The sequence below is a fragment of the Arthrobacter sp. 135MFCol5.1 genome (assembly GCF_000374865.1).
Taxonomy (GTDB): Bacteria; Actinomycetota; Actinomycetes; order Actinomycetales; family Micrococcaceae; genus Arthrobacter.
On sequence record NZ_KB895454.1, the window covers coordinates 115,344 to 170,975 of the forward strand.

Sequence of the window (55,632 nt, forward strand, 5' to 3'; positions counted from 1 at the left end):
GGAGAAGCCAGCGAGCTGCCGCTGCCACCCCGGAAGGAATCCCTGCTGCAGGGAATCAACAAGTATCACCGCCGGTTCGCGGACCAGGTGCGTCCCCTGGTGCACGACCTGGCCGAAGTGCAGAACCCGGACAGCCTGTTCGTGGCCTGCGTTGACTCGCGCGTCAACCCCAACCTGATCACCAGCAGTGGTCCGGGCGATCTGCTCACCCTGCGGAACATCGGCAACGTTGTGTGCAACCACGGCCAGGATTCCTCGATCGACTCGGCCCTGTCCTTCGCCGTCACGGGCCTGGGCGTGAAGTCGCTGGTGATCTGCGGGCATTCAAACTGTGGCGCCATGAAGGCGCTGATCGCCGAGGCGGACGGCGCGGACCACGCTTCCCTGGGCCCGGCGTTCGGGCGTTGGCTGGGGCACGCCCGGCAAAGCCATGCCGAACTGCTGGCGGGCCACCCGGTGGGGAGGCAGGCCGCCGCCGCCGGGTACAGCACGGTGGACCAGTTGGCGATGGTCAACGTCGCCGTGCAGCTGGGCAAGCTCCACAACCATCCGCACGCGGGGCCGGCCCTGGCCGGCGGGCAGGTCCAGGCAACCGGCCTGTTCTACGACATTGCCACCGCGCGGGTCCTCGAAGTGACGCCGGACGGCATAGCGGACCTCGACCCGGCGCTCGGGTCCAGGCTGCAGGACGGCGCCTTGGCGTCCGGTTAGTCCGGGCACCTGCGGCACGGCCTGCGAATAGAGGAAAGGCGCCCCGGTCCATAGACGGACCGGGGCGCCTTCTTCGTGGCGGTGCCTGAACCTACGTGGCTGTGCTCGAGCGGGCGAGATCCCAGGCGTTCGTCGATGCGGCCATCAGCAACGCGGCACCGAGCATATGGGCCGCCACCAGCAATGCGGGAATGCCGTTGTAGTACTGCGTGAACCCGATGACAGCCTGCAGGACCGTGACTCCGAGGAGGGCCAGCACGGCGGTCCGGAACGGGCCGGTGATCCGCCGGCGCACCACCAGGACGAGGGCCACCACCGTGCCGGCAGTCACCAGGTAGGCGGGTACGGCATGGATGTGCGACACAAGGTCCCAGTCGAGGTTGTTGCGGGGCGCGTCGGCGTCACCGGCGTGCGGCCCGGCCCCGGTCACCACCACGCCAAGCATGACGGCCACGGCAGAGAAGAGGGCGACGGCGGCCGTCACCGGGCGCAGGACAGCGGGGAGCACGGCCGGCCGGGCCGCCAGGAAACGGCCGGTCCGGCCGAAAGCGCGGTTCACCAGCAAGGTGGAGAACACCACCAGGGCCATGGACACCAGGAAGTGCAGGCCCACCACCCATGGGTTGAGGTTGGTCAGCACGGTGATGCCGCCGATCACGGCCTGCGCCGGGATGCTGGCCAGCAGGCCCAGGGCCAGCAGGAAGAGGTCCTTGCGTTCCTTCCGCAGGTTCCACAGGTACACCAGCAACAGCACGGCAACCGCGGCCAGGACAAACGTCAGGAGCCTGTTCCCGAATTCGATGAAACCGTGAATGCCCATTTCCGGGGTGTTCACCAGCGAATCGGAAGTGCAGCGCGGCCACGTGGGGCAGCCAAGCCCGGACGCCGTCAGCCGGACGGCGCCGCCGGTGACCACCAGGAGTGTCTGGCCAATCAGCGACGCGACAGCGAGGCGGCGGACGCGGACGTCCACGGTGCGGGGCAGCCGGGACGCCAGGCGGCTGGCGAGCTGGGGGAGGCGGGAAGCCGTGGTCACGATTTTCTCAATTCCACTTGAACCAACGGATGGCTGCGGCCCCGGCGATGACGGTCCAGAGCAGCAGGATGAGGGCGGCGCCGCCATTGACGGCCCCGCCCAGGAAAGCGGCGCGCATGGATTCGCCGAGCGCGCCGGAGGGCAGGAAGTGGATGACGGCCTGGGCTGCGGCGGGCAGCCGTTCGGCAGGGATGACGATGCCGCCCATGGCGCCCAGGAGGATCCACAGCAGGTTGGTGATGGCCAGGGTCGCTTCCGGCCGCACCGTTCCGGCCACCAGCAGCCCCAGCGACGTGAAGGCTGCGGCGCCAAGCGCCAGCAGTCCCAGGCCGGGAAGCCAGCCGGCCGCCGTCGGCTGCCAGCCCAGGGCCAGCGCCACGAGGCCCACCACAACCACCTGCAGGCAGAGGACGGCCAGGACGGAAAGGACCTTGCCGGCGATCAGGCCGCCACGGCCGAGCGGCGTGGTGGAAAGGAACCGCAGAACGCCGTACCGGCGGTCAAACCCGGTGGCGATGCCCTGGCCGGTGAAGGCGGTTGACATCGCGCAGAGGGCCAGGATGCCGGGGACCGCCACGTTCACGCGGCTGGAGCCCATGCCGTCCAGGAACGGGGTCACCGTCAGGCCAACCAGGGCAAGGAGCGGAAGCACCACTGCAAGGATCAGCTGTTCTCCGTTCCGGAGCATCGTCAGTGCCTCGTACTTGCCCTGCAGCAGCACGCGGCGAAGCAGGGGAGCGGGCTGCTGGTGCTCCTGCGGTGCTGCGGCGCTCATCGGATGTCCTTTCCCGAGATATCCAAAAAGACGTCTTCAAGGCTACGCGCCTGAAGGCTCATCGAGGCCGGCATGATTCCCTTCGCTTCCCACCACTGCGCCAGGGCGGCCAGATGGCGCGGTGTCAGGGTGCCGGTCACCGTGTAGCTCCCGGCGCGTGCTTCGGAGACGTCGACGCCGGCGGGCAGCACGGCGGCCACGTCCAGGCCGGCCGGTGCCTCGAAGACCAGGGTCCGGACGTGTTCGGCGCCCGGGTCCGCCACCGGGCTGCGCTGCAGCAGTTCCTGGACCGTTCCCTCTGCCACGTTGCGGCCGCCGTCGATGATGTAGACGTAATCGGCAAGGCGCTGGGCATCGTCCATCAGGTGTGTCGTGAGGATGATGCCCATGCCGCCGTCGCGAAGTTCGGCAATCAGGTCGAACACCAGCTGGCGGGACTGGGGATCCAGGCCGGCGCTTGGCTCGTCGAGGAACAGTACTTCGGGACGGCCAATCAGGGCGGCGGCCAGGGCAAGGCGCTGCTTTTGGCCGCCGGACAGCCTGCGGACGCTGGTCCGGCTGAAGGTATCGATACCCAGCCTGCCCACCAGGTCTTCAAGGGGCCAGGGGTCGGCGTAGAGGCCGGCGATGTGCCGCAGCAGCGGCAGTGGCCTTGCCGACGGCGGGAGCCCGCCATCCTGGAGCATGACGCCAACGCGGGCGCGGAGGCCGGACCCGGCCGCGGCCGGGTCCTGGCCCAGCAGCGAGATGCTGCCGCCGCTGCGTTTCTGCAGGCCTTGGGCGCATTCGAGGGTGGTTGTCTTGCCGGCACCGTTGGCGCCCAGCAACGCGGTCACTTCCCCCCGCTCGGCGATGAGTGAAACGCCGCTCACCACCCGAAGCATCTTTCCGTCCAGGTTGGACAGGGGGCCTACGTCCTTGATGAGCCCATTAATGGACAGGACAGGGGACTTGGGGGATCGCACCACAGTATTCTACGGGATGTAGTATTCAGTGCCGTCCTTGCTGCGGCTCGCGCGTCCGGCGCCGGGCGGCACTCCCGGGTGGCACGGGAAGCGCGCGGTCACATTCCGGCAGGACCCAAGGTCAGCCTGCCCTTACTGGAGTCGTGGACTAAATTACGACATGATTGTGTTGTGTATTCCATGACCAATGCTGCTGCTGTGCCCTTGGCGGGGCCGGCTCCCGTGGCTGATGCCGACGAGCGTACCCGTGACCGGGTGCTCGCTGCCGTCCTGGAACACGGACCCGTCAGCGCCGCCGAGCTCGGAGACATGCTGGGATTCACCCCGGCGGCTGTCCGCCGGCACCTGGACCACCTCTCCCGTGCAGGCGTCATCGAGGTCAAAAGGGTGGCGAAGCCCGGCGCGGGTGCAGGCCGTCCCGCCCGCCGCTACGTCCTGAGTTCACAGGGCCAATCGAGCTTGGGCAATGACTACCTGGACATCGCCGCCTTGGCCCTCCAGCAGCTGCAGAAGGTTGCCGGCCCGGACGCGGTGCGCGCCTTCGCGGAAGAACGATTCGCGGACATGGAGCGGCGCTACGCACCCGAAATCGAGGAAGCAGGCCCGGACATCCGGGACCGCGCCACGGCACTTTCGGCCGCTCTGAGCCGGGACAACTTCGTGGCTTCCGCCGCCGCCATCGAAGCGAAGGCGCCGCTGCCCGCCGCGCTGTCCAGCGTGCAGCTCTGCCAGGGGCACTGCCCCATCCAGCAGCTCGCCTCCCGCTTCCCCGTCTTCTGCGACGTCGAAACCGAAGTGTTCTCACGACTGGTCGGAGTGGACGTCCGCCGCCTGTCCACCCTGGCCCGCGGCGGCCACGTCTGCACCACCCACATTCCTACAGGCAGGCTGCCTGCCAAACCGGCCACCGTGCCGGCCGCAGCCCCCGCCGGCCTGGACGAAGTAATCAACCATCAGCAAGAAAGGCCGTGATGACGGACCAACTATCAGAGAAAGCAGTAGCCGAAAACACTGTGATCTCGGAGATTCTGGAAAAGAATCCCGAGCTCCACGGCATCGGCAACTACGAGTACGGCTGGGCTGACAAGAACGATGTCGGCGCCAATGCGCGCCGTGGGCTCAACGAAGAGGTTGTCCGGGACATTTCGGCGAAGAAGAGCGAGCCGGAATGGATGCTTGACCTGCGCCTCAAGGGCCTGAAGTACTTCGACCGCAAGCCCATGCCCACCTGGGGCGCGGACCTGTCCGGCATCGACTTCGACAACATCAAGTACTTCGTACGGTCCACCGAGAAGCAGGCTGCCACCTGGGATGACCTGCCCGAAGACATCAAGAACACCTACGACAAGCTGGGCATCCCCGAGGCCGAAAAGCAGCGCCTTGTTTCCGGTGTCGCCGCCCAGTACGAGTCCGAGGTTGTCTACCACCAGCTGCGTGAGGACCTCGAACGGCAGGGTGTCATCTTCCTGGACACCGATACTGCCCTGAAAGAGCACCCGGAGATCTTCCAGGAGTACTTCGGCACGGTTATCCCGGTGGGCGACAACAAGTTCGCCTCGCTGAACACCGCCGTCTGGTCCGGCGGCTCCTTCGTGTACGTGCCCAAGGGCGTCCACGTGGAGATCCCGCTGCAGGCCTACTTCCGCATCAACACGGAAAACATGGGCCAGTTCGAGCGCACGCTGATTATTGCCGACGAGGACTCCTACGTCCACTACATCGAAGGCTGCACCGCGCCGATCTACACCTCGGACTCGCTGCACTCCGCCGTGGTGGAAATCATCGTCAAGAAGGGCGCCCGCGTCCGCTACACCACCATCCAGAACTGGTCGAACAACGTCTACAACCTGGTGACCAAGCGCGCCATCTGCGAAGCCGGCGCCACCATGGAATGGATCGATGGCAACATCGGCTCCAAGGTCACCATGAAGTACCCGGCCGTCTACCTGGTGGGCGAGCACGCCAAGGGCGAAACCCTGTCCATCGCGTTTGCGGGCGAAGGCCAGCACCAGGACACCGGTTCGAAGATGGTCCACATCGCGCCGAACACCAAGAGCTCCATCATCTCCAAGTCCGTTGCCCGTGGCGGCGGCCGCGCCGCCTACCGCGGCCTGGTCCAGGTCCGGGAAGGCGCCAAGCACTCGGCCAACACCGTGCGCTGCGACGCGCTCCTGGTGGACACCATCTCCCGGTCTGACACCTACCCGTACATCGACATCCGCGAGGACGATGTCCAGCTGGGACACGAGGCCACAGTCTCCCGCGTCAGCGAGGAGCAGCTGTTCTACCTCATGTCCCGCGGCATGCCCGAGGACGAGGCCATGGCCATGATCGTGCGCGGCTTCATTGAGCCGATCGCCCGTGAACTGCCCATGGAATACGCCCTTGAGCTGAACCGCCTCATCGAACTCCAGATGGAAGGATCCGTCGGTTAATGACTGCCGAAGCTACTACTGAAAAGGCGCGCATCGGCGCACCGTCGATCGCCGGTTTCACCGAGGAGGGCGAACACCTCGTTGCCTCCAAGGTGGACCGCCACCACAGCCATGGCGTACAGGTCATGGCCTCCCGCGCCGAGCGCCTCACCAGCCACAAGGTGGCCGATTTCGCGCTGCCGAACGGCCGCGAAGAGGAGTGGCGCTTCACTCCGGTGCGCGAACTGGCGAACCTGCTTTCCGACACGGCCGCGGAAGCCGGCGCCCTGGGCGTCTCCGTCGAAGCGCCCGAGGCTGTCCGCCAGGGAACCCTGCGGGCCGGTGAGGCCCCCCGCGGTGCCACCCTGGTCCCGGCCGACCGGGCCGCCGTCGTCGGCTCCGCCAACTCGGAAGAGGCCCAGTTCATCTCGATCCCGGCCAACACCGAACTGGACGCCCCGGTCCGGCTCGTCCTGACCGGCAACGGGGCGGGACTGCGCACCAACTCCCACCATGTGATCGAAGCCGGGGTGAACAGCCGTGCGGTGGTGATCATCGAACACGACGGCTCGGCCGACCACAACGGCAACGTGGAGATCCTGGTCCGCGAAGGCGCCCACCTCAGTGTCGTTTCACTGCAGCTGTGGGGCGACGACGCCAAGCACCTGGCCCAGCACGACGCCGAGGTCGCCAAGGATGCGGTCTACAAGCACATTGCCGTCTCCCTCGGCGGGAAGATCGTGCGGATGAACTCCAACGTCCGCTTCGCCGGTGAAGGCGCCGAGGCCGAGCTCCTGGGCCTCTACTTCGCCGACGCGGGCCAGCACCTCGAGCACCGCTCCTTCGTGGACCACAACGTGGCCAACTGCAAGTCCAACGTCCTGTACAAGGGCGCGCTGCAGGGCAAGGGTGCGCACACGGTCTGGGTTGGCGACGTCCTCATCCAGAAGCAGGCCGAAGGCACCGACTCCTACGAAAAGAACCAGAACCTGGTCCTGACCGAGGGCTGCCGCGCGGACTCCGTTCCGAACCTCGAGATCGAAACCGGCCTGATCGAAGGCGCCGGCCACGCAAGTGCCACCGGCCGCTTCGACGACGAGCACCTGTTTTACCTGATGGCGCGCGGCATCCCCGAGGATGTTGCCCGCCGGCTGGTGGTGCGCGGCTTCCTGAACGAGATCATCCAGCAGATCAAGGTTCCGGCCCTCGAAGAGCGCCTGACCGAGGCTGTGGAACGCGAACTCACCGCAATCGACTACTAGGACGGACGGGCACGAACGCATGAACGGGACTCCCAAGGGCGAGCTGGTGTGCAGCGCCAATGACATCAAGGTCAAGCAGGCGCTGCGTATCCTGGTGGACGGCTATCCTGTGGCAGTCGTCAGGGACTCGATGGGCGACATCCACGCCATCGGCGACACCTGCTCGCACGCGGACATCTCACTGTCCGAGGGCGACGTGGAAGGCTGCGCCATCGAGTGCTGGGGGCACGGCTCCCAGTTCGACCTGCGCAGCGGCCAGCCCCTCCAGCTCCCCGCCTACGATCCCGTGCCCGTCTTTGCCGTCGAACTCGATGGCGACGACGTCTACGTGGACGTCACCAACGTTTTGAACGGCGCGGCAGTAAACAACTACTGAGCGCCCGCAGCACCGGACTTACGAACGAAGAAGAAAGAAGAGCATGTCAACTCTTGAGATCAAGGACCTGCACGTCAGCATTGACACGGAGCAGGGCACCAAGGAGATCCTGAAGGGCGTCAGCCTGACCATCAGGACCGGCGAAACGCACGCCATCATGGGCCCCAACGGCTCCGGCAAGTCCACGCTGGCATCCACCATCGCCGGCCACCCCCGCTACACCGTGACCAGCGGCACCATCACGCTGGATGGCGAAGACGTCCTGGCCATGAGCGTCGACGAGCGCGCCCGCGCCGGTGTCTTCCTGGCCATGCAGTACCCGGTCGAGGTTTCCGGTGTCACCATGACCAACTTCCTCCGCACCGCCAAGACCGCCATTGACGGCCAGGCGCCGGCCCTGCGCACCTGGACCAAGGACGTCAAGGCCGCGATGGAGCAGCTGCGGATCGACGCCGACTTCGCCCAGCGCAACGTCAACGAAGGCTTCTCCGGCGGCGAGAAGAAGCGCGTGGAGATCCTGCAGCTCGAGCTCTTCAAGCCCAAGTTCGCCGTCCTCGACGAGACTGACTCCGGCCTGGACGTCGATGCCCTCAAGATCGTCTCGGAGGGCGTCAACCGCGCCCACGCCGAAGGCAACATGGGCACCCTGCTGATCACTCACTACACGCGCATCCTGCGCTACATCAAGCCTGACTTCGTCCACGTGTTCGTGGACGGTCAGGTCGTCGAGGAAGGCGGCCCCGAACTGGCCGACCGCCTCGAGGAAGAGGGCTACGACCGTTACGCCACGGGCGCCGGTGCAGCCACCATCGCGGCTGCTGCCGCAGCACAGGCCTAGTAAGGACTTGTCATGACCGAAATCAAGCCGGGCCGAACGGCCCTGGAGGACGTCGAAGAGGCGCTCAAGGACGTCATCGACCCTGAGCTTGGCGTCAACGTGGTGGACCTGGGTCTGCTGTACGGCCTCAAGTACTCCGACGACGACGGCGCCCTGCTGATCGACATGACGCTCACCACTGCTGCCTGCCCGCTCACCGATGTTCTCGAGGAGCAGGTGGGACAGGCCCTGGACGGCGTTGTGGACGACTGGCGCCTGAACTGGGTATGGATGCCGCCCTGGGGTCCCGAGCGGATCACCGACGACGGCAAGGACCAGATGCGGGCCCTCGGCTTCAACATCTGAATAAGTACGACGGCGGGCCACCTTCCCCAGGGGAAGGTGGCCCGCCGTCGTCGTCCCCACCGGCCCTTTACGCCCCTCGGTAGCGTAGGGCCAGGCGTGGGCCCGGTTAAAGGGTGGCGGCGCTGAAGGTGTCGCACTGCTTGATGTCCCCGGACTGGTAGCCGCGGGCAAACCAGCGCTGGCGTTCCTCGCTGGACCCGTGCGTCCAGCCCTCCGGGGAGACGCGCCCCGTGGCCGCCTTCTGGATCCGGTCGTCACCCACGGACGCGGCCGCCGAGAGGGCATCGTTGACATCCTGCTGGGTGAGCGGTTCCAGGTAGGGCTGGCCGGTGGCCGGGTCCGGAGTGCTGGAGGCATACTTGGCCCACAATCCTGCGTAGCAGTCAGCCTGCAGCTCGGTCCGCACGGAACCGGATTCGGGTCCCTGGGGGTCCTGCTGGGCCCGCCCCAGGTCGCCCAGGAGGTTTTGGATGTGGTGGCCAAACTCGTGGGCCACCACATATTCCTGCGCCAGCGGGCCGCCGGAGGAGCCAAACCGGTCCACGAGTTCCTGGAAGAACCCTGGGTCGAAGTACGCGGTGGTATCGGTGGGGCAGTAGAACGGACCCACCTCCGAGGTGGCGGCCCCGCAAGCGGTATTGGTGCCGCCGCTGAAGATCACTGCTTCGGGGCGGGGATACTGCACGTTGTACTTCTTCAGGTAGCCGGGCCAAAAGGCGTTGAGGCTGTTGACCGTACCGGTGATCCGGCAGTCGAGGCGGGCGTCCGCGTCCGCGCCGGTTTTACAGGCAGGCGCGGTGCCCTGGGATTGTCCGGCGGTCCCGCCGTCGGTCAACCCGCCAAGGAGGTTGGGGTCGATGCCCAAGAGCAGCGCAATGAGCAGCACTAATCCGCCGCCAATCCCGCCCCCAACTTTGACCCCGGTGCCCATGCCCCGCCGGTCCTGGACCTGGGACGGATCCAGCTGCGCATTGTCGTTGAAACTCATAACGTCACAATACCCGCGGCCCGGAGGCTGAATCCGTGCCTGCCGGTAAAGTTGGTCCGTGCCTTTCCTGAACAAGATCCAGCGCTGGGCGGAGCAGCGGCCGCACCACACCGCAGTCGTGGTCGCCGGGCGCCGGCTGGACTGGGCGGAGCTGCGGGACGCTGCCGCAGAGCTGGTGGCGGAGACAAAGTCGGTGACCACCCTCTGCGAGGCCAATTCGGTGGATTTCGCGGTGAGGTTCGCTGCGGCGGTCGCCGGCACCCGGCAGTGCGCGGTCCTCGACCCCTCCTGGCCCGCCGCCCTGCAGGAAGACATTGTCCGCCGGGTTGAGGCGTGCGCGGTTCCTGCCCAGGTGGATCCGGACGACGCCCTGGCCGACGGGCCGCCGGACACCGGATTCCTCATTGGCCTTACCTCGGGAACCACGTCGGTGCCCAAGGCCTTCACCCGCTCCCGGCACTCGTGGCAGCAGTCTTTTGACGCGTCCATCGAGTTCTTCGGCCTGCGCCAGGATGATGTGACCCTCGCGCCCGGCCCGCTGGCGGCCAGCCTGAACCTGTATGCCCTGGCCGAATGCCTTTATGCCGGCTCCGAGTTCCAAACGCTGGAGTCGTTCGACGTCGGCGACGTCCATGCGGCTATTACGCACGACCGGGTAACCCGGCTGGTGCTGGTGCCCACCATACTGCGGATGCTCAGTGAACGCGGCATGACCGGATGCGTTGACGCATCGGGGATCCGGACCATCATCTGTGCCGGTTCCAAACTCGATGCCAGGACCCTTGAAGCCGCCCGGCGCTGGGCGCCCAATGCGACGATCTACGAGTACTACGGTGCGTCCGAGCTCAGCTTCGTCTCCGGACTCGGACTGGCGGCCGGGCAGCCCGGAACTCCGGGTGGGACCGGCATTGGCCGGCCTTTTCCCGGCGTCGAGGTCAGCATCCGGGATGACGCCGGCACCGGGGTGCCGGAGGGCAGTTACGGCAATATCTGCGTCCGCAGCGGCATGGTCAGCAACGGCTATTTGTGGGGGGACGACGGCGAGGCCCTGCGCTCGTTCGGGAGCTGGTTCACGGTGGGGGACCAGGGCTATCTTGCGGACGGGGAGCTGCACATCCTGGGCCGGCGTGCGGACATGATCCTTACCGCCGGGCGGAACGTCTACCCGCATGAGGTTGAACTGGCGTTGGCCGCCGTTCCAGGGGTGGCCGCAGCGGTGGCTGCCGGCATGCCGGACGACCTGCGCGGGCAGCGTGTGGTGGCCGGCGTGGTCCCGTCCCAGGGCGGAATCACCGCCACCCAGCTGCGGGCCGGGCTGGAGGAGATCCTGGCCAGGGACAAAAGGCCGCTGCAGTACTACGTCCTGCCCGAACTCCCCACCACGGATCGCGGCAAGGTCAGCCGCAGCATGCTGCTGGAATGGATCAACGCCAGGGACCCGCGGGTGCGCAGCCTTGGTGGCTGAGGATCTCCCGGCGGAACGGCAGCCGGTCATCATCGCCGCCCTCCGGACACCGGTCTGCCGGATCAACGGGCCTTTGCGGGCCCTGCGCTCCCATGAACTCCTGGCACCGGTCTTGCAACAACTGGTTGCCGGAGCCGCCCTCGATCCGTCCTCCGTTGACGACGTGGTGATCGGCAATGCCGTGGGGGGCGGCGGAAATGTGGCCCGTCTTGCCCTCCTGGAAGCCGGGCTGCCGGTCACCGTTCCGGGGCTCACCGTGGACCGGCAGTGCGGATCCGGCCTGGACGCCATCGTCCTCGCCGCACGGCTGGTGGCCGGCGGCGGCAACCAGGTGTACCTTGCCGGCGGAGTGGAAAGCACCAGCACGGCGCCGTTGCGGGCGCACCGGAACGACGACGGCGGTCCGGAGTTCTACCATCGCGCCCAGTTTGTGCCGCACAGCTTCGGCGATCCGGACATGGGCGTGGCCGCCGAGACGGTGGCGCAGGAATACGGTGTCGGCCGCGACCGGCAGGATGCGTTTGCGCTGGCCAGCCACCGGAAAGCCCTTGCGGCGAGGCGGGACGGGACCTTTGAGGGCGAAATCGTGGCCCTGCCCACCCCGGGAGGCACCGTCGCCACCGATGACGGACCGCGGGCCGGCCTCACCCCGGCAATCATGGCGCGGTTCCCTGCCGCCTTCGTCGCCGGGGGCACGGTCACCGCCGGGAACTCGTGCTTCGACGCGGACGCAGCGTCCGCCGTCGTCATGACCTCGCTGCAACGTGCACGCGAACTGGGCGCCCGGGACGCGCTGCTGGTGCGCGGTACCCACACCGCCGGGGTTGCTCCGGGGGTGCTGGGGATCGGTGCCGCGAGCGCGGCCCGGCAGGTGCTGGCCGGGGCCGGTGTCGCGGCCGGGGACCTGGACCTCGTGGAATTCAACGAAGCGTTCGCCTCGCAAACGCTCGCATGCCTCGACGAGCTGGGGATCGATCCGGCGGGGGTGAACCTGGATGGCGGTGCTTTGGCCCTGGGGCACGCCTACGGGGCGTCCGGGGCGGTCCTGGTGACCCGGCTGTTCGCGCAGGCTAGGAAATCGGGAGTCGATGGCACCTTGGCGATGGCGATGATCAGCATGGCGGGCGGCATGGGAACGGCCGCGCTCCTGGAGTACCGGCGCCTGGGCTGCTGAGCCGGGTTTTGGCGTGCCCCGTCAGTCCTCGGCCTCGCCCAGGCCGCGGGCGGCGAGCGCTTCCCCGGTTTGCCGTGCGTAGGCCACGGAGGTGATGAACACCGGCAGGACCAGGGCCCGCGGATTGCGTTCCAGGCCCCTTGCCCGCGCGGAGTCCCGTACGTCAGCGAATGTTCCCGCGATGTACGGAATGCTGCGGAGCATGATGCCGATGGTCAGGGCGAAACGCTCAGGGTCGGCACCGAACCTTTCGAAGGGTCGTGCCAGCCGGACGACGCCGTCGAGCAGCTGCTGCACCGGAGTGGTGGCGGTGAGCAGGGACGCAGCAACGACGCACACCAGGATGTTCAGCACAATCCTTGCGCCGGTGGGTGCGCCCAGCTGCCACGCCTGGAAGAGTCCCACCACCAGGAGCACGGGGACCAGCGGCCGGACAGCCCCCCAAAGCCTCTTCCCCCCGGCGCCTGCCCCCAGGAAGAGTCCGCCAAGAACTGCCAGGACCGCAGCGGAGACGCCCCAGTCCACGATGACGAAGGATGCCAGGCCGCACCCAACCACGAGGAGGAACTTCAGCGCCAGCGGTGACCGGTGGAGGAACGAGGTCCCCGGCACGTAATTGGCCAGGAGGAATCCGTGGCCCCTCATGGCGTGTCAGTTGCGGTGTTGATCCCGTTGAGCCCGTCCATGCACCAGGAACGGTAGGCTGCCACGGCGTCGGCCGGTGCGCCATCGAAAGCCACACGCCCCTGTTCGATAACCAGCACCCGGTCCATTTCCAGGGCAAGGTCCAGGTCGTGGGTGGACATGATGATCTGCTGGTCCAGGCCCGCCAGGGTCCTCCGGAGCAGCTCGCGGTTGCGCAGGTCCAGCAGTGTTGACGGTTCGTCCAGGACCAGGACCTTGGGGTCAATGGCCAGGACGGCGGCGAGGGCCATCAGCTGCCGTTCGCCGCCGGAGAGTTCGTAGATGCTTTGGTCTGCCAGCGTCAGGAGGCCGAGCCGCCCCAGGGCAGCCTCGGCCCGGCTGCGCCGCTCGGCTCCGTTCTTCACCGAGCGGCGCAGTGACAGCTCCACGTCCTCCCGGCCGGTGGGCATCACCAGCTGGGAGAGCGGGTCGGTGAAGACGAAACCGACGTTCCGCCTGACTTTCCGCACGGCACGTTCTGTGTCGTCGCCGTCGACCGCCACCGTGCCCGTGGTGGGCTGGACCAGCCCGTTGACCAGCCGCAGCAGCGTGGACTTGCCGGAGCCGTTGGCGCCAATGACGCCCACGCGTGGTTCGTCCAGCCGGAGGTTGACTTCATCAAGGAGGACCTTGGGCTGCGGGGAATCCTCTTGTTGGACCGCAACGGTTACCTTGTCGAATGTCACGGTGGGCATGGCTTGCAGTCCTACGCCGTTGCAGGGGTGGCGGCCTGCCGCCGTACCCGGCGGACCAGGACATCGGGGAAGGCGCGGTGCAGCGCGACGGCGATGGCCGCCGCAAGGATGTTCTTGATGACGTCGCCGGGGTAGAAGACAAGGTCGCCCACGAAGGCCTGTTCCAGGGTTGCCTTCGAGTTCAGGGCGATGCCCATAATGCCCAGGGTGTGGACCACCACAACGCTGGTGGCCGTGGCGGCGAGGAAGAACCAGAGCGCGCGGGCCTTCCTGGTGCGTCTGATGATGATGGTGGCCAGCCAGCCCACCACTCCCGCCGCGATGGGGAAAGCGATGATGTAGCCGGCTGAGGGGCCGGCAAGGATGCCCAGGCCGCTGCGGCCCTGGCTGAAGATGGGCAGGCCGGCGAGCCCCAGGAGGGTGTAGAGCCCGACGGCGGCAAGTCCGCGGGCAGGACCGAGCACCAGGCCTGTGAGCATCACGGCGAGGGTCTGGAAGGTAATGGGGACGCCAAAACCGTTCAGGGCCAACCCCGGCACGAGTGCTGCGCCGGCGACGAGGGCGGCGAAGACGGCAATAAGCCCCAGGTCGGTGCCGTTCCAGCGGCGGCGTCCTGTCGGTTGGCTGTTCGGTGTAGTGGTGCGGGTGTTGCTCATGGCGGTCCTGTCGGGGTTGTACAAGCGGAATCTAATGTACCGCCGACGTTACCGGGGTGGAACGGTGCCTATTTTGTAGGGGGTCTACTACGCCGGGTGCGGGCTGCGTTGGGCTGGGTACAAATTGGCTCCTAGGTTGCCTTCCGACGGCGTGGTGCGGCTGAGCGCGGCGGAGCTGCGCGGAGGTGCGCGGATGCCCGGCCGAGGATGCGCGCGAGGTCGTCAACGTCGCTGTCTGACAGGGCCGCGAACAGCAAGCTCCGCACGGCGTTGATATGGCCGGGGAACACGGCCCCGAGCACGGTGCGGCCGGCGTCGGTGAGTGTCAGGACGGTGCTGCGTTCGTCCTCGGGGGAGGGGGAGCGGGAGACGAGGCCGCGCTGTTCGAGCGATTGCGCCTGGTAGGTCAGCCCGCTGCGGCTGTAGACAACGCCGTCGGCGAGGTCCGTCATGCGCAGCTGCCCGTCCGGGGCGTCTCCGAGGCGGGCCAGGAGCTGGAACTGGACGTAGCTGAGGTCACCGGCATCGCGGAGCTGTTTCTCCACTGCGTGGCGGAGCAGGCTGCTGACCTCCGTGAACGCGAAATACGCCCCGAGCTGGGTGGGGGTCAGGTTCAAGGGTGCTTCGTCCATGGTTCCATCCTAGGGGTTGATTCGAGTTCGAAGCAATGCTACCTTCATTCCATTGCTTCAAATTCGAAGCATCAACTGAAAGGGACAATCATGAAGGCAGTGCAGTTTCACGAGGCAGGCGGCCCCGAGGTGCTTCAGCTCACGGAGATCGAGCAGCCGGTGCCGGCCGCTGGAGAGGTCCGGCTGCGTGTAGCCGCGTCCGCCTTCAATGCGGCCGATAACGGAATGCGGGCGGGATTCCTGCCGATCCCGGTGGTGCTGCCGCACGTTCCCGGCTATGACGTATCCGGCATCGTCGATGCGGTAGGCAAAGACGTCGAGGGTATTTCGGCAGGCGATCCGGTCATCGGGTTCCTGCCCATGGAACAGGACGGCGGCGCCGCGGACTACGTCATTGCCCCCGCCGATGCGGTCGTGGCCGCCCCGGCGACCATTCCACTGGCTGATGCAGCGGCACTGCCTTCTGTGGCATTGACGGCCTGGCAAGCCCTCGTTGACGAGGGGCAGCTGGAGGCGGGACAGCGGCTGCTCATTGTCGGCGCCGGCGGTGTGGTGGGCAAATACGCCATCCAACTCGCGAAGCGCGCCGGCGTGCACGTGGTGGCAACCGCAAGTCCACGCAGTATCGACGCTGTCCGCGCGGCAGGCGCGGATGAGGTCATCGACCATACGGCCGCCGACCTGCTCGGCGCCGTCGACGGGCAGGTCGATGTGCTGCTCAACCTGGCTCCGATCGAGCCCGAGCAATTTGCCGCGCTGGTGGCCCTGGTGCGCGATGGCGGCGCGGTGGTCAGCACCACGGCATTCATGCAGACGCCGGGCGACGAGACGCGTGGTGTGCGTGCTGCCACCGTCTACGTCCGTCCCAACCGCGAACGCCTCTCAGAGTTGGTATCCCTGGTCGACGACGGGCAACTCACCGTCGAAGTCACCCGACGCATTCCCCTCGCGGAACTGCCTGCCCTCCACGCGGAGGCGAGCGTTGGCCGCGTGCCCGGCAAGGTCATTGTCCTGGCGGGCTGACCTGCTGCCCGAACGTCGGTTTCGGGGATGGCGAAAGCTTCCGGCATTCGGGCTTTGCATTGGTGGGCAGGCAAGCAGGCGTTGTAGCCGCCTTACATCGGAGAGAGGATGAACGCACCAGCTGAAATTCTCGGACAAGGACCCGACGATGCCCGAACTCCTCATCGACTTCATCACCTCGCTCGACGGCTACGCCGCTGCGGACGGTTGGCCGGGCTGGTGGGGGCTTGAAGGGCCCGAATACCTGGCATGGCTCGGAGATTCCCCCGAAGTCGACTACACCGTACTGATGGGGGCAACGACGTACCGCGTCATGTCAGGCCTCTCCGCTGCCGGCGAACCCGGTACCGAACCTCTGGCCGGTCTGTCGACGATCGTGTTCTCGGAGACATTGCGCGAACCCCTCGCGTGGGCGAACGCTCAACTCGTCGCGCGGGACGCCGTTGAGGCCGTGCGAGAGATGAAGGCAGCCGGGACGACGTCAATGCGCACGATAGGCAGCCTCAGGCTGTGCCGGTCGCTACTGAAGGCAGGTCTCGTGGACCGCTTCCGCGTGGTCATCTTCCCCGTCATCACCGGGAGCACCGGCCGAGAGAGGATCTACGACGGGTACCCCGACGTCGCCCTCGACATGATCGGCAGCCGGACCTTCGATGGACGCATCCAGCTGGTTGAATACGTCCCGACCATTCTGTCAGGGCCCACGGGCTCGTAGATGGTCTGAACGGGACCAGTATTAGCTGAAGCTGAGATCAGATGGATGCTCATCAGTGTCAGTTCGCCTGCAGGGAAGATCCCGCGCCACGCCGGGCCGCGGCGGATCACTCACTCGGCCGGATCGGCGTCCGGTTTCATCCAAAACGGCGAGTAGTGGTAACCGTCAGGATCGTCGAACTGGCGCTGGTACATGAAGGGGTAGTCGTCGGTATCACCGATCCGCCCGCCGGCGGCACCGGCGCGCTCGGCGAGCTCATCGACCGCCTCACGGCTCCCGACATCAAACGAGACAGTGACCTTTGACGGCGTATCGGGTCCGCCTACCAGCTCCTCGGCGCCGCCGACGCTCGCATACATCTCGCGGCTGCCGAGCATGACGAACTGCTCTGGTGCGATCGCGAAACATGACACGTTCTGATTGGACATTTCCGGTTGGAGAGTCCAGCCCAGTGCGGTGTAGAAAGCGGTGGCGCGTTCAACGCTGTCAACCGGGCAGGTGATGAAGAGGCTCATGCGGCTCATAGTTGCAAGATGCAAGTATGAGGTCAAGATCCCAGCGGCGGTCCGCAACTGGGCTGGGCGCTGCCGCATTGCCGAGGCGTCCCGCCCGGGTCCTCTGTGGCTTCGCCACTGACTTCCAGCCGGACAATCGCTCGACCACTGGACGACCCCAACCCTGCCGAATACTGGTTACGCCGGTTTAAGGACTGTCACACGACATGTCGGCACATCTGTCTGCCGCCATGAGCGGGACTCAGGCTCAGGCAGCAGACTGCGCACCAAAACAGGGGTTTGCGGGAAGCGCCTGCTTGGTACCCTGTGCCGTATGCCCATCAAACTTGAAAACGTCGGCATCGCCGTCAGCGATCTGGAAGCAACAATCGCGTTCTTCACCGACCTCGGCCTCACCGTCCTGGGCCGGGACACGGTCAGCGGCGACTGGGCAGACACGGCTGTGGGCCTGGACGGCAACCACGCCAAAATTGCCCTCCTCCAGACCCCGGACGGCAACGGCCGCCTCGAACTGTTCGAATACATCCACCCCGATGCAATCCCCACAGAGCCCACCCTGCCCAACGAAATCGGCATGCATCGAGTGGCCTTCTCCGTTGACAGCATCGAGGATGCCCTTGGCATTGCTGCCAGGCACGGCTGCCACCCGCTGCGCGGCGTCGCAACGTATGGCGACGTCTACAAACTCTCCTATGTGCGCGGCCCCAGCGGAATCATTGTGATGTTCGCCGAGGAACTGCAGAAGGGCTGAGGACGCCCGGCGGCCTGCAATATACTCCGAACATGCCCATCACGCACCCTGCCCCAAATCCCCACCGCCGCAATAGCACTCTGCGCGGAGGCCGGCTGTGAGCGGCGGTCTCGTCGCCCTGCTCGACGACGTGGCAGCGCTGGCCCGGATCGCGGCCGCCTCGGTGGACGACGTCGCGGCCGGCGCCGCAAAGGCCGGAGCCAAGGCCGCGGGCGTGGTCATCGACGACGCCGCCGTCACCCCGCAGTACGTCTCAGGTGCGGACCCGGCCCGGGAACTGCCAATGATCAAGAAGATCTTCTGGGGCTCGATTCGCAACAAGCTCTTGATCATCCTCCCGGCCCTGCTGCTCATCAGTGCGTTCGTTCCCGGGATCATCCCCTTCATCCTCATGCTCGGCGGTACCTACCTCTGCTATGAAGGAGCGGAGAAGGTCTGGCACAAGTTCCGTGGCGGCCATCATGACGCCGGGGAGGCTCCGGCCGTGGAGCGCGGGCACGATGCCGAAGCAAAAGTGGTCAAGGGCGCCATCACCACCGACTTCATCCTGTCCTGCGAAATCATGGTCATCTCCATGAATGAGGTCGCAACGGAATCCATTTGGGTCCGGGCGTTCATTCTGGTGCTGGTGGCGTTTGCCATCACGGTGCTGGTTTACGGTGCGGTGGCCCTCATCGTCAAAATGGACGATATCGGGCTGCACCTGATGGACAAGGACTCGTCACGTTCCAAGCGCATCGGTGAACTGCTCGTCAGGGGGATGCCGGCCGTCCTGGCGGCCATCACGTTCGTCGGCACGATTGCCATGCTGTGGGTTGGCGGCCACATCATGCTGCAGGGGGCCCACGATCTCGGCTGGCACGCACCCTACGACCTCGTCCACGCCCTGGAGCACCCGGTGGAATCCGTTCCAGCCGTCGGCGGCCTCCTCGCGTGGCTCGTCAACACTTTGTGCTCGGCGGTACTGGGACTTGCCTGGGGCCTGGTGGTCCTGGCCGTCGTGGGCCCGCTGATGAAAGTGCTGCCGTTTGGCAAGGCCAAAGAAGCCAAGGACGGCCATGACGCGGCCGCCCGCCGGCAGTCGGAGAATCACCAGGGCTGACGCCGCGCGGCGAACAACAGCCTCCGCTAGAACGCGTAGCGGATCCGGCAGTACGGCGCTATGTCGGCGACGAGTGTGGAGAGCTGCCGCACGTAACCGGCCTTCGCCCGGGCGCGGTACCTGACGTTGCTGAAGCCGTTCGACGAGACCTTGGCTTCCTGCAGGCCGGGACGCCACAGCACCTCCTCTGCCTGCGGGTGCCAGCCAAGGTTGACCTTATGCAGCTGCTCATTATGGGTGAGGAAGATGACCTCCGCCGCCAGTTGGGCTTTGGCTTCGGGGGTCAGGGTTGCGTCGAGTTGGCGCAGCAGTTGTTCCCAGTCCGCAAGCCAGGTATCCGTGATGATGACCGGGGAGAAATTCACGTGCACTTCGTAGCCGGCTGCAACAAAATCGTTGATGGCGGCCATCCTGTCGGCAACCGGCGATGTGCGGACATCGATGGACTTTGCCAGGTCCGCGGGCATCAATGAAAAGCGGATCCTGGTGTGGCCGCCATGGTCCCATTCCAGCATCGCGGGGTTGACGAACTTCGTGGCGAAGGACAGCTTGGCGTTGGGCAGTTCGCGGAACAACGCGACCAGCTCTTCCACGTTGTCGCTGATCAGGGCGTCTACGGAGCAGTCGCTGTTTTCTCCGATGTCATAGACCCAGAGCTCAGCGTCGCACTGGTTGGGCTCCAGCTTGATCCCCTGGCGGGCGGCATGCCGTTCGATGGCTCCGGCGATCTGCCCGATGTTGGCGAACACGGTGACCGGGTTGCTGTAGCCCTTGTGGCGGGGAACATAGCAGTAGGCGCACGCCATGGCGCACCCGTTGGCGGTCGAGGGTGCGATGAAGTCCGCCGAACGCCCGTTGGGCTTGACGGCCAGCGACTTCTTCACGCCGAGTACCAGCGCCTCCGTCTTGATCCGCGACCAGCGCGGGACGTTCGTTTCGTCACCGTGCACGTCCGGAATGTTCCAATGGTTCTCCACCAGCACAACGTCGGCATCCGGCCAGCGTGCCACGATCTCCTGGCCACGGGGCAGCTCCAAAGCTTCAGGCTGGGCATAGATGCGCCGGACCTGGAGGAGGCGGTCAAATTCCATGCACCCCATTCTCCATGGGTGCAGGAAGCCGGCATCCGCACGCCACGGCCGATGCTGGCACCGATAGTCCACTGGCCCGGACGTTGAAATTGCGGCGGCCCGCTGGACGGTAGACTGGACTGTGCCGTTCTCCGGCCGTTTACCGCCCCGCCCAACCACAGACGCTCCGGGCCGCGGCTTATCCCTGTTTGTGAAAGGCCTTACCTGCTGTGATTACTGTCCAGGATCTTGAACTGCGTGCCGGCGCCCGGCTCCTCATGGACCAGGTGAGCTTCCGCATCGACAAAGGGGACAAGATCGGCCTGGTGGGCCGGAACGGGGCCGGCAAGACCACGCTGACCCGCGTCCTTGCAGGGGAGGGGCTTCCGGCTGCCGGCAAGGTCACCCGCAGCGGCGAAATCGGCTACCTTCCCCAGGATCCGCGGACCCCTGACATGGAACAGCTGGCCCGGGACCGGATCCTCTCTGCCCGTGGCCTCGATATCGTCGTCGGCAAACTCCGCAAGGCGCACGATGAGATGGCCAGCGAGGACCCCGAGGTCCAGCGGAAGGCCATGAACCGCTACGACCGGCTGGAATCGGAGTTCCTGGCCGCGGGCGGCTACGCGGCCGAGGCTGAAGCGGCGTCGATCTGTTCCAACCTCGCCCTCCCCGACCGCCTGCTGAACCAGCCGCTAAAGACACTCTCCGGCGGGCAGCGGCGCCGCGTGGAGCTGGCCCGCATCCTGTACTCCGATGCCGAGACGATGCTGCTGGACGAGCCCACCAACCACCTCGACGCCGACTCCATCGCCTGGCTGCGTGACTTCCTGAAGAACCACCAGGGCGGCCTGATCGTCATCAGCCACGACACGGACCTGCTGGAAGCCACCGTCAACAAGGTGTTCCTGTTGGACGCCAACCGTGCCCAGATCGACTTCTACAACATGGACTGGAAGCGCTACCTCCAGCAGCGCGAAACGGATGAGCGCGCCCGCAAGCGTGAACGCGCCAATGCCGAAAAGAAGGCACAGGTCCTCATGGACCAGGCCAACAAGATGCGGGCCAAGGCCACCAAGGCCGTCGCCGCGCAGAACATGGCCAAGCGTGCCGAACGGCTGCTCAGCGGCCTGGAAGCGGTCCGCGAGCAGGACCGCGTGGCAGCGCTTCGTTTCCCCGATCCGTCGCCCTGCGGCAAGACCCCGCTCACCGCGGACGGGCTCAGCAAATCCTACGGTTCGCTGGAAATCTTCACCGACGTGGACCTGGCGATCGACCGCGGTTCCAAGGTGGTCATCCTGGGGCTCAATGGCGCCGGCAAGACCACCCTGCTGCGCATGCTCGCCGGCGTGGACGCACCGGACACCGGCGAGGTCATCCCGGGCCACGGGCTCAAGGTGGGCTACTACGCCCAGGAACACGAAACCCTGGACCACGACCGCACCGTGCTGGAGAACATGCGCTCCTCCGCGCCGGACATGAAGGACGCCGAGGTCCGCGGCATCCTGGGCTCGTTCCTGTTCTCCGGCGACGACGTCGACAAGCCCGCCGGCGTCCTCTCCGGCGGAGAGAAGACCCGCCTGGCCCTGGCCACCATCGTGGCTTCCAGCGCCAACGTCCTGCTCCTCGATGAACCTACCAACAACCTGGACCCCGCCAGCCGCGCCGAAATCCTGGGCGCCCTGCGGAACTACACCGGCGCCGTCGTCCTGGTCAGCCACGACGAGGGCGCGGTGGAGGCCCTCAACCCCGAACGCGTCGTCATGCTCCCGGACGGTGTGGAGGACCTCTGGAACGAGGACTACCTGGACCTGATCACCCTGGCCTAGCGGACGGTCAGTTCCCGGGCCGCGGTCATGCGGAGCAGCTGCTGGTAGGTGATGCTGAACATGGAGTTATGGTCGCCTGCTCCGGCCCAGAGCACTTCGTGTTCCCGCAGGCTGGTATCCAGCAGGGTCCTGATGGGCGCGGGGTGGCCCACCGGTGCCACGCCGCCCACCTGCTGGCCCGTGTGCTCCAGGACAAAGTCGGGGGAGGCCCGGCGGATCCTGCCGTGGCCCAGCTGCCCGGCTACCAGCTTCGTGTCCACCCGCGCCGCGCCGCTGGCGAGGATCAGCAGCGGCCGGCCGTCCAGCTCAAAAACCAGGCTGTTGGTAATGGCCGCAACGTCGCACCCCAGGGCTTCCGCCGCTGCCAGGGCGGTGGGGACGCCGGCAGCAAAAGTCCGCACCGTATCCGGTAACCCTGCTTCGAGCAGTGCCGAGCGCACCAAGGCGACCGGGCCGGCGTCGTACCCGCTCATTCTTAGAACCCCTGCGCGTCCAGCAGGGCGTCCTCTTCTTCCTCGGCCGTCGCCTTGGTGCGCTTCCGCGCTGGTGCCGGCCGACGGCGGGCAGCCGGGACGGCGGAGTGGACGGCCCCGTCGGCGGGCGTCTCCTCATCCTCGGCGTCAATCGCGGCGTTGCGCGCCTGCTGCCGCGCCGCATAGCCAAAGCCGACGAACATGAGCACGCCGAACGCGAACCACTGCAGGGAGTAGGACAGGTGCGTCCCCTCGTCCGTGGACGGCTTGGGGAACGCCACGGGCATGTCGGCAACAGCGGGCGTTTCCGAGGCCAGCTGGCCGTACGCCCCCGTGAACACCGGATAGCCCAGTTGCGCCGCATAAGTTTGCAGGTCGATGGACGCCAATTGTCCCGTGGGTGCCCCGCGCTGCAGCTCGGGCTCGCTGTGCTTCAAGCGCACGACGGCGGTCACCTCACCGGCCGGGGGCGCCGGCACCGAATCCGGACTGCCGGGATTCTTGTTTCCGATGGGCAGCCAACCCCGGTCGATCACCACGGTTTCGCCGCTGTCCAGCCGGAACGGGACAACAACCTCGTACCCCGGCTGGCCGTTGAGGGGCCGGTTCCTCACCACGCGCTGGCCGGCAGCATCGTAGGTTCCCTTGAGCTCAACCTGGGTCCATTCCTTGGCCGGGTCCAGCTGCGCGAACTGGTCCTTCGCCTGGGAGAAAGGGATGGGGGTTGCCGAATAGTTGTTGACGACCCTGTTGATTTCGGCAAGGGTTTCGGCGCGGCGGTCCATCTGCCAGCGGCCCAGGAAGACGCAGGCCGTGGCAAAGATGGCGGCCAGCAGGAGATAGCCCAGCCACTTGCTGGAGAAGAGGAAGCGGTACATTCAGATGTCCTGCTCCAGGGGGACCGCGTCCGCCTGCAGGGGAAGGGTTTCCTTCCAGAGTCCCCGCGTTTGCAGATAGTCCTCAAGCCATACCCGGTGCTCCGCGCAGGCCAGCCAGGTCTTCCGCCGCTCGGGAGCGTGGATCTTGGGATTGTTCCAGAGGAGTTGCCAGGACGCTTCGGACCTGCAGGCCTTCCGCGAGCAGAGAGCCGTTGACTCCGATGCCATGTCCGATCCTGCTGCGAAATCGAAAAGGCTCATGGCGCCTGCCGCTCCTCTCCCTGTTCCTCGTCGTCTGCTACCAGTTCGCCCTGGAGCACCGCGCTCCCTGCTTCTTCGTCCTCGGCCGGGGGAGCTGGGCTTTCGAGCTCCGCCAGGGGCGCGGAATCGATCAGCAGGTCGCTGTGCCCTTCGGCCTTGTCGTTGCCGTTGGCTATGACCACCGCCACCCAGGGAAGGAACACCGCGCCGGCCACCGCAATGATCTTGAACCAGCCGTCCACTACGAAAATCATGACCAGGCAAACCATGCGGATGCCCATTGCCAGGGCGTACTTGATCATCCGCTGTCGCATGTCCTCCGAGTGCGCTCCAGCAGCTTCGGTAATGCTGTGTACCTCGGTATCGCCGGAGAACCGGCCCGGTTCTCCGGGCGCGGAATGTCCCGCATGGTTTTCAAGGGTCACGGTGAATAATCACGCTCCAAAGGCTTCCCTCAATTCTCGCACCATCGGCAGTGCTGCCCAAACCCGTACCGGGGCTGCCGCTAAGATCGGAGGCAGCCCAAACCACTCACTGCAACCGCGGCCCAGCCTGCCGCAGAAAACCGGAGCCCTCTATGACTGAAGCAGTTTCCGCAGCCCGCAGCGTCCTGATCACCGGCGGAAACCGCGGTATCGGCCTGGCAATCGCACAGGCATTCCTGGCCAACGGCGACAAAGTGGCCGTGACCTACCGCAGTGAATCGCAGCTGCCGGAGGGAATCCTCGGGGTCAAGGCCGACGTGACCGACGAGGCCTCCGTGGACGCAGCCTTCAAGGCAGTGGAAGCCGCCCACGGCCCCGTCGAAGTCCTGGTGGCCAATGCCGGCATCACCAAGGACACGCTGCTGCTGCGCATGAGCGAGGACGACTTCACCTCCGTGATCGACACCAACCTCACCGGCGCGTTCCGCGTCATCAAGCGTGCGTCCAAAGGGATGATCCGGCTGCGCAAGGGCCGCGTCGTCCTGATCTCCTCGGTGTCCGGCCTGTATGGCGCTCCGGGCCAGATCAACTACTCCGCGTCCAAGGCCGGACTGGTGGGCATCGCCCGGTCCCTCACCCGCGAACTTGGTTCACGCGGCATCACCGCCAACGTGGTGGCCCCCGGTTTCATCAATACCGACATGACCGCCGAACTCCCCGAAGCAACCCAGAAGGACTACCTGGCCAGCATTCCGGCCGGCCGCTTCGCCGAAGCGTCAGAGGTTGCCAATGTGGTCCGCTGGATCGCCAGCGACGAAGCCGCCTACATCTCCGGGGCCGTCATCCCGGTGGACGGCGGCCTGGGCATGGGGCACTGACCGGTCCTGCCCACGGCCATGCAGCGAACTAGGCCGGCGGCGCTTATTTGTCGAGGTCGGACAAAGGCATTGGGAACAGCCGCTGGCATGATGGACTGCAGGCCACAACGATTTGGATGTTTCGAACAAAGGAAGCTCGTATGGGACTGCTGGACAACAAGACGGCCATCGTCACCGGATCATCGCGGGGCATCGGCGCGGACGTAGCCAAGATCCTCGCCTCGGAAGGGGCCGCCGTCGTCGTCAACTACCGCCAGAAGGCGCCCCGCGCCAACAAAGTGGTGCAGGGAATCGAGGCTGACGGCGGCCGGGCGGTAGCCATCGGTGCCGACCTCACCACGCAGGAAGGCGTGCAGGCGCTGGCCAGCGCGGCCATGGAAAACTTCGGGTCCCTGGACATCCTGGTCCTGAACGCTTCCGGCGGCATGGAAACGGGAATGGGGGAGGACTACGCGCTCAAACTGAACCGTGACGCGCAGGTCAACATGCTCAACGCCGCCGTGCCCCTCATGCGGGAAGGCTCCCGCGTGGTGTTTGTCACCAGCCACCAGGCCCACTTCATCAACACCGTTCCCACCATGGAAGCCTACGAGCCCGTTGCCCGCAGCAAGCGCGCCGGTGAGGACGCCCTCCGGGAACTGATCCCCAACCTCGCGGAGAAGGGCATCTCCCTCGTGGTGGTCTCCGGGGACATGATCGAAGGCACCGTCACCGCCACGCTCCTGGACCGCTCCACGCCAGGTGCCATCGAGGCACGCCGCGCCGAAGCCGGGAAGCTGTATTCCGTGGAGGAATTCGCCCAGGTTGTGGCCGGCATGGCCACTGCCGACGTCGAGTCCGGCCACACCGAGTACGCCGGCGGCGCAGACTACTTCGGCAAGGGCGTCCAGTAGCCGCCCGCTGTTGTACCCCTTAAACCCCTGATGGGCTCCGCCAGGCGGAGCCCATCAGTTGGTTAACAGGGACTCAGACCCCGGCGATGTAGCGGACGGCGTCCAGGTACGGCATGTTCACTGCGGCATCCGCGACCGCCCTCACGGCCGGCTTGGCGTTGAACGCTACGCCGATGCCGGCGGCGCCGAGCATGTCCAGGTCGTTGGCACCGTCACCTACGGCAACAGTGTGTTCAAGGGCGATGCCCTCCGCCGCGGCCCACTCGCGCAGGTACTTCTCCTTCGCGGCCCGGTCCACCACCGCGCCGAGCACCTTGCCGGTCAGCGCACCGTCCACGATTTCCAGTTCGTTGGCCTGCCAGTAGTCCAGGCCAAGGTCCGCGGCGATCGGCGCGAGGATCTGGTTGAAGCCACCGGAGACCACAGCCACCACGTGGCCTGCGGCCTTGAACGCGGCAACGAGTTCGGCGGCGCCTTCGCTGAGTTTCACTTCGTGGCGGACGGAATTGACGACGTCGGCCGGCAGCCCCGCGAGGACAGCCACCCGGGCGTGGAGGGACTGCGCGAAATCCAGTTCGCCGCGCATGGCGGCCTCGGTCACGGCGGCAACTTCCTCCCGCTTGCCGGCGTACGCGGCCAGGAGTTCGATGACCTCCTGCTGGATCAGGGTGGAATCGACGTCCATGATCAGCAGCTTCCGTTCGGCGGCGCGCAGCCCAGCCGGTACCAGAGCGGTGTCAAAACCCCCGATCGCGGCCTCCGCCACGGCCCGCCGCAGGGACGCGAGCCCGGCCGCCGTGTCGTCTGGAAAGTCCAGTTCGGCCAAGGACACCTGGTAGCGGTCATCGCCCAGGCCGGTCTCGGACAGCACCTCGGCGCCCTGTGCAGCAAGGACGGAACGCAGCTGCTCCAGCCCGTTGGGGGTCAAATTTTGGCCATAGCTGACCGCAGTCACGTTCGAAGTCATGCCTGCAATCTTATCGAGCGGCAACAAGGTCCCCTGCATTCGTTGCGCACCCGCCTTCGGGGTTCCCTGGGACCTTCACACCGGTTATCAGTCATCATCTTTTTTGTCCTAGTGTCTATTCCTATGAGTGATGTTCTGGAACTGGACTCCGTCAGCGTTGTCCGAGGTAAAAAGACCCTGCTGGACAAGGTCGACTGGCAGGTCAACGAAGGCGAGCGGTGGGTCATCCTTGGCCCGAACGGCGCCGGCAAAACCACCCTCCTCCAGATTGCGGCAGCCCGGCTCCACCCCAGCAGCGGCACCGCAGGCATCCTTGACGAAGTCCTTGGCCGGGTGGACGTCTTCGAGCTCCGGCCACGCATTGGCCTGTCATCGGCAGCCCTGGCCACCCAGATCCCCGAGCATGAGAACGTCCTCAACGTGGTGGTCACCGCGGCGTACGGCGTCACCGGACGCTGGCGGGAAGGGTACGAGCGCGACGACGAACGGCGCGCCTTCCGGCTCTTGAACGACTGGGGCATGGGACCGCTGCTCAACCGGACCTTCGCCACCTTGTCCGAGGGGGAGCGGAAGCGTGTCCAGATCGCCCGCGCCCTGATGACCGATCCCGAGCTGCTGCTGCTGGATGAGCCGGGCGCCGGCCTGGACCTTGGGGGACGTGAAGAACTGGTGCACAAGCTTGGCGAGCTCGCCCGCGACGAAGCTGCTCCGGCCATGGTCCTGGTCACGCACCACCTCGAAGAAGTGCCTCCCGGCTTCACGCACGCCATGCTGCTCCGCGACGGAGGCGTGGTGGCCGCCGGCCCCATCACCGAGGTCCTCACCGAAGAACACCTGAGCACCACTTTCGGCCTTCCCTTGGACGTGTCCGAAAACGCGGGCCGTTACACCGCCACCGCGCGCCGTTAAGCCACGCCTGCCCAACCGTTGTGGAATTTTTCAGCAGCATCATTGTGTTCATCGCCGGCCTGTGGGCCGGGACCATCAATGCAGTAGTTGGCTCCGGGACCCTGGTCACCTTCCCGGTCCTCATCGCCCTGGGGGTGGCCCCGGTCGTGGCTTCCATGAGCAACGCCATGGGACTCGTCGCCGGTACCGCGGCCGGTGCGTTCGGCTACCGCCGGGAGCTCGCAGGACGGGGACGCCAGGTGCTCCGGCTCCTGCCGGCGTCGGTCCTCGGCGGGATCACCGGGGCCTGGCTGCTGCTGCACCTGCCCGAACAGGTCTTCCATTACGTCGCACCCGTGCTCCTGGTACTGGCGCTGCTGATGGTGGTGTTCCAGCCCAGGCTCCAGGACTGGGTCCGCAACCGCGAGGCCAATCCGGAGCACGCCGTACGGGACAAACGCCACGGGATCCTCCTGGTGGTGCTTGTGTACCTGGCCGGCGTGTACGGCGGCTACTTCGTCGCAGCACAAGGAATCCTGCTGGTAGGAATCCTCGGGGTGTTCCTCACCGGGACCATCCAGAACGCGAACGCCATGAAGAACATCCTGGTCCTCGGCGTGAACATGGTGGCCGCCATCTCCTACCTGGTCTTCGCCTTCGACCGGATCAACTGGCTGGTGGTGCTGCTGATCGCCGTCAGTTCCACCATCGGCGGCCTGATGGGATCCAAGGTGGGCCGGAAGCTCTCGCCGCGCGTCCTCCGGGCGGTCATCTTCAGCCTGGGCATCGTGGCCCTGGGCGTTATGATCGCCAACCTGCTGAAATAATCACCGGGTGACCTTCCACTACCTCGAATCCGCCGATGACCCGCGCGTAAGCGACTACACCACGCTGACCGATGTCCACTTGCGCAAGCTCCGCGAGCCTGCCGAGGGGATGTATATCGCCGAATCGTCGCGGGTGCTCCGCCGCGCGCTGGCGGCAGGCCATGCGCCGCGCTCATTCTTCCTGGCAGAGAAATGGATGGCGGACCTCGACGACGTCTTCCAGGCCTACCCTGACGTTCCCGCGTACATTGGCTCGGCCGCGTTGCTGGAGGAAATCACCGGCTTCCACCTCCACCGCGGCGCGATGGCGGCGATGCAGCGCCCGGCCCCGGTGCCCCTGCCGGAGCTCCTCGCCGGTGCCCGCCGCGTGGCCGTGCTGGAGGACATCGTGGACCACACCAACGTGGGCGCTATCTTCCGCTCTGCCGCAGCCTTGGATATTGACGCGGTGCTCGTCTCGCCGAGGTGCGGCGATCCGCTCTACCGCCGGAGCGTCCGGGTCAGTATGGGCACCGTCTTCCAGGTGCCCTGGGCGCGCCTGCAGGACTGGCCCGGGGACCTGCAGGTACTCAAGGACCACGGATTCACGGTCGCCGCGCTGGAGCTGACGCCGGACGCCGAGGACGTCGACGCCGTGGCAGCCCGCAATCCGGACAAGCTCGCCCTGGTGCTCGGCACCGAAGGTGCAGGCATGAGCGCCGGCACCCTGGCCGCCGTCGACCTCGCCGTCAAAATCCCGATGCGCAACGGCGTGGATTCCCTCAACGTGGCCGCGGCCTCAGCCGTGGCGTTCTGGGAGTTGCGCGCACGGGGGTGACCTGCACCTTCACAGGGGCGCCGGTTCGTCAGCCCCCTCGGCTTGGTCTATGATGGATAGCTGGTTGTCCTGCTTTTTCAGCTTCGGCTGATCCGACAGATCCCAGCCATCCCATTCATACCTGGCAACTGGCAAAATCCAGTTGCGCGAACAAAGGTCCAATTATGAAGTCTGATACCCACCCGAAGTACGAAGCTGTTGTCTTCAACGACCTGGCCTCCGGCACGAAGTTCCTGACCCGCTCCACCGTGTCTTCCTCCAAGACCATCGAGTGGGAAGACGGCAACACCTACCCGGTCATCGACGTCGAAATCTCGTCCGAGTCCCACCCGTTCTACACGGGCAAGCAGCGCATCATGGACTCCGCAGGCCGCGTCGAGCGCTTCAACGCTCGCTTCAAGGGCTTCGGCGGCAAGAAGTAATTCCTTCGCCCAAGCTTGTTGCTGGACGCCCGCACCGGAAACGGTGCGGGCGTTCTGCTTTAACCGTGCACCCGTTTTTTGGGGCAGGATGGGAAGCATGAGCCAGCCCTTTCCTGCCACTGATCCTGCCGGCACCCCGCGACTGCACGGCGAATACAAGGTCCCGGGCGGCAAGCTCGTCGTGGTCGACCTTTCCGTCGAGGACGGGGCTCTGGCGGAGGTCTCCGTCAGCGGCGACTTCTTTCTCGAACCCGACGAAGCCCTGGAAGACATCAACCGGGCATTGACCGGACTGCCGGAGACGACGACGGCCGCGGACCTTGCTGCTGCCGTCACGGCCGCCCTCCCGGCCGGGGCCGTCCTGTTCGGCTTTTCGGCCGACGCCGTGGCCGTGACGGTCCGCCGCGCGCTTGCCAAGGCGACCTCCTGGACGGACCACCACTGGAACGTCATTGCGCCCACGGTGCTCCCCACGGAAATCAACGTTGCCCTGGACGAGGTTCTCACCGAGGCCGTCGGAGCGGGGGAGCGGACTCCCACCCTGCGGTTCTGGGACTGGCAGGAACCGTCCGTGGTGATCGGCAGCTTCCAGTCCGTCCAGAACGAGGTGGATCCCGACGGCGTGGCCAAGCACGGCATCAACGTGGTGCGGCGGATCAGCGGCGGCGGCGCGATGTTCATGGAAGCCGGCAACTGCATCACGTACTCGCTCTACCTGCCGCAGACGCTGGTGGACGGGCTGAGCTTCGCCGACTCCTACCCGTTCCTGGACGCCTGGGTCATGGCGGCACTGGAGAAGCTCGGTATCAACGCCTTCTACGTCCCTCTCAACGACATCGCCACGGATCAGGGAAAGATCGGCGGCGCCGCGCAAAAACGCCTGGCCAACGGGGGAATGCTGCACCACGTGACCATGAGCTATGACATCGACGCCGACAAGATGGTCGAGGTGCTGCGGATCGGCAAGGAAAAACTCTCTGACAAGGGCACCCGCAGCGCAAAGAAGCGCGTCGATCCGCTCCGCCGGCAGACGGGCCTTGCCCGGATGGCGATCATCGAAGCCATGATCGAGGTGTTCAGCGAGCGCTACGGGGCCGCCCCGTCACAGCTGGCCGGGCACGAGCTCGCAGCCGCCGAGGAACGCGTGGCTGCGAAATTCGGCACCGAGGAGTGGCTCTACCGGGTTCCGTAGCCTCACGGCGGTTACCCGCCGACCGATGACGAAACGCCGGCGGCCTGCGCCGTGAGCGCCCGCACCAGGTGGCTTCGCTGTTCGATGATGATCCGGCGCAGGGCTCGCGGTGCATCCCCGTTGGCCGCCAGCCAGTCATCCGTCCGCCGGACCACTGCATGCTGTTCAGGAGCCGCGCCCTGCGCCAAGTCCTGCGATGACGGGTAGAGCCCGCGCACGATCCGGCTGGCGATTTCGATGCTCCGCTCAGCCCAAACGGTCCGCAGGCAATCGAAGTACGGGCCGACGTACGGGTCAAGCAACTGTGCCGGTGCCGTGCTGAAACCATTGATGGTGGCTGACAGCAACTGGTTGGAAAGCTCGTCTTTCTTCACGGCGGCGTCCCAGGCTGCCGCTTTCACGTCGGCTTCGGGACGGGCCGCCATCGCCGTTGCGTGGCCGGCGCGGCCGGAGGCCGTGGTGTCCCGGGCGAGTTCGGCATCGAGTTCGGCGGCGGTGGCCTGTCCGTTGGCGGCCAGCGCGTGCCACAGCTGCCAGCGCAGTTCAGCGTCGACGGCCAGGCCTGGCACGGGAGCTGAGCCGTCCAGCAGGCCGCGGAGCCGCGGGAGCAGGGCGGGATCGTGCCTGCTGAAGCCCGCCAAGGTCCGCGCCCAGGCCAGTTGCTGGTCTGACCCCGGTGTGGCCCGGTCCAGTTCGGTTGCCGCGGTGGCGAGGAAGGACGCGCGGACCGAGTCCCTGGCTGCCGGCGGGACATAGTGTTCGACGGCGGTGGCCGCGTTGTCGAGGACGTTCAACAGGACGCCGATTCCGGTCTCGGCGGGGGCAAACGCTGCTACGGCGTCCACATAGAGGGCGGCTGGGCTTTGCGCGTCGCGGGCAGAGTTCCACAAGGCCGTCCAGCAGAGGGCGCGGGCCATGGGGTCGGTGATCCGGTCCAGGGCGGCGCGGACAGTCGCCAGGGAGTCCGGGTCCAGCCGTACCTTGGCGTACGTCAGGTCGTCATCGTTGACCAGGATGAGGGCAGGCCGTGGCTGTGCGGCAAGCTGGGGGAGTTCCGTCCTGGCGCCCGCCACGTCGGTCTCAAAGCTCCCGGTCCGGACCAGCGCGCCCTCGCCGTCGAAATCGTAGGAGCCGACCCGAAGGCGGTGCGGCCGCAGCTCTTCGCGTCCGGTGGCCGGGTCCACTGCTTCCTGGACGATGGCCACCCCTGCCGGCAGGCCGTCGCCGGAACCGCCGGCGCCTACCTGAACGGACAAGGTGGAGATCCCGGAGGTCTGCAGCCACTGGTGGGCCCAACCGGTCAAATCCCGGCCGGAAGCGGCCTGCAGGGCCTCAAGGAGATCGGCCAGCGTGGTGTTTCCATAGGCGTGGTTGCGGAAATACTCCCGCGATCCGGCGATGAAGGCGTCAAAGCCGACGTAGGCCACCAGCTGCTTCAGCACCGAGGCGCCCTTGGCGTAGGTAATGCCGTCGAAGTTCTGCTTGGCGGCTTCGAGGTCGGGGATGTCCGCCACGATCGGGTGGGTAGTGGGGAGCTGGTCCTGCACATAGGCCCAGGCCTTGCGCTTGTTGGCGAAGTTGACCCAGGCGGTGCCCCAGCCGGTGGCCTGGTCCACGCCCAGGGTGCCCATGTAGTCGGCGAACGACTCCTTGAGCCAAAGATCGTCCCACCACTGCATGGTCACCAGGTCGCCGAACCACATGTGCGCCATCTCGTGCATCAGGGTGTTGGCCCGGGCCTGGTACTGCGCATCCGTGGCGCGGGACGTGAAGACGTAGCTTTCCGTGAAGGTGACCAGGCCGGGATTTTCCATGGCGCCCAGGTTGTACTCGGGCACGAATGCCTGGTCGTACTTCCCCCAAGGGTAGGGGAAGTCGAAGAGGCGGTTGAAGAAGTCCAGGCCTGCCTTGGTGAGCCCGAACAGCGCCTCCGGGTCAAAGGACGCCGCCATGGACGCCCGGCAGTAGAGGGCGAGCGGCACGTCCAGCCGGGTGCCGTCGTCGAGCGTTGCCTCCCAGCGGTCTTCTGCCTTGAAGTAGGGGCCGGCGAGGACCGTGGTGATGTACGTGGACAGGGGCAGCGTGGTGGCGAAGTCCCACCGGGCGGTAGCCGGATCGCTGGTGAGCAGGGTGCGGTTCACCTCTGCCCCGTTGGATGCCACCTGCCAGTGGGCCGGCGCCGTCACATGGAAGGTGTAGGCGGCTTTGAGGTCCGGCTGCTCGAAGTTGGCGAAGACCCGGCGGGCGTCGGCCGGCTCGTACTGGGTGTAGAGGTAGCACTGGCCGTCGGCCGGATCCACGAAGCGGTGCATGCCTTCGCCCGAGCGGCTGTACAACGCCGTGCCGGTAACGGTCACCTGGTTCTCGGCCCGCAGGTTGTCCAGCCGGATCCGGGCGCCATCCACCACCTCCGCCACCGGCAGGCCCTTGCCGTTGAGGAACACGCTGTGCACTTCGCCGCCGATGAAATCCAGGAACGTGCTGGCGCCGGGCTCTGAAGCCGTGAAGTTGATGACGCTGCGGCTCGTGTACCCTGCGACGGCCGGATCCGCCGCTTGCCGCACATCCAGCGAGATGTCGTAACTGGTGGTGCTGATCAGGACTGAACGTTCAGCGGCTTCGCGGCGCTGCAGATTCTCATGTGACACCCGGCTATCTAATCATGGTGCCGTTTGATTGACTCAGCCCGCGATCACGAAGGCGGCTGCAAGGCCCAGCACGGCAATCAGGAGCCAGGAGGCGAGCGCCGCGAGGAGCGCCGGCCCGCCCGTATGCAGCAGGGTGCGGATCCGCACCGCAGAGCCCAGCCCGAACAAGGCCGCGCCCAGGAGGATGTCCTGCAGGGTGGCACCGGCCTCGAGCCAGCCGGGACCCAGCCAACCCGTTGACCGGAGCGCCACCATGGCAACGAACCCCAGGACAAACAACGGCACCAGCGGCGGCCTTTTCGCGGTGGAACCGTCCGGCCCGGCCGGGGGCCGGGCGCCGCTGCGGTGGTGCGCCCCCGCCAGCGCGGCAACCGGGGCCAGCAGCAGGACCCGGGTGAGCTTGACGACGACGGCGATCGCCAGCGCCGCGGTGCCGGCGGTTTGCGCCGTGGCCACCACCTGGCCGACGTCGTGCACCGAGGCACCCGTCCAGGCGCCGAAGACGGCCGCGGAAAGCCCCAGCGGATGGGAAAGCAGGGGAAGGACACCAATGGCCAGGGTTCCGCAGAGGGTCACCAGGGCCACCGGCAGGACCGTATCCGCGTGCCGGATGCGGCGGACGGCGGCCATGGCGCCGATTGCCGAGGCGCCGCAGATGGAGAACCCGGTGGCCACCAGCAGCGCTGTCACCGGCGGCAGGCGGAACAGGCGGGAGATCGCGTAGGTCCCGCCGAAACTGGCAGCCACGACGCCCACGATCAGGACCAGCGCCGGCCAGCCCAGGCCCAGGACGTCCATGACGCTGACCTTCAGGCCCAGGACCACGATCCCGCCGCGCATCAGGTGCTTGCCGGCGAAATCCAGACCCGGCCTGGCACGGCCGGCCGTCCACGCTCCCGATCCCGGCAGGTTGGCGGCGAGGACGCCCAGGACCACGGCAACGGTCATGGCCGGCAGGGCAGGAACCAGTCCGTGCACGAGAAATGCGGCGGCAACGGCGGCTGCCGCGGTCAGTATGCCTGCCATGAGCCGGACCAGCGGGCGACGGGAACCGCCGCGGCCCGGCGCTGGGAGGCTTCTGCTGTCTGGCACTCACCTACTGTGCCCGAAGAGGCCCGTAAAGTACGAACCGGGCCATCGGTGCCAACACGCCAGAATGGATGGCAGTAATGAATTCGAAACAAAAAGATGGTTGGCTATTGAACATGTCAGACCTATTCCAGGATTACTCCGAGGCCGCGGGCCGCACCGGGGCCTACGACGAGATGTTCGCCCCCGGCCAGCAGGCCAGGGACTCGTACGGGCAGGTGGCGGACGCCCTCCGGAAGCTCTCGCTGGCGGACGTGAGTGCGCGCGCGGACTCGATGGCCCGCACCTTCCTGGACCGCGGTGTCACGTTCGACTACGCGGGCGAGGAACGGCCCTTTCCGCTGGACATCGTTCCCCGCGTCATCCCGGCCGCCGAGTGGAGCGTCCTGGAACGCGGCGTCGCCCAGCGTGTGCGCGCCCTCGAGGCTTTCCTGAACGACGTCTACGACAAGATGACGGTGGTCTCCGACGGCGTCATCCCGCGCCAGCTCGTGACAACCAGTGCACACTTCCACCGCCAGGTCCACGGCTTTGAACCGGCCGGCGGGGTCCGGGTCCACATTTCCGGCATCGACGTCGTCCGCGACGCCGCCGGCACGTTCCGCGTCCTGGAGGACAACGTGCGTGTTCCCTCCGGCGTGAGCTATGTGCTGGAGAACCGGCGCGCGATGGCCAAGGGCCTGCCCGAAGCCTTCGGCCAGCAGCTCATCAGGCCCGTCGAGGAGTATCCCCGCCGGCTGCTCTCGGCCCTGCGCAAGACCGCGCCGGCCGGCGTCGACGACCCCACCGTCGTCGTCCTCACCCCCGGCGTGTTCAACAGCGCCTACTTCGAACACACGCTCCTGGCCGGGCTCATGGGCGTGGAACTGGTGGAAGGCCGCGACCTCATCTGCCGCGGCAACCGTGTCTACATGCGCACCACCGCGGGCGAACAGCGCGTGGACGTCATCTACAAGCGGATCGACGACGACTTCCTGGACCCGCTGCAATTCCGCTCCGATTCCATGCTCGGCTGCCCCGGCCTGGTCAACGCCGCCCGCGCCGGCGGCGTCACCATCGCCAATGCCGTGGGCAATGGCGTGGCGGACGACAAACTGGTTTACAGTTACGTCCCTGACCTGATCCGCTACTACCTCAGCGAGGAACCCATCATCGCGAACGTGGACACCTTCCGCCTCGAGGAGAAGGAAGCCAGGGAGTACACCCTGGACAACCTTGCCGAACTGGTGGTCAAGCCGGTGGACGGGTCCGGCGGCAAAGGACTGGTCATCGGCCCGGACGCTTCCAAGGATGAACTGGACGCCCTCCGCCAGCGGATCATCGCAGATCCGCGCGGCTGGATCGCCCAGCCCGTGCTGCAGCTATCCACCGTTCCCACCCTCGGCGGGGACAAATTCGGTCCCCGGCACGTGGACCTGAGGCCCTTTGCCGTGAACGACGGCGAGAATGTCTGGGTGCTCCCCGGCGGGCTCACCCGGGTGGCGCTGAAGGAAGGGTCCCTGATCGTCAATTCCAGCCAGGGCGGCGGATCCAAGGACACCTGGGTCCTCGCCGATTCACCCCAGATGCCGGTGGAAACTGTTCCCCGCCAGTCGGTCACGGTCCGCGAGCGGGTCTCCGTGTGGCCCGTGGAAAGCAACTGGCGGGACCGCCAGTCGGAGCAGCAGCAGTGAGCCGCGCCGCCGTCGGGCATTTTTCTTTCAACGTTCCGGACGCGCAGGAGGTAGCCGCGAATGCTTAGCCGTATTGCCGAGTCCTTGTTTTGGATCGGCCGCTATGTGGAGCGGGCGGACGGCACCGCCCGCATCCTCGACGTGCACCTGGAGCGCCTGAACCACCTCCCGATGGAGGAACGCCGAAGCGTTGCCCAGGAACTCCTGGCGGTAATGGGAGCCCGGCCGCAAAGCGAAGACTTTGGCCTGCCCGAACTGCTGCACGCCCTGGCCTACGACAAGACGAGCGCCACGTCCATCGCCGGGTCCCTCGGGGCAGCCCGGGAAAACGCCCGCCGTGCAAGGGAAACCGTCTCGTCCGGTTTGTGGGAGAGCCTGAACACCACGTACTACGGGCTCAGCCAGCACCGCAAGGATGTGGTGGGCACATACCGCTTCTGCAACTGGACCCTGGAGCGGACGGCCATGGTCAGCGGCCTGGCCGACACCACGGTCAGCCACGACGAAAGCTGGCTCTTCCTGGTCCTGGGCCGATCCCTGGAACGCGCCGACATGACGGCCCGGATGCTCTCGACCCGCGACGTGCTCTCTGCGGGCATGTCCTGGGTCAACATGCTCCGCTGCGCCGGTGCCTACGAATCGTTCCTGCGGACCCGGCGGGCAGCGTTCGGCGACCAGCACGCGGCCGAATTCCTGCTCCTGGACCGGTTGTTCCCGCGGTCGATTGTCTACGCGCTGCGCGACGCCGACGAGTGCCTTGCCAAGCTGGATCCGTCCGCGCAGCGGGTTGGCTTCATCAACGACGCCCGCCGCATCGTTGGCCAGGCCCGGACCTTCCTCGAGTTCCACCGGACGGATGACCTCATGTCCGAACTGCCAGAGCACATGGAGCGGGTGCAGAAGGCGGTTTCCCAGGCCTCGGATGCCATTTCCCGTAAGTACTTCAATCAGGCGGACGAACTTGCCTGGGTGGGAGAAGTGTCATGACCCGGTTGAGCATCGTCCACAGGACGGCCTACAAATACAACAAGCGGGTGACGCTGTCCTACAACGAAGCCCGGATGACGCCGCTGACGGACTCCCAGCAGGTAGTGCTGGAATCCGTGGTCAAGGTGTCCCCGTCCCAGGCAGCCGTCAGCACCTACCGTGACTACTGGGGCACCCGGGTGACGGCCTTTGACATGCAGATGCCGCACGACAACCTCGAAGTGGTCTCCAACATCACTGTGGAGGTGCACCGGGCGGAAAAGATCCCCACCGAGGCGGACATCGTGGGCTGGGACGTCCTGGCGTCGCCGGACACCCTGAACACGTTCAGCGACTGGCTGCCGCAGTCCCGGCTGAGCGGCCCCGGTGAGGAAGTCCTGGGCATCGTTCCCGGCGTGGTGGCCGGCAAGAACCCGCACGAGGCGGCCATGGCGGTCTTTGCCTGGATGCGGGGCGAGATGACGTATATGTCCGGCTCCACCGCCGTCACCACCAATGCGGAAGAGGCCTGGGGCCAGCGCCAGGGTGTCTGCCAGGACTTGGCCCACCTTGCCATCGGTGCACTGCGGAGCTGCGGCATTCCGGCCCGGTATGTTTCCGGCTACCTGCACCCGCGGTCCAGTGCCGGGATCGGCGAAACCGTGGCCGGGCAGTCGCACGCCTGGCTGGAATGGTGGGACGGGGACTGGCGCAGCTGGGACCCCACCAACCACAAACCGGCCGGGGACTTCCACGTCACGGTGGCGCGTGGCCGGGACTACCGCGACGTGCCTCCGCTGAAGGGCATCCTGTCCGGCGGTGGCGGGTCCGCCCTCAACGTAAGCGTCGAGATCACCCAGCTCGCCTGACCACGGCGCCCCCGGCCCTCGCGGCCGGGGGAGGTGCCGGCGTCGTCCTATTCCGGTGCTGACCTGGCCGAACTGCTGATCTGCGTCCACCAGGTCATCGGATCGGTGACTTTGAAGCGGCGCCCGGTCATGGACTCCGGGGTGACGCGCACGAACGCATCCTTGCGTCCTGCCTGCCAGGGGAACAGGTAGAGGCGGGAGGTATCGAGGACCTCCTCGGTGCTGGTGACCAGTGCGGCGGTCCCCTTGATCACCACGCTCCACGCCAGGCCAGTGGCCGGGTCCACGCCGTCTGCCTCCACGGCGACGGCGGCGTCCTCACCGGTTGCGGCGGAGAGCTTGGTGCCCTGGCCGGTGCGGAACACCAGGGTGCCCCCGTCCACTGTGTAGTTGACCGGAAAAATGTCCGGCCGCCCGTCCACCAGTACCGCGAGCCTGCCCACGGAGACGGTCCGCAGCAATGCCCAGCAATCGTGGTGTTCCAGGTTCTCCACTTGGGTTGATGACTCGTTGCTCATGCCGTGAGCATACGCCCATCACCAGGGGCTGGGCTTGTAGTCCTTGAGGAAGACACCGTACTGGTCCTCACCGTTTTCGCCCATGACGATCGGATCATAGACGCGGGCCGCGCCGTCCACCAGGTCCAGGGGAGCGTGGAAGCCTTCCTCCATGAGCCGGACCTTGGTGAAGTGGGGCCGTTCGTCGGTGATCCACCCGGTGTCCACGGCCGTCATCAGGATGCCGTCGGTGTGCAGCATCTCCTGGGCGCTGGTGCGGGTCATCATGTTCAGCGCTGCCTTGGCCATGTTGGTGTGCGGGTGTCCCGGCCCCTTGTAGGCCCGGGAGAACTGGCCTTCCATGGCGGAGACGTTCACGATGTACTTTCGTCGCGCCGTGGACCGTTTCATGGCCCCGCGAAGGCGGCTGACCAGCAGGAACGGGGCCGTGACATTGCAGAGCTGGACTTCGAGCATTTCCAGCGGATCCACTTCGTCCACCACCTGGGTCCAGCTGTTGATGGTGGCCAGGTCCGGGACCAGCCCCCCGGCGTCGATGGCCGTCCCGGACGCAATCCGTTCCAGTGACGCCGAGCCGGTGGACAGGGCGAGCGACGTGATCGCATCGCCGGCCAGGACCGGGTGTTCGGTCACGCTGCCGGCCAGGGCCAGGGGGTGCTTGTCATGGGCGTGGCCGAAGGTCAGCAACTCGGGACCACCGTTGGCGTGTTCCAGGGCTGGGGGCAACGGCTCATCCTCGGCATCCACCAGCGGCTTGTAGGCGTTGCCTGACCGGCGGACGGTCTGCGCCGCGTTGTTAATGATGATGTCCAGCGGCCCGGCCTCGTCCAGCGAATCGGTCAATGCCATCACCTGGGCCGGATCACGGAGATCGATGCCGACGATCCGGAGCCGGTGCAGCCAGTCGGCGCTGTCCTCCATGGCGGCGAACCGGCGGGCGGCGTCCTTGGGGAAGCGGGTGGTGATGGTGGTATGGGCACCGTCCCGGAGCAGCCGGAGGGCAATGTACATCCCGATCTTGGCGCGGCCGCCGGTGAGCAGCGCACGCCGGCCGGTGAGGTCAACGCGTGCGTCGCGCTTGCTGTGGCTGAAGGCCGCGCATTCGGGGCAGAGCTGATGGTAAAAGGCATCCACCTGGGTGTAATGCTGCTTGCAGATGTAGCACGGGCGTGACCGGATGAGGTGGCCGGCGATGTTTCCGGTGGCGGACGGAGCCAGTTTGTTGCCGCGGGTTTCGTCGTCGATCCGGTCCGGGGCAGCGGTGGCGGTCTGGGCGATGACTGCCCGGTCGGCTTCGGCAATGGAATCGCGCTTGGTGACCCTGCGGTGGCGCTTGACGGCCTTGAACATCTTGCCGGTGGCGCGGCGCACCGAAACGTAGTCGGGGTGCTCCTCGTCGTACGCGTGGATCGTATTCAGGACCTTGAGGCAGGCCTGGATTTCCTCAGGGGTCAGATCGGGGGAGCTCATTAGCCAAATTTTACAGCGTACGGCGCGGGCCGGAGGACCGTCCAGGTGCTCCGGCCCGCGCCGTATGCTCTTGCCGTCAGTACTAGGTCAGGAGACCCTGGCGCCGTCCGGTGAGGCCTGCGCCGCGGCGGCCGCGTGCGTTCCGGCCACCTTGCCCACGGTCTCGCGGACCTCGGGGTACCGGTCAGCCGCAGCCTTGACGGCGTTTGGCATGAGCCCCAGGTGTTGGGCGGCCAGCTGCCGTTCGTCGTCGCCGGGTTCCGGTACCTGCTGGCCTTTGGCCAGGACGGTGATGCCAGATTCGGTGACCTTGAAACCACGCGCCCGGTCCAGGTCCGGGTCCAGGCCGATGGCAGCCCCTGCCGGCACCTTGACATTCTTGTCCAGGATGGCCCGGTTGATCACGGCGCCCGCTCCAACCTGAACCTTGTCCATCAGGACCGAGTCCGTGATCCTGGCGCTCGTGGCCACGTAGACGTCGTTGGAAAGGACGGAGCCTTCAACGATGCCGCCGGAGATGACCACGCCGCTGGCCACGATCGAGTCCAGGGCCGTTCCCACCGTGTTGTTGTCGCCCCGGACAAACTTCGCGGGCGGCGAGATGCTTTGCCGGGTGTAGATGGGCCACTCGGAGTTGTAGAGGTTGAACACCGGCATCGGGGAGATGAGGTCCATGTGGGCATCGTAGAAGGAGTCGATGGTGCCCACGTCGCGCCAGTAGGTGCGGTCACGGTCGGTGGAGCCGGGAATGTCGTTGAGCGTGAAGTCGTAGACACCGGCTTCACCACGGTTGACGAAGTAGGGGATGATGTCGCCGCCCATGTCGTGTTTGGTGTCCAGCCGCTCGGCATCCACATGCAGGGCTGCCACCAGGGCGTCAGCGTCGAATACGTAGTTGCCCATGGAGGCCAGGAACTGGGACGGGTCCGCGGCCAGGCCCGGCGTGCTGGCCGGCTTTTCGACGAACGCGGCGATCTTCTGGGAGTCGTTCTGGTCCACTTCGATGACGCCGAACTGATCGGCCATGTGCAGCGGCTGCCGTACGGCCGCGACCGTGGCCTTGGCGCCGCTGTGGACGTGCTGGGCCACCATCTGGGCGAAGTCCATGCGGTAGACGTGGTCCGCGCCGACCACGACGACGATGTCGGGGTTGGCGTCATGGATGAGGTTCAGGGATTGGTAGATGGCGTTGGCGCTGCCAAGGAACCAGCTCTTGCCCACGCGCTGCTGGGCGGGAACGGAAGCGATGTAGTTGCCCAACTGGGTGGACATGCGCCAGGTCTCAGAGATGTGGCGGTCAAGGCTGTGCGACTTGTACTGGGTCAGGACGACAATCTGCAGGTAGCGGGAATTCACAAGGTTGGATAACGCGAAATCGATAAGGCGGTAGCTGCCGGCAAAGGGGACGGCGGGTTTGGCCCGGTCTGCCGTCAGTGGCATCAGCCTGTTTCCCTCGCCGCCTGCGAGGACAATGGCCAGGACTTTCTTATTTAACGGCATGGTGGTCGCTCCTGTACGCCTTCGTAACTCCCAAGACAGTCCGGTGCACCCGGACTCCTTCACACTAGAACAGTTATGCGTGAAGGACTACCTTGGGTCTTGTGCGTATAGACATTGTGACTAAAGAGTTTCCGCCGGAGATCTACGGTGGCGCCGGGGTGCACGTCGCCGAATTGAGCAGGGTGCTTAGTAAGCATGTTGACCTGCAGGTTCGTGCTTTCGGGGCGCCGCGCGACGCTGACTACCACGGGGCGACGGTGACGTCCTACCAGGTGCCGGAGGACCTCGGCGGGGCCAATGCCGCGGTCCAGACCCTGGGCGTGGACCTCCGCATCGTGCCGGATGTCCAAGGCGCCGACGTGGTCCATTCGCACACCTGGTACGCCAACATGGCGGGGCATCTGGCGTCGCTGCTTCACGGAATTCCGCACGTTCTCAGTGCCCACAGCCTCGAGCCGCTGCGTCCTTGGAAGGCTGAGCAGCTCGGCGGTGGCTACGCCCTTTCGTCCTGGGTGGAGAAGACGGCGTACGAAGCTGCGGCCGCCATCATCGCCGTTTCGGAGGGCATGCGGCAGGACATCCTGCGCAGCTACCCCAACGTGGACCCGGAGAAGGTCCGGGTGGTCCACAACGGCATCGATGTTGCGCTGTGGCAGCGTGACGAGAATGACGACGCCGTCCGCGCCCTGGGCATCGATCCAGCCAAACCAAGCGTCGTTTTTGTGGGAAGAAACACGCGGCAAAAGGGCGTCCCCTATCTCCTGCGGGCCGCCGCGAAGCTTCCCGCCGACGTTCAGCTGGTCCTGTGCCTGGGCGCGGCCGACACCCCCGAGCTGGCAGCGGAAACCGCCGCACTGATCGAGGACCTGCAGAAGCAGCGCACGGGCGTTGTCCTCATCGAGCGGATGCTGCCGCGCCATGAGCTGATCCAGGTGCTCAGCCACGCCACAGCGTTCGCGTGCCCCTCCATCTACGAACCCCTCGGGATCGTCAACCTTGAGGCGATGGCCTGCGGGGCAGCCGTGGTGGCCAGCGCCACCGGCGGCATCCCCGAAGTGGTGGAGCACGGCACGACCGGGCTCCTGGTGGACCTGGAGCAGGTGACCGACGGTACCGGAACGCCGCTGGATCCGGAGAAGTTCGTCAAGGAGTTCGCAGCAGCCCTCACCGAAGTGGTGTCAGATCCCGAGCGTGCCCGCGCCATGGGACAGGCCGGCCGGGAACGTGCCGAAAAACACTTCTCCTGGGAATCCATCACCGAGACCACCCTTGAGGTCTACCGTTCGGTGCTGCCCGCCACCAGCTGAGCGTTCCACGCAGAAAACGACGACGGCGCCGCCCCCGTGGAAGGGGAGCGGCGCCGTCGTCGTTATGCCACCCGAGGGGGCGGCCCGTGTGTCTCAGCCGTTGCGGCCGGCCGCGGTCTTAGCGATCAGGACCTTCTCGTCCACCGGAGCCTGGCCACTGGCACGCTCATTCCGGAAGTGCGCACGGGCCTCGTCCTGGCGCACCTTTTCGGCACCCGTGGCGATGGCGGCGCGGACATGGTCCTCCCCGTAGCCGAAAGCGTCCACCAGGTCCACGGCGTGGGGACGGATCCTCTCCAGCAGCCGGTTGATGTAGCCGCCCACTGTCCGTGCCCGCTGCATGGAGAGGCGGCCGTTCATGAGGTACCAGGACAGATTCTTCTCGATCAGGGACAGGCCAAAGAGGTCCCGCAGCCAGGTCAGGACCTTCCTGGTGCCCGGGTCGGCCACCTGCTGGAGCGCCTCGGTAAAGGCCTCCCACTGCAGCAGCTCTGCGTGTGCCTGGGCAGCGTCGATTAGTTCGTTCTGGTGCCTGTTGAACAAGGCGGCGCCCTTGTCCTGCGAGAGGCGCTTGCTGCCCTTGAGTGCGGCACCCGCCTCAGCCACCATGGTCTGCACCCTGTCGGTCAGGAGCGCGCGCTGGCCCTCCTCGTCGCGGAGGGCGATCGCAGCCTTCTGGACCGACCCGGTGTCCGCCGCGAACTGCGCCACCTGGCGCAGGCCGGTGCGGTGGACCGCGGCGCCGGCCGCCTGGTTTACCACGTAGCGCGCCAGCACGCCGAAGTCCACGTTCCGGAACTCCTTGGCGTAGTCGGCGAGCAGGCGCTTGGCCACAAGCTGCAGCAGCACGGTGTTGTCGCCCTCGAACGTGGCATAGACGTCAAGGTCGGCCCGGAGCGAGGCGAACCGGTTCTCGATCAGGAATCCGGCACCGCCGCATGCCTCCCGGCACTCCTGCAGGGTATCCAGCGCGTGCCAGGTGCTCAGTGGCTTGAGCGCCGCCGCCAGGGTTTCGAGGTCCTGGCGGTCCGCGTCGGTGTCGTGCGCGCCGGAGAAGACGTCGTCGAACTTCTGCAGCAGCTGTTCATGGGCAAAGCCGGCAGCATAGGTGGTGGCGAGGCGGGTGAAAAGCCTCCGCTGGTGCCGCTGGTAGTCCAGCAGGACTTCCTCGTCGGTGTGGGACGAAGCGTTGAACTGGCGGCGTTCGGTGGCGTACTGGATGGCCGCCTTCAACGCCAGCTTGGACGCGGCAACGGCAGCGCCGTCCAGGGACACGCGGCCTTGGACCAGCGTTCCCAGCATCGTGAAGAAGCGGCGGCCGGGACTCGCAATGGGGGACGTGTAGACGCCATCGGCGTCCACGTTGCCGTACCGGTTCAGGAGGTTGGTGCGCGGGATGCGGACGTTCGTGAAGTGCAGGCGGCCGTTGTCGATCCCGTTCAGGCCGCCCTTGATGCCATCATCCTCGCCGCCGATGCCGGGCAGGAACTCCTTGGTGTCCGGGTCCCGGAGGTCAACATAGAGTGCGTGGACGCCGTGGTTGACTCCCCTGGTGACAAGCTGGGCGAACACCACTGCTCCCAGTCCGTCCGTGGCAGCGTTGCCGATATAGTCCTTCCACGCTGCACGGAACGGGGTGTGGATGATGAATTCCTCGGTATCGGGGTCATAGGTGGCCGTGGTGGCGATGCTGGCAACATCCGAGCCGTGCCCTGTTTCCGTCATGGCGAAGCAACCGGGGATGGCCAGGCTCATGATGCCCGGCAGCCACTTGGCGTGGTGTTCGGCCGTGCCCAGGTGCATGACGGCCGAACCGAACAGCCCCCACTGGACCCCGGCCTTGATCTGCAGTGAAGGATCCGCCACCACGAGTTCCTCGAACCCGGCGATGTTTCCGCCGTGGTCGTCGGAGCCGCCCAGTTCCGCCGGGAATGCGCGGTGGACGGCGTTGTTGTCCACGAGGTATTGCAACTGGCCGAATACCCGTTGGCGATGGTCCGTATGTGTCAGGCCTTCGACCTTGTGCAGTTCCGGCCGTGCAGCCAGGTCCCGGGCTTGGAGCCGGACATCGGCCCACTTTCCCAGGAGCTGCCGGCCCAGGGCCGCGACGTCGACGGCGGGTGCAGGGGTGTCGGCTACGGGGTTGGCTGCCGGGGTTGCCGGGGAGCGGAGCCCTTTTCGGGCGGTGCGGTCCACTACGTCAGTCATGTCACAGTCCTTCTTTGGCGGATAACTTGGTGGTCGGTGGGGCGGGGGTGAGTTCGGGTGCTATGCCAACACACAGCCACGCCGTAATGTGGCGGGCCATGGCTTCCTGGCTGGGCTTGGTGGGGGAGTCCGGAGTGTTGAGCCATTGCTCTCCAGCGTTCCGTACCAGGCCGATCGCGGCCCGGGGCCAGAATCCGATGACCGTTTCCCCCACATCACCCAGATGGGAGCGCATGGGCGCAGCGATCATGTCCGCAATGGCATCGAAGAAGTGGCCCAGGGCGCCGGCCGACGTCGCGGGAGACGTGGGTTCCGTGGCCTCGGCGGGGGTGTAGCTGGTGACGAATGCATAGACGCTGGGGCTGGTGTCCGCCATCTGCAGGTAGGCCGAGACCATCGCGAGCAAGCCTTCCCGCGGCGTCACGGCACTCTGCGCGGCTTCCTTGATGCGGTTCTGCATCTGGCTCAGGACCACTTCCCCCACCGCCTGTTGCAGGCCGGCTTTGTCCCCGAAGTAGCGGTAGAAAACAGACTTGGAGGTTCCTGCCGCGGTGGCGATCTCCTCCATGGACGCATCGCTTCCGAGGGCATGGACCGCTCTGCGGGCCTGCTTGATCAGCTCCCGGCGGCGTTCCTCGCGGTGACTCTGCCAGCGTGCCGAGCGGCCGTCTGAACTGGCGGCAGGCGGGAGCTCGACGGTAAGCGGAAGGCTGGAAGTGTGGAAGTTCACGATACCCAGCGTATCAGGTACGCTGGGTATCGGTAACCGCATGTGAGCAGAGGAGCCACCCATGTCCATCGACGGACAGTCCACGCCAGCACCTGACGAATCAGTTCGACCAGCAGTTTCCGCGCCGCGCAGGGCGGTGATTGTTGGCGGCAACAGGATTCCCTTCGCGCGCGCCGGCGGCGCCTACGCAAAGTCCTCCAACCAGGACATGCTGACCGCAGCCCTTGACGGCCTGATCGCACGGTTCGGCCTCCAGGACGAACGGATCGGACAGGTTGCCGCAGGAGCCGTCCTGAAGCACTCCAGGGACTTCAACCTCACCCGGGAAGCCGTCCTGGGGTCTGCACTGTCCGCCGAAACCCCGGTGTACGACCTCCAGCAGGCATGCGCCACCGGTCTCGAAACCGTGGTGGGGCTGGCCAACAAGATCAAGCTGGGACAGATCGATTCCGCCATCGCCGGCGGCGTGGACTCAGCCTCTGATGCCCCCGTGGTGGTCAGCGAGGGGCTCCGCGACATCATCCTTGACCTCAACCGCGCCAAGTCGCTTCCACAGCGGCTCCAGATCCTGAGCCGCCTCCGGCCAAAGGACCTGGCGCCGCTGGCACCCGGTACCGCGGAACCGCGCACCGGCCTGTCCATGGGGGAGCACCAGGCGCTGACCACGGCGCAGTGGCAGATTTCCCGCGAAGCGCAGGACGAACTGGCACTGAACAGCCACCGCAACCTCGCAGCCGCCTATGATTCAGGCTTCTTCGACGACCTGCTGACTCCCTACCGGGGACTGACGCGGGACGCCAACCTCCGCGCTGATACTTCCTTGGAAAAACTGGCATCGCTGAAGCCGGTGTTCGGCAGGAACCTGGGCGCCGGCGCCACCATGACAGCAGGCAACTCCACCCCGTTGACCGACGGCGCCTCAACCGTCCTTCTTGCCTCCGACGACTGGGCCGATGCCCGCGACCTGCCCAAACTCGCCGCCGTGGTGGACGCCGAAGCCGCAGCAGTGGACTTTGTACACGGCAAGGATGGCCTGTTGATGGCCCCGGTCTTCGCCGTGCCGCGGCTCCTGGCCAGGCAGAACCTGACACTGGGAGACTTCGACTTCTTCGAAATCCATGAAGCCTTCGCCGCCACGGTCCTCAGCACGCTGGCCGCATGGGAGGACGAGGAATTCTGCCGGACCCGTCTCGGGCTTGACGGCGCGTTCGGCAGCGTCGACCGTTCACGCCTCAACGTCAACGGATCTTCGCTCGCGGCGGGTCATCCCTTCGCCGCCACCGGCGGACGGATCGTTAGTTCGCTGGCCAAGATGCTGCATGCCAAGGCGGACGCGGAGGGCCGGCCCGTCCGCGGCCTGGTGTCTGTGTGCGCGGCAGGTGGCCAGGGCGTCGTCGCGATCCTGGAATCGGTGTAGGGGGCAGTCATGACGGATACATATACCCGGCTGGTCAACAGCGGCGCGGGCCGCAACCTGGCCAGAAAGCTCGGACTCCCGCAGCCCGCAGTGCTTCGGCGCTACCAGCCAGGACAACCGCTGGTCGTTGGCCCGGTCGTCGTTGTCGGAAACAGTCCTGCGGCGGACAGCCTCGCCACCGAACTGCTGTCGTGGGACCTCGATGTCCGGAGGCACGCCGTTCCGGCCGAAAAGCTGGGCGCCATCATCCTGGTCCTCGACGAGCTGGAGCATCCCGCGGATTTGGAACAGCCGGTACTCTCCGCCGCAGGTTCGTTGCGGGACCTGCGGGCCGGAGGTCGGGTCATTACGGTGTCCCGGCCCGCGGCGGGCGTTTCTTCCCCTGCAGCAGCGGCTGCCCGCCAGGGCGTGGATGGTTTCCTGCGTTCCCTGGCCAAAGAGTTGCGGGCGGGCGCCACGGCCAACGGTGTCCTCCTCTCGGACGGCACCACCACCACGAGTCCCAGCGCACTGGGCGCCATCAGGTTCTTCCTTTCCAGCCGCTCGGCATTTGTTGACGGGCAGTTCCTGACGGTCTCTTCCCCGGACGGTGCGCTTCCCGCCAACACAGACCGGCCGCTGGAGGGCAAGGTCGCTGTGGTGACAGGCGCAGCCAGGGGTATCGGCGCGCAGATTGCCCGGACCCTGCACCGCGACGGTGCCATGCTGGTCCTGGTTGACATTCCGGCGGCGGGTGACCAGCTGGCGGCCGTGGCCAACGAGGTGAGGGGTACGGCGCTGCAGCTGGACATCAGCGGCGCAGACGCCGGGGCGCGGATCCTTGAGCATGCAGCGCAGCGGCATGGCCGCCTGGATATCGTGGTGCACAATGCCGGGATTACCCGGGACAAACTGCTGGCCAACATGGACCATTCCCGGTGGAACTCGGTCATCAACATCAACATCGCAGCCCAGCTTCGGATCAACGAAGCCCTCCTCGCCGCGGACCACTTCCGCTCGTCACCGCGGATCGTGTCAGTTGCCTCCACGAGTGGCATTGCCGGCAACAGGGGCCAAACCAACTACGCCGCCTCCAAAGCAGGCGTGATGGGAATGGTGCGGGCCACGGCACCGCTGCTCGCCGCCAGTGGCGGCACCATCAATGCCGTCGCGCCCGGGTTCATTGAGACCGAGATGACTGCGCGGATCCCTTTTGCGGTCCGTGAGGTGGCGCGCCGGCTCAACTCGCTGCAACAGGGAGGCCTTCCCGCGGACGTGGCGGAAACCATTGCCTTCCTGGCCAGCGACGCCGCAGGTGGTATCAACGGGGAGGTGTTGCGGGTGTGCGGTCAAAACCTGGTGGGGGCATGACACTCCAGCAACCAGTGATCCTGGCGGAGATGCCCTCGCTGTCCAAGCTGTATGTCAACGCCGCCGCCCAGGCAGCACGGCGCAGGCTCCTGGGAACGCATGATTCCGCCGATCTTCCGGCCGAGAGCCACGACGTCAGGGGCGTCACCGTGGACGTTGGAAACCTCACGGCGTACCAGCACCTCATTGGTGAGACCGCCAGTGACGTCCTGCCTGCCGGCTTCATCCATGCCCTGGCCTTTCCCCTCGCCATGAGCGTCATGAACCGCGACGACTTCCCGCTGCCGCTGCTGGGGATGATCCACCTGCGCAACAGCGTCGAGCAGAGGACGCCGTTGGTCTTCACGGACGTGCTTGACATGACCGCCAGGGTGGAAAATCTTCGAGGCCACCGGGCAGGGACGCAGGTGGACGTCGTGGCTGAGGTGCGACGCGCGGGCTCGGCGGACATTCACTGGCGCGGAGTTTCCACCTACCTGGCCAAGGGGTTGTTCCTTCCCGGCATCGACAAACCAACCGCCGCGGCGCCGAAACCGGAATTCACTGCTCCGGCACCGACGGCGCTGTGGCACTTGGGGGTGGACACAGGACGGGCGTACGCCGCCGTGTCAGGTGACTTTAATCCAATCCACCTGAGCGTCCTCTCGGCCAAGGCGCTGGGGATGCGCCGGTCGATAGCCCACGGAATGTACCTCGCCTCGCGTGCGCTCGCCGACGTCGGTCCCGCCCGGGGCGACGCCTTCAGCTGGGACGTGGAGTTTGAAGCGCCGGTTTTCCTGCCGTGCCGGGTGGCTTTGGAGATCAGCACGGACCAGGCCTCGTCCGGTGCGTGGAAACATTCGCGCTATGTGGCCTGGAACCCACGTTCGGGGCGGCGCCACTTCCACGGTACAGTCTCAGCGCTTTAGGCAGTATGACGGTGCGCCGGATCAGTCCTTCGGCTTGGCGGCGCGCAGGATGCGGTGCAGGCTCAGGAGGACCGATTCGGAGGCCGGGACGGTGCCCTCCTCGGCTTGCCTGGCGGTGGTGGCGGCCATGCAGGCTTCCACTGCCGCCTTGGCCGCGGCATAGCGGTCCTGGTGATTGTTGTCTTCACCTTCGACATCGATAGACAGCAATTCTCCAGTGGCCGTGATCGCAGCGGCCAGGGGTTCGGTGTCCTCGAGGGGAATCTCATACGGCAGGTCGTTGTTCCAGATCACGTCGGAAAGAACATCGGTCATGTCCTGGATATGGAATGTCACCTGCTCCAGGTTCTGCAACTCGCGGTAGTCCTGGTCGATGTCCCTCGGATGCAGCTTTCGCCGCGGGTTGGCGCGCCGGCTGGCATCAGCTTCCTTGACCAGGTGGCGTACCGATCTTGCCGCGTCGGACAGCTCCTCCGACCTGCGCGACCATTCCTCGTGTTCCGGCGGCCATTTTTCCGTCAGGGCCGCACCCATGTCGGTCAGTTGCCTGCCAAGGGCGCGCCTGAGTTCGGCCAGGCTGGTGGCGGCCGCGTTCAGGTGCAGGGGTGGAAAGATCAGGAAGTTCACGGCGATGCCCACTGCCACTCCAGCGGCCATTTGCAGGAGGTAGCCGTAGGAGAAGTCCTCGGCATTCCTGCCGCCGACCAGCAGGACCAGGAGCGCGGCCGTTGGAATCCAGTCACTGCCGGAGCCGATGCCTGGCAGCCCGCCCAACAGCACTCCGACGCCCATGAAGAGAGCCACCGTCAACGGTGAGGGATCGGAAATGCTGACCAGGATGAACGCCAAACCGATCCCCACCGCAAGTCCTGCGATGGCCTGGAGTCCGTTCCGGACCGAGCCCGCGACGTTGCGGTACATGGCCACCAGGGCGCCCAGCGGCGCATAATACGTGTAGTGCGACGCCGCCCCGGGCATCAGCGGAGCGATCGTGAAAGCCAGGCCCGCTGCGAGCGCGGCTTTCGCCGCCAGTTGCAGCCGTTGCGCTGCAAAGGCAGCGGAAATTCCTTCCACCGATTGTTTGAGAAGTTGGGTCCCCCGAGCCCACCGTGCGTCCGGTCGTGCTTGAGTATTGCCCATCCGGCCACAGTAAGGCCGGCATCCCGTCAGGACAAGCCGGCCGCGGAACGCCGCACTTCGGAGGCCAGCCGGTGGGCCCTGCCCGGGGTCCGCCCTTCCTCCTGGCGGCGGGGGACATATCCGAAGCCAAGGGCGTAGGAGGGATCCGCAAAGCCAAGGGCAGCGTTCGCTCCCTCATGCCCGAATGCGCGGTGGCTGCCGAAGTTCCTTGACGGGTGCGGTTTCATGAAGACGACGGCGAACGCATTATCGAGCCCAGAGGACCGGTCAAGGCCCCACACCTGTTCCCGTGACATTGCTTCGATGGTTGTGGCCTCGAGGAAGGGACGGCCGCCGTCGACGCCGGTGGTTGCGGCGGCGTAGAGGCGGGCCAGCCCCTCGGCGGATCCCACTCCTCCGGCCGCGGACATGCCTGCTGCCCGGACTGCGCGGATGTTCGGCAGCTCCATGATGGTGCTGACGGGTGCGTTGCCGTTAATCCCTTCCAGGCTCAGCGGGTCCACCCATCCCTGGTCGGGGGTGTCCTGGTAGAGGACGTCCCGGTACCGCGGTTCCAGTTCTTCCGGCAGGCCGAGGAAGAAGTCCACGCCGTGGGGCGCGCGGATCCTTGCTTCGTAGACAGCCTGCAATGGCTCGCCGGCGGTGCGTCGGCACAGCTCCTCCATCAGAATTCCAATAGTGAGGGCGTGATATCCGAACTGCCGCCCCGGCTCCCAGAGGGGCGGTAACGCGGCGAGCCGCGCCGCAGCCTCGGGCGTGGTGAACTCGGTGAGCCCGAACCCGCCGTCGATACCCAATAATCCGGCCTGATGGGACAGGGCTTCCCGGACCAGCAGCCTGTCTTTGCCGTGGGCGGCGAACTCCGGCCAGTAGTGGGCCACCGGACGGTCCAAATCGAGGAGGCCGTCCTGGACCAGCAGTGCGATGACCATCGCACCGACGCCCTTTGAACAGGAGTACGCCCCCGTCAGGGTGTCCGGCGCCATGTCCGGGCCTCCAGTCAGCCGGACCACCTGCCGGGATCCCTGGTAGGCCGCCAGTTGGGCGCTGTACCGGGGGTCCTCAGCGAGCAGGGTCTCGAACAAGGCCAGCACGTTCTCGTATCCGGGGGCGACGAAGCCAAGGGAAGTCAGCATGCCTCCCAGCATAGGGGAAAGCGATTTCCTGCCCGGGCTTTGCGGACTAGCCCACGGCTCCGTGTCCGGCAGCCACTTCTTCGCCCGGCCGTACCGGACCCGGCGGTGTGCCGTCCCCGAAGGGCCGGCCGCCAAGCGCTTCGCGGCCATGCGGGGTCAGCCAGCCAGCCAGGTCCGGCCCCTTCGGCACGATCCCGGTGGGGTTGATGTCCTCGTGGACGATGTAGTAATGCTGCTTGATCTGGACGAAATCGGTGGTATCACCGAAGCCCGGAGTTTGGAACAGGTCCCGGGCGTAGCCCCAGAGCGCGGGCATCTCACTGAGCTTTTGCCGGTTGCACTTGAAGTGGCCGTGGTAAACGGCGTCGAAGCGGGCCAGCGTGGTGAAGAGCCTGACGTCCGCTTCGGTGATGGTATCGCCGACGAGGTACCGCTGGCGCGAGAGCCGCTCTTCGAGCCAGTCCAGGGCCGTCCAGAGCCGGTCGTACGCGGCGTCGTAGGCCTCCTGCGAACCGGCGAAACCGCAGCGGTAGACGCCGTTGTTGACTTCGGTGAAGACGCGCTTGTTGATCCGGTCGATCTCCCCGCGGAGGTGCTCCGGGTAGAGTTCCGGTGCGCCCGGCCGGTGGAAATCCACCCATTCGGTGGAAAAGTCGAGCGTGATCTGCGGGAAGTTGTTGGTCACGACTTCGCCGGTTGGTATATCCACGACGGCGGGGACGGTGATGCCCCGCGGATAGTCAGGGAAACGCTTGAAATAGGCCTCTTGGATGCGCTCAATGCCCAGGACGGGATCAACGCCACCGGGATCGAGGTCGAACGTCCAGGACCGGGCATCGTGGGTAGGTCCGGGCTGGCCCAGTGAGATGACGTCTTCAAGGCCCAGCAGCCTGCGGACTATGACCGTTCGGTTGGCCCACGGGCAAGCCCTGGCGGCAATGAGCCGGTACCGTCCCGCTTCCACCGGCCAGCCGGGTTCACCGTTGCTGCCGGGGGCGGCATCCCTGGTGATGCGGTCTTCGATGTAGTTGGTGTCACGGGTGAACTCCGCACCGCCGGTCACATATGCGCCTCGGGTGCTGTGCTCGGTGCTGTGGTCCGTCGCTGTGGGACTGCTGTCGGTTTCCTGGCTCATGGCACTAGCGTATGCGTCCGGCTCAACAATTCAGGCGCCGCCAAGCAGGATCCGGGAGACGGGCAGCCAGGCCGCAAGCCATGAGCCGGCCACGAGCGCGCTGAAGATGGTGATCCAGACGGCGGACGGCACGGAGGTGGCGCGGTACAGCAGGTATGCGTCGGAACTTTCCAGGCGGTCGCGACGCCGGAGGTGGACGTGGGTGAGTTTGGCCAGGTCCCGGACTGCGGCCACGAGCAAGGCGAGGCCGAAGATGACGGCGGCATGTCCGGCAGCCGAGGCCGTTGCCAGGAACGTGAGGGCAGCGGCGCCGGCCATGGCGGTCAGGGTGATGAGGAATCCGGCAAGGTTGCGAAGGAACAGTATTGACGCGGCCAGGACCACCACGCTTGCCGCCATGGCTGCGGCACCCCACCCGGTGACTCCGCACCACACGAACGCCGCACCAACGAGTGCCGGGACCGGATAGCCCCAGAAACACGACCAGGCAGCGGCAACACGGCTCCGGCTGTAGGCAGTCGTTGTTCCGGAGTGGTCCAGACGGAGCCGGATCCCGGACAGCCGCTGGCCCGAGGTTACGGCGGCAACCGCGTGGCCCAGTTCGTGAGTTGCGGTGGCAAGGAGTCCAAAGTAGCGCCAGGAACGGCGCGGGATGGACAGCGCCGTGGCTGCTGCCAGGGACAGCAACATCTCTACCCAGGTGATGTTGGGCACGGGTGCCTGGGAGAAGGCCGCCGCGAAGGTGTTCCATACGCCAGCTGGGCTGTCCAACGCTGCCTCCTGGCTGCCGGGTCGTCGTCGTAAGTTCCTTGACGGCACGTTACCCACTTTGTCTGGGTGAACGCTTAAAACCGGAAGGCACGCCTTGTGCGGCGTGCCTTCCGGATGGTTTTCACGAGGGTCCAGGTGTTTTGCCCGGAACTGTTTCTTCCTAGCCTTCGCACTCAGTGCAGTAGCTGTGGCCGTCTTTCTGGCGCGCAATCTGGGACCGGTGCCGGACCAGGAAACAGGAGTAGCAGGTGAATTCGTCCTCTGCCTGCGGAATGACCTGGACTACGAGTTCCTCAGCGACGAATTCGCCGCCAGGGACGCCGGCGCCGTCCAGCCCGTCAGCTTCGTCCAACTCCTGCACAACACTGCGGGCGTCGGGAGCATTTGCTGACTGGAGCTGCTCAAGTGAGTTGTCCTGCGATTCCTTGACGTCGGAACGCAGTTCATCGTAATCGGTTGCCACTTTAGGTGCTTCTCTTTTCTTTGATTGGCTGTCGGGTATGAAACGTACAGCATCCGGCCCGTATTCCCCAATAGGAAGCGCCGCGGACGCTGTGGATTTAGGCGGCTTCGATGTGGATCTGCGCAGGGTCAGCCGGAGCCGTGGGGCCCTAAAATTGGGACTATGAGCACGGAGCTGGAGATCGCTTTGGTGTTGGGGACCGCACTCCTGTGGATGGCGGTGACGCTGACCATCCTGTCCGCCATTGACCGTCCGGAACGCAAAGCGCGGCGCCAGGAACGGCGTGATGTCCGGACGGAGAAACGTCGGATCGAGTACCGGCCTGCCGTGGCCGGTTCGCGTATCCACCGCCATTCCCGTCCCCGCAGGTTGCATCCGCACTGACGGCTTGTGGGCGGGTGGGCACACGGCGACCAGGCGGGCGGCGAGGCTGCCCGGTGCGGCTCGGCGCCCACCGTTGGACACGCTCCCTGGGAGCCCTCCACACACCGCAAGCCGGCTGCATAGTCAAGTCTTGACGAGGTTCTCAACGCCGCTGACACTTTCACGATGGGAGTAAGCGAAGAGTTGCGGGCCCTCGGCGAAGTGGTGGACCGGTTGGCAGCGAGGTTTCCTACGCTGTCCAGGGAGCAGATCGAAGACGTGGTGCAGCAGGAGCACAGCATGCTTGATACCGGGAGGGTGCGCGCTTTCATACCGGTGCTTGTCGAGCATGCGGCGAGGGACCGGCTTTCGCAATAGTGCCCAGGCGGCGTCGCCGCCGCCGGTCCCCGCCGGTTACGGCGCGACGTCGATGAGCACCTTTCCGACGATGCCCTGTTCAACGGCGTCGTGCGCAGCGGCGGTCTCTTCAAGGGGGAAGCGGGTCAGCGGCAGCCCGTAGTCTTCGCCGACCCGGAGCGCGCCGGCCTCAAGGGCTCCGGAGACCGCAGCAACCGCATCCTGTTTCTGTTCGTCAGTCACCGTGTAGGTGAGGATGAATTGCAGCCGGACGTTTTTCGTCATGCCCTCGCGGATGGGCACGGTCAGTGACTCCCCGGGGTTTGCGGCGTAGACGGAGATCGTCCCGCCCGGCTTGAGCACCTCCAGGCCTGCCTCGATGTTTGCCGGAGCGTTAACCTCCACAATGGTGTCCACACCGTCCGGGGCCGCGTCGCGGACAGCACGCACCACGTCGTCGGTCCGGTAATTGATGACCGTGCCTGCTCCCGCCCGCCGGGCCAGTTCCGCTTTGTGGTCGCCGCTGACGGTGGTGATGACGGTTGCCCCGGCCCATCGTGCCAACTGGATGGCTGCATGACCCACTGCCCCCGCGCCGCCGGTGACAAGGACGGTCCGTCCGGCCAGGGCCCCGGGGGAGAGCCGGGACGGTCCGCCTTCGCTTGAGGTGAG

At 66.3% G+C, this 55,632-nt stretch carries 58 protein-coding genes (2 of these 58 running past the window's edge); 30 read left to right on the top strand and 28 right to left on the bottom strand.

All coding sequences use genetic code 11. From position 1 onward, the window contains the following. Window positions 1-711: the 3' portion of a SulP family inorganic anion transporter gene (locus C563_RS0106705; protein ID WP_018761269.1), read on the top strand. The gene continues 1,557 nt to the left of window position 1, outside the view; only the last 711 of its 2,268 coding nucleotides appear in the window; its start codon lies beyond the left edge, outside the window; the stop codon is at window positions 709-711. 91 nt (window positions 712-802) lie between these two features. Here the strand turns inward: C563_RS0106705 and C563_RS0106710 are convergent, their stop codons facing one another. Genes C563_RS0106710 through C563_RS0106720 form a run of 3 tightly spaced genes read right to left on the bottom strand, consistent with a single transcriptional unit; the run spans window position 803 to window position 3,487 of the window. Then, window positions 803-1,747, bottom strand: a complete 945-nt coding sequence (locus C563_RS0106710; RefSeq protein ID WP_018761270.1) for a COX15/CtaA family protein — start codon at window positions 1,745-1,747, stop codon at window positions 803-805. Between the two features lie 7 nt (window positions 1,748-1,754). After that, on the bottom strand, window positions 1,755-2,522 hold the full coding sequence (locus C563_RS0106715; protein ID WP_018761271.1) for an ABC transporter permease: 768 nt from the start codon (window positions 2,520-2,522) through the stop codon (window positions 1,755-1,757). Then, window positions 2,519-3,487 carry an ABC transporter ATP-binding protein gene (locus tag C563_RS0106720; protein WP_026264455.1) on the bottom strand — a complete coding sequence of 323 codons (969 nt, stop codon included), beginning with the start codon at window positions 3,485-3,487 and terminating at the stop codon, window positions 2,519-2,521. The genes C563_RS0106715 and C563_RS0106720 overlap by 4 nt, the downstream gene beginning before the upstream one ends. A gap of 180 nt (window positions 3,488-3,667) precedes the next feature. Here C563_RS0106720 and C563_RS0106725 point away from each other — a divergent pair, with 180 nt between their 5' ends. From C563_RS0106725 to C563_RS0106750, 6 genes are read left to right on the top strand one after another with little or no spacing between them, the layout of a single operon-like run. Continuing rightward, window positions 3,668-4,459 carry a helix-turn-helix transcriptional regulator gene (locus tag C563_RS0106725; protein WP_081624129.1) on the top strand — a complete coding sequence of 264 codons (792 nt, stop codon included), beginning with the start codon at window positions 3,668-3,670 and terminating at the stop codon, window positions 4,457-4,459. Further along, window positions 4,459-5,922 (top strand): Fe-S cluster assembly protein SufB, encoded by a 1,464-nt coding sequence (gene sufB, locus C563_RS0106730; protein ID WP_018761274.1) that lies wholly within the window; start codon window positions 4,459-4,461, stop codon window positions 5,920-5,922. The genes C563_RS0106725 and sufB overlap by 1 nt, the downstream gene beginning before the upstream one ends. Next, window positions 5,922-7,163: a Fe-S cluster assembly protein SufD gene (gene sufD / locus C563_RS0106735; RefSeq protein ID WP_018761275.1), complete on the top strand. Its 1,242-nt coding sequence runs from the start codon at window positions 5,922-5,924 to the stop codon at window positions 7,161-7,163. Before sufB ends, sufD begins: the two co-directional genes overlap by 1 nt. Before the next feature lie 19 nt (window positions 7,164-7,182). Then, window positions 7,183-7,539 (top strand): non-heme iron oxygenase ferredoxin subunit, encoded by a 357-nt coding sequence (locus tag C563_RS0106740; RefSeq protein WP_018761276.1) that lies wholly within the window; start codon window positions 7,183-7,185, stop codon window positions 7,537-7,539. A gap of 43 nt (window positions 7,540-7,582) precedes the next feature. Continuing rightward, window positions 7,583-8,377, top strand: coding sequence for a Fe-S cluster assembly ATPase SufC (sufC, locus tag C563_RS0106745; protein ID WP_018761277.1), 795 nt, complete (start codon window positions 7,583-7,585; stop codon window positions 8,375-8,377). Between the two features lie 12 nt (window positions 8,378-8,389). After that, on the top strand, window positions 8,390-8,722 hold the full coding sequence (locus C563_RS0106750) for a metal-sulfur cluster assembly factor (protein ID WP_018761278.1): 333 nt from the start codon (window positions 8,390-8,392) through the stop codon (window positions 8,720-8,722). Between the two features lie 106 nt (window positions 8,723-8,828). Here C563_RS0106750 and ypfJ read toward each other — a convergent pair whose 3' ends face one another. Then, on the bottom strand, window positions 8,829-9,710 hold the full coding sequence (ypfJ, locus tag C563_RS0106755; RefSeq protein WP_018761279.1) for a KPN_02809 family neutral zinc metallopeptidase: 882 nt from the start codon (window positions 9,708-9,710) through the stop codon (window positions 8,829-8,831). A 58-nt stretch (window positions 9,711-9,768) separates the two neighbouring features. Between ypfJ and C563_RS0106760 the strand changes: the two genes are divergently transcribed. Further along, a complete protein-coding gene (locus C563_RS0106760; protein WP_018761280.1) occupies window positions 9,769-11,175 on the top strand; it encodes a class I adenylate-forming enzyme family protein in 1,407 nt (468 codons plus the stop codon). Then, window positions 11,165-12,349, top strand: a complete 1,185-nt coding sequence (locus tag C563_RS0106765; RefSeq protein ID WP_043423881.1) for a thiolase family protein — start codon at window positions 11,165-11,167, stop codon at window positions 12,347-12,349. Before C563_RS0106760 ends, C563_RS0106765 begins: the two co-directional genes overlap by 11 nt. A gap of 21 nt (window positions 12,350-12,370) precedes the next feature. Here C563_RS0106765 and C563_RS0106770 read toward each other — a convergent pair whose 3' ends face one another. From C563_RS0106770 to C563_RS0106785, 4 genes are all read right to left on the bottom strand, one after another. Continuing rightward, window positions 12,371-12,994, bottom strand: coding sequence for an energy-coupling factor transporter transmembrane component T family protein (locus C563_RS0106770; protein WP_018761282.1), 624 nt, complete (start codon window positions 12,992-12,994; stop codon window positions 12,371-12,373). Then, window positions 12,991-13,728: an energy-coupling factor ABC transporter ATP-binding protein gene (locus C563_RS0106775; protein WP_018761283.1), complete on the bottom strand. Its 738-nt coding sequence runs from the start codon at window positions 13,726-13,728 to the stop codon at window positions 12,991-12,993. Before C563_RS0106775 ends, C563_RS0106770 begins: the two co-directional genes overlap by 4 nt. Before the next feature lie 11 nt (window positions 13,729-13,739). After that, on the bottom strand, window positions 13,740-14,384 hold the full coding sequence (locus C563_RS0106780; RefSeq protein ID WP_018761284.1) for a biotin transporter BioY: 645 nt from the start codon (window positions 14,382-14,384) through the stop codon (window positions 13,740-13,742). 131 nt (window positions 14,385-14,515) lie between these two features. Beyond that, on the bottom strand, window positions 14,516-15,016 hold the full coding sequence (locus C563_RS0106785) for a MarR family winged helix-turn-helix transcriptional regulator (protein ID WP_018761285.1): 501 nt from the start codon (window positions 15,014-15,016) through the stop codon (window positions 14,516-14,518). Window positions 15,017-15,106: 90 nt separating this feature from the next. Between C563_RS0106785 and C563_RS0106790 the strand changes: the two genes are divergently transcribed. After that, window positions 15,107-16,039: an NADP-dependent oxidoreductase gene (locus tag C563_RS0106790; protein WP_018761286.1), complete on the top strand. Its 933-nt coding sequence runs from the start codon at window positions 15,107-15,109 to the stop codon at window positions 16,037-16,039. A 148-nt stretch (window positions 16,040-16,187) separates the two neighbouring features. Next, window positions 16,188-16,754: a dihydrofolate reductase family protein gene (locus C563_RS0106795; protein ID WP_018761287.1), complete on the top strand. Its 567-nt coding sequence runs from the start codon at window positions 16,188-16,190 to the stop codon at window positions 16,752-16,754. A gap of 110 nt (window positions 16,755-16,864) precedes the next feature. On the opposite strand, the gene C563_RS0106800 is transcribed toward C563_RS0106795, so the two are convergent. Continuing rightward, complete coding sequence (locus tag C563_RS0106800) at window positions 16,865-17,269, bottom strand: VOC family protein (RefSeq protein WP_018761288.1); 405 nt, start codon at window positions 17,267-17,269, stop codon at window positions 16,865-16,867. Between the two features lie 313 nt (window positions 17,270-17,582). On the opposite strand from C563_RS0106800, the gene C563_RS0106805 reads away from it, so the two are divergent. Together C563_RS0106805 and C563_RS0106810 are read left to right on the top strand one after the other, a co-directional pair. Then, window positions 17,583-18,020 carry a VOC family protein gene (locus C563_RS0106805; protein ID WP_018761289.1) on the top strand — a complete coding sequence of 146 codons (438 nt, stop codon included), beginning with the start codon at window positions 17,583-17,585 and terminating at the stop codon, window positions 18,018-18,020. Window positions 18,021-18,117: 97 nt separating this feature from the next. Further along, complete coding sequence (locus C563_RS0106810) at window positions 18,118-19,122, top strand: DUF808 domain-containing protein (RefSeq protein ID WP_018761290.1); 1,005 nt, start codon at window positions 18,118-18,120, stop codon at window positions 19,120-19,122. A gap of 26 nt (window positions 19,123-19,148) precedes the next feature. On the opposite strand, the gene C563_RS0106815 is transcribed toward C563_RS0106810, so the two are convergent. Beyond that, a complete protein-coding gene (locus C563_RS0106815) occupies window positions 19,149-20,213 on the bottom strand; it encodes a spore photoproduct lyase family protein (RefSeq protein WP_018761291.1) in 1,065 nt (354 codons plus the stop codon). Window positions 20,214-20,422: 209 nt separating this feature from the next. Here C563_RS0106815 and C563_RS0106820 point away from each other — a divergent pair, with 209 nt between their 5' ends. Continuing rightward, window positions 20,423-22,021 carry an ABC-F family ATP-binding cassette domain-containing protein gene (locus C563_RS0106820; protein ID WP_018761292.1) on the top strand — a complete coding sequence of 533 codons (1,599 nt, stop codon included), beginning with the start codon at window positions 20,423-20,425 and terminating at the stop codon, window positions 22,019-22,021. On the opposite strand, the gene C563_RS0106825 is transcribed toward C563_RS0106820, so the two are convergent. The 4 genes from C563_RS0106825 to C563_RS0106840 are packed head-to-tail and all read right to left on the bottom strand — an operon-like array spanning window position 22,018 to window position 24,058. After that, window positions 22,018-22,494: a YbaK/EbsC family protein gene (locus tag C563_RS0106825; protein WP_018761293.1), complete on the bottom strand. Its 477-nt coding sequence runs from the start codon at window positions 22,492-22,494 to the stop codon at window positions 22,018-22,020. The two genes, C563_RS0106820 and C563_RS0106825, sit on opposite strands and share 4 nt — an antisense overlap. A 2-nt stretch (window positions 22,495-22,496) precedes the next feature. Next, complete coding sequence (locus tag C563_RS0106830; RefSeq protein WP_018761294.1) at window positions 22,497-23,372, bottom strand: SURF1 family cytochrome oxidase biogenesis protein; 876 nt, start codon at window positions 23,370-23,372, stop codon at window positions 22,497-22,499. After that, entirely contained in the window at window positions 23,373-23,633 is a 261-nt protein-coding gene (locus tag C563_RS0106835) for a hypothetical protein (protein ID WP_018761295.1), read from the bottom strand. Continuing rightward, a complete protein-coding gene (locus C563_RS0106840; RefSeq protein WP_018761296.1) occupies window positions 23,630-24,058 on the bottom strand; it encodes a DUF3099 domain-containing protein in 429 nt (142 codons plus the stop codon). The genes C563_RS0106835 and C563_RS0106840 overlap by 4 nt, the downstream gene beginning before the upstream one ends. A gap of 152 nt (window positions 24,059-24,210) precedes the next feature. Between C563_RS0106840 and C563_RS0106845 the strand changes: the two genes are divergently transcribed. Together C563_RS0106845 and C563_RS0106850 are read left to right on the top strand one after the other, a co-directional pair. Continuing rightward, window positions 24,211-24,936: a beta-ketoacyl-ACP reductase gene (locus C563_RS0106845; protein ID WP_018761297.1), complete on the top strand. Its 726-nt coding sequence runs from the start codon at window positions 24,211-24,213 to the stop codon at window positions 24,934-24,936. Between the two features lie 140 nt (window positions 24,937-25,076). Further along, window positions 25,077-25,829, top strand: coding sequence for an SDR family oxidoreductase (locus C563_RS0106850; RefSeq protein WP_018761298.1), 753 nt, complete (start codon window positions 25,077-25,079; stop codon window positions 25,827-25,829). Between the two features lie 73 nt (window positions 25,830-25,902). Here C563_RS0106850 and serB read toward each other — a convergent pair whose 3' ends face one another. Next, on the bottom strand, window positions 25,903-26,796 hold the full coding sequence (gene serB / locus C563_RS0106855; protein WP_026264458.1) for a phosphoserine phosphatase SerB: 894 nt from the start codon (window positions 26,794-26,796) through the stop codon (window positions 25,903-25,905). Window positions 26,797-26,919: 123 nt separating this feature from the next. On the opposite strand from serB, the gene C563_RS0106860 reads away from it, so the two are divergent. From C563_RS0106860 to C563_RS0106880, 5 genes are all read left to right on the top strand, one after another. Continuing rightward, complete coding sequence (locus C563_RS0106860) at window positions 26,920-27,705, top strand: ABC transporter ATP-binding protein (RefSeq protein ID WP_018761300.1); 786 nt, start codon at window positions 26,920-26,922, stop codon at window positions 27,703-27,705. A 20-nt stretch (window positions 27,706-27,725) separates the two neighbouring features. Further along, complete coding sequence (locus C563_RS0106865; protein ID WP_018761301.1) at window positions 27,726-28,511, top strand: sulfite exporter TauE/SafE family protein; 786 nt, start codon at window positions 27,726-27,728, stop codon at window positions 28,509-28,511. Between the two features lie 7 nt (window positions 28,512-28,518). Next, a complete protein-coding gene (locus C563_RS0106870) occupies window positions 28,519-29,328 on the top strand; it encodes a TrmH family RNA methyltransferase (RefSeq protein ID WP_018761302.1) in 810 nt (269 codons plus the stop codon). A 164-nt stretch (window positions 29,329-29,492) separates the two neighbouring features. After that, the gene (locus C563_RS0106875) at window positions 29,493-29,750 is read left to right on the top strand and encodes a type B 50S ribosomal protein L31 (RefSeq protein WP_018761303.1); all 258 of its coding nucleotides are present in this window, start codon (window positions 29,493-29,495) and stop codon (window positions 29,748-29,750) included. Window positions 29,751-29,847: 97 nt separating this feature from the next. Further along, a complete protein-coding gene (locus C563_RS0106880) occupies window positions 29,848-30,942 on the top strand; it encodes a lipoyl protein ligase domain-containing protein (protein ID WP_018761304.1) in 1,095 nt (364 codons plus the stop codon). An 11-nt stretch (window positions 30,943-30,953) separates the two neighbouring features. Here the strand turns inward: C563_RS0106880 and pepN are convergent, their stop codons facing one another. After that, complete coding sequence (gene pepN / locus C563_RS0106885) at window positions 30,954-33,590, bottom strand: aminopeptidase N (protein WP_018761305.1); 2,637 nt, start codon at window positions 33,588-33,590, stop codon at window positions 30,954-30,956. 33 nt (window positions 33,591-33,623) lie between these two features. Further along, window positions 33,624-34,616: a YeiH family protein gene (locus C563_RS0106890; protein ID WP_018761306.1), complete on the bottom strand. Its 993-nt coding sequence runs from the start codon at window positions 34,614-34,616 to the stop codon at window positions 33,624-33,626. Between the two features lie 179 nt (window positions 34,617-34,795). Between C563_RS0106890 and C563_RS0106895 the strand changes: the two genes are divergently transcribed. Genes C563_RS0106895 through C563_RS0106905 form a run of 3 tightly spaced genes read left to right on the top strand, consistent with a single transcriptional unit; the run spans window position 34,796 to window position 38,187 of the window. Beyond that, a complete protein-coding gene (locus C563_RS0106895; protein WP_018761307.1) occupies window positions 34,796-36,352 on the top strand; it encodes a circularly permuted type 2 ATP-grasp protein in 1,557 nt (518 codons plus the stop codon). Between the two features lie 60 nt (window positions 36,353-36,412). Continuing rightward, window positions 36,413-37,339, top strand: a complete 927-nt coding sequence (locus C563_RS0106900; protein WP_018761308.1) for an alpha-E domain-containing protein — start codon at window positions 36,413-36,415, stop codon at window positions 37,337-37,339. After that, window positions 37,336-38,187: a transglutaminase family protein gene (locus tag C563_RS0106905; RefSeq protein WP_018761309.1), complete on the top strand. Its 852-nt coding sequence runs from the start codon at window positions 37,336-37,338 to the stop codon at window positions 38,185-38,187. Before C563_RS0106900 ends, C563_RS0106905 begins: the two co-directional genes overlap by 4 nt. A 47-nt stretch (window positions 38,188-38,234) precedes the next feature. Here the strand turns inward: C563_RS0106905 and C563_RS0106910 are convergent, their stop codons facing one another. From C563_RS0106910 to glgC, 3 genes are all read right to left on the bottom strand, one after another. Further along, window positions 38,235-38,705, bottom strand: a complete 471-nt coding sequence (locus C563_RS0106910) for a pyridoxamine 5'-phosphate oxidase family protein (protein ID WP_026264461.1) — start codon at window positions 38,703-38,705, stop codon at window positions 38,235-38,237. Between the two features lie 18 nt (window positions 38,706-38,723). Next, window positions 38,724-40,175, bottom strand: coding sequence for an SDR family NAD(P)-dependent oxidoreductase (locus C563_RS0106915; protein ID WP_018761311.1), 1,452 nt, complete (start codon window positions 40,173-40,175; stop codon window positions 38,724-38,726). Between the two features lie 87 nt (window positions 40,176-40,262). Beyond that, a complete protein-coding gene (gene glgC / locus C563_RS0106920; protein ID WP_018761312.1) occupies window positions 40,263-41,675 on the bottom strand; it encodes a glucose-1-phosphate adenylyltransferase in 1,413 nt (470 codons plus the stop codon). A 101-nt stretch (window positions 41,676-41,776) separates the two neighbouring features. Here glgC and glgA point away from each other — a divergent pair, with 101 nt between their 5' ends. Beyond that, window positions 41,777-42,982 carry a glycogen synthase gene (gene glgA / locus C563_RS0106925; protein ID WP_026264462.1) on the top strand — a complete coding sequence of 402 codons (1,206 nt, stop codon included), beginning with the start codon at window positions 41,777-41,779 and terminating at the stop codon, window positions 42,980-42,982. 93 nt (window positions 42,983-43,075) lie between these two features. Here glgA and C563_RS0106930 read toward each other — a convergent pair whose 3' ends face one another. Together C563_RS0106930 and C563_RS0106935 are read right to left on the bottom strand one after the other, a co-directional pair. After that, window positions 43,076-45,190: an acyl-CoA dehydrogenase family protein gene (locus C563_RS0106930; RefSeq protein WP_018761314.1), complete on the bottom strand. Its 2,115-nt coding sequence runs from the start codon at window positions 45,188-45,190 to the stop codon at window positions 43,076-43,078. Window position 45,191: 1 nt separating this feature from the next. Continuing rightward, window positions 45,192-45,920 (bottom strand): TetR/AcrR family transcriptional regulator, encoded by a 729-nt coding sequence (locus C563_RS0106935; RefSeq protein ID WP_018761315.1) that lies wholly within the window; start codon window positions 45,918-45,920, stop codon window positions 45,192-45,194. Between the two features lie 61 nt (window positions 45,921-45,981). Here C563_RS0106935 and C563_RS0106940 point away from each other — a divergent pair, with 61 nt between their 5' ends. The 3 genes from C563_RS0106940 to C563_RS0106950 are packed head-to-tail and all read left to right on the top strand — an operon-like array spanning window position 45,982 to window position 49,595. Next, a complete protein-coding gene (locus tag C563_RS0106940) occupies window positions 45,982-47,337 on the top strand; it encodes an acetyl-CoA C-acetyltransferase (protein ID WP_018761316.1) in 1,356 nt (451 codons plus the stop codon). A gap of 9 nt (window positions 47,338-47,346) precedes the next feature. Continuing rightward, window positions 47,347-48,687 carry a 3-oxoacyl-ACP reductase gene (locus C563_RS0106945; RefSeq protein ID WP_018761317.1) on the top strand — a complete coding sequence of 447 codons (1,341 nt, stop codon included), beginning with the start codon at window positions 47,347-47,349 and terminating at the stop codon, window positions 48,685-48,687. Continuing rightward, window positions 48,684-49,595 carry a MaoC family dehydratase gene (locus tag C563_RS0106950; protein WP_018761318.1) on the top strand — a complete coding sequence of 304 codons (912 nt, stop codon included), beginning with the start codon at window positions 48,684-48,686 and terminating at the stop codon, window positions 49,593-49,595. The genes C563_RS0106945 and C563_RS0106950 overlap by 4 nt, the downstream gene beginning before the upstream one ends. A gap of 21 nt (window positions 49,596-49,616) precedes the next feature. On the opposite strand, the gene C563_RS0106955 is transcribed toward C563_RS0106950, so the two are convergent. The 5 genes from C563_RS0106955 to C563_RS0106975 form a co-directional block, all read right to left on the bottom strand. Continuing rightward, window positions 49,617-50,669, bottom strand: a complete 1,053-nt coding sequence (locus C563_RS0106955; protein WP_018761319.1) for an FUSC family protein — start codon at window positions 50,667-50,669, stop codon at window positions 49,617-49,619. Window positions 50,670-50,761: 92 nt separating this feature from the next. Continuing rightward, the gene (locus C563_RS0106960) at window positions 50,762-51,871 is read right to left on the bottom strand and encodes an EstA family serine hydrolase (protein ID WP_026264463.1); all 1,110 of its coding nucleotides are present in this window, start codon (window positions 51,869-51,871) and stop codon (window positions 50,762-50,764) included. A gap of 46 nt (window positions 51,872-51,917) precedes the next feature. Beyond that, complete coding sequence (locus C563_RS0106965; RefSeq protein ID WP_018761321.1) at window positions 51,918-53,006, bottom strand: glutathione S-transferase family protein; 1,089 nt, start codon at window positions 53,004-53,006, stop codon at window positions 51,918-51,920. Window positions 53,007-53,036: 30 nt separating this feature from the next. Beyond that, the gene (locus C563_RS0106970) at window positions 53,037-53,777 is read right to left on the bottom strand and encodes a M50 family metallopeptidase (RefSeq protein ID WP_018761322.1); all 741 of its coding nucleotides are present in this window, start codon (window positions 53,775-53,777) and stop codon (window positions 53,037-53,039) included. 160 nt (window positions 53,778-53,937) lie between these two features. Then, window positions 53,938-54,240, bottom strand: coding sequence for a DUF4193 domain-containing protein (locus tag C563_RS0106975; RefSeq protein WP_018761323.1), 303 nt, complete (start codon window positions 54,238-54,240; stop codon window positions 53,938-53,940). 162 nt (window positions 54,241-54,402) lie between these two features. On the opposite strand from C563_RS0106975, the gene C563_RS0106980 reads away from it, so the two are divergent. Then, window positions 54,403-54,624, top strand: a complete 222-nt coding sequence (locus tag C563_RS0106980; protein WP_018761324.1) for a hypothetical protein — start codon at window positions 54,403-54,405, stop codon at window positions 54,622-54,624. A 165-nt stretch (window positions 54,625-54,789) separates the two neighbouring features. Then, complete coding sequence (locus C563_RS0106985; RefSeq protein WP_018761325.1) at window positions 54,790-54,981, top strand: three-helix bundle dimerization domain-containing protein; 192 nt, start codon at window positions 54,790-54,792, stop codon at window positions 54,979-54,981. Window positions 54,982-55,017: 36 nt separating this feature from the next. Here C563_RS0106985 and C563_RS0106990 read toward each other — a convergent pair whose 3' ends face one another. Further along, window positions 55,018-55,632: the 3' portion of an NADPH:quinone reductase gene (locus tag C563_RS0106990; protein ID WP_018761326.1), read on the bottom strand. Its footprint extends 405 nt past the window's final position; only the last 615 of its 1,020 coding nucleotides appear in the window; its start codon lies beyond the right edge, outside the window; the stop codon is at window positions 55,018-55,020.

Coding starts and splice junctions, on each gene's coding strand:
- C563_RS0106715 (WP_018761271.1), bottom strand. CDS start 2,522: ATGAGCGCCGCAGCACCGCAGGAGCACCAGCAGCCCGCTCCCCTGCTT.
- C563_RS0106725 (WP_081624129.1), top strand. CDS start 3,668: ATGACCAATGCTGCTGCTGTGCCCTTGGCGGGGCCGGCTCCCGTGGCT.
- sufB (WP_018761274.1), top strand. CDS start 4,459: ATGACGGACCAACTATCAGAGAAAGCAGTAGCCGAAAACACTGTGATC.
- sufD (WP_018761275.1), top strand. CDS start 5,922: ATGACTGCCGAAGCTACTACTGAAAAGGCGCGCATCGGCGCACCGTCG.
- C563_RS0106740 (WP_018761276.1), top strand. CDS start 7,183: ATGAACGGGACTCCCAAGGGCGAGCTGGTGTGCAGCGCCAATGACATC.
- sufC (WP_018761277.1), top strand. CDS start 7,583: ATGTCAACTCTTGAGATCAAGGACCTGCACGTCAGCATTGACACGGAG.
- C563_RS0106750 (WP_018761278.1), top strand. CDS start 8,390: ATGACCGAAATCAAGCCGGGCCGAACGGCCCTGGAGGACGTCGAAGAG.
- ypfJ (WP_018761279.1), bottom strand. CDS start 9,710: ATGAGTTTCAACGACAATGCGCAGCTGGATCCGTCCCAGGTCCAGGAC.
- C563_RS0106770 (WP_018761282.1), bottom strand. CDS start 12,994: ATGAGGGGCCACGGATTCCTCCTGGCCAATTACGTGCCGGGGACCTCG.
- C563_RS0106775 (WP_018761283.1), bottom strand. CDS start 13,728: ATGCCCACCGTGACATTCGACAAGGTAACCGTTGCGGTCCAACAAGAG.
- C563_RS0106780 (WP_018761284.1), bottom strand. CDS start 14,384: ATGAGCAACACCCGCACCACTACACCGAACAGCCAACCGACAGGACGC.
- C563_RS0106785 (WP_018761285.1), bottom strand. CDS start 15,016: ATGGACGAAGCACCCTTGAACCTGACCCCCACCCAGCTCGGGGCGTAT.
- C563_RS0106790 (WP_018761286.1), top strand. CDS start 15,107: ATGAAGGCAGTGCAGTTTCACGAGGCAGGCGGCCCCGAGGTGCTTCAG.
- C563_RS0106795 (WP_018761287.1), top strand. CDS start 16,188: ATGCCCGAACTCCTCATCGACTTCATCACCTCGCTCGACGGCTACGCC.
- C563_RS0106800 (WP_018761288.1), bottom strand. CDS start 17,269: ATGAGCCTCTTCATCACCTGCCCGGTTGACAGCGTTGAACGCGCCACC.
- C563_RS0106805 (WP_018761289.1), top strand. CDS start 17,583: ATGCCCATCAAACTTGAAAACGTCGGCATCGCCGTCAGCGATCTGGAA.
- C563_RS0106815 (WP_018761291.1), bottom strand. CDS start 20,213: ATGGAATTTGACCGCCTCCTCCAGGTCCGGCGCATCTATGCCCAGCCT.
- C563_RS0106825 (WP_018761293.1), bottom strand. CDS start 22,494: ATGAGCGGGTACGACGCCGGCCCGGTCGCCTTGGTGCGCTCGGCACTG.
- C563_RS0106830 (WP_018761294.1), bottom strand. CDS start 23,372: ATGTACCGCTTCCTCTTCTCCAGCAAGTGGCTGGGCTATCTCCTGCTG.
- C563_RS0106835 (WP_018761295.1), bottom strand. CDS start 23,633: ATGAGCCTTTTCGATTTCGCAGCAGGATCGGACATGGCATCGGAGTCA.
- C563_RS0106845 (WP_018761297.1), top strand. CDS start 24,211: ATGACTGAAGCAGTTTCCGCAGCCCGCAGCGTCCTGATCACCGGCGGA.
- C563_RS0106850 (WP_018761298.1), top strand. CDS start 25,077: ATGGGACTGCTGGACAACAAGACGGCCATCGTCACCGGATCATCGCGG.
- serB (WP_026264458.1), bottom strand. CDS start 26,796: ATGACTTCGAACGTGACTGCGGTCAGCTATGGCCAAAATTTGACCCCC.
- C563_RS0106860 (WP_018761300.1), top strand. CDS start 26,920: ATGAGTGATGTTCTGGAACTGGACTCCGTCAGCGTTGTCCGAGGTAAA.
- C563_RS0106875 (WP_018761303.1), top strand. CDS start 29,493: ATGAAGTCTGATACCCACCCGAAGTACGAAGCTGTTGTCTTCAACGAC.
- C563_RS0106880 (WP_018761304.1), top strand. CDS start 29,848: ATGAGCCAGCCCTTTCCTGCCACTGATCCTGCCGGCACCCCGCGACTG.
- C563_RS0106890 (WP_018761306.1), bottom strand. CDS start 34,616: ATGGCAGGCATACTGACCGCGGCAGCCGCCGTTGCCGCCGCATTTCTC.
- C563_RS0106895 (WP_018761307.1), top strand. CDS start 34,796: ATGTCAGACCTATTCCAGGATTACTCCGAGGCCGCGGGCCGCACCGGG.
- C563_RS0106900 (WP_018761308.1), top strand. CDS start 36,413: ATGCTTAGCCGTATTGCCGAGTCCTTGTTTTGGATCGGCCGCTATGTG.
- C563_RS0106905 (WP_018761309.1), top strand. CDS start 37,336: ATGACCCGGTTGAGCATCGTCCACAGGACGGCCTACAAATACAACAAG.
- C563_RS0106910 (WP_026264461.1), bottom strand. CDS start 38,705: ATGAGCAACGAGTCATCAACCCAAGTGGAGAACCTGGAACACCACGAT.
- C563_RS0106915 (WP_018761311.1), bottom strand. CDS start 40,175: ATGAGCTCCCCCGATCTGACCCCTGAGGAAATCCAGGCCTGCCTCAAG.
- glgC (WP_018761312.1), bottom strand. CDS start 41,675: ATGCCGTTAAATAAGAAAGTCCTGGCCATTGTCCTCGCAGGCGGCGAG.
- C563_RS0106930 (WP_018761314.1), bottom strand. CDS start 45,190: ATGACTGACGTAGTGGACCGCACCGCCCGAAAAGGGCTCCGCTCCCCG.
- C563_RS0106940 (WP_018761316.1), top strand. CDS start 45,982: ATGTCCATCGACGGACAGTCCACGCCAGCACCTGACGAATCAGTTCGA.
- C563_RS0106945 (WP_018761317.1), top strand. CDS start 47,347: ATGACGGATACATATACCCGGCTGGTCAACAGCGGCGCGGGCCGCAAC.
- C563_RS0106950 (WP_018761318.1), top strand. CDS start 48,684: ATGACACTCCAGCAACCAGTGATCCTGGCGGAGATGCCCTCGCTGTCC.
- C563_RS0106960 (WP_026264463.1), bottom strand. CDS start 51,871: ATGCTGACTTCCCTTGGCTTCGTCGCCCCCGGATACGAGAACGTGCTG.
- C563_RS0106965 (WP_018761321.1), bottom strand. CDS start 53,006: ATGAGCCAGGAAACCGACAGCAGTCCCACAGCGACGGACCACAGCACC.
- C563_RS0106980 (WP_018761324.1), top strand. CDS start 54,403: ATGAGCACGGAGCTGGAGATCGCTTTGGTGTTGGGGACCGCACTCCTG.
- C563_RS0106985 (WP_018761325.1), top strand. CDS start 54,790: ATGGGAGTAAGCGAAGAGTTGCGGGCCCTCGGCGAAGTGGTGGACCGG.